General features: G+C 68.9%; 47 protein-coding genes, 1 tRNA gene and 1 pseudogene (1 of these 49 only partly in view). 24 read left to right on the top strand and 25 right to left on the bottom strand.

Going from position 1 to position 57,671, the window contains the following annotated elements; translation table 11 throughout:
- Positions 1-861: the 5' portion of a hypothetical protein gene (locus AB0B91_RS21380; protein ID WP_358322034.1), read on the bottom strand. Its footprint begins 360 nt before the window's first position; only the first 861 of its 1,221 coding nucleotides appear in the window; the start codon lies at positions 859-861; its stop codon lies off the left edge, out of view.
- 215 nt (positions 862-1,076) lie between these two features.
- Here AB0B91_RS21380 and AB0B91_RS21375 point away from each other — a divergent pair, with 215 nt between their 5' ends.
- The 4 genes from AB0B91_RS21375 (at position 1,077) to AB0B91_RS21360 (ending at position 3,787) form a co-directional block, all read left to right on the top strand.
- A complete protein-coding gene (locus AB0B91_RS21375; RefSeq protein WP_358322031.1) occupies positions 1,077-1,694 on the top strand; it encodes a helix-turn-helix domain-containing protein in 618 nt (205 codons plus the stop codon).
- Entirely contained in the window at positions 1,691-1,882 is a 192-nt protein-coding gene (locus AB0B91_RS21370) for a ferredoxin (RefSeq protein ID WP_358322028.1), read from the top strand. The genes AB0B91_RS21375 and AB0B91_RS21370 overlap by 4 nt, the downstream gene beginning before the upstream one ends.
- Positions 1,883-1,891: 9 nt before the next feature.
- Entirely contained in the window at positions 1,892-3,166 is a 1,275-nt protein-coding gene (locus AB0B91_RS21365; protein WP_358322025.1) for a cytochrome P450, read from the top strand.
- A gap of 144 nt (positions 3,167-3,310) precedes the next feature.
- On the top strand, positions 3,311-3,787 hold the full coding sequence (locus AB0B91_RS21360) for an SRPBCC family protein (RefSeq protein ID WP_358322022.1): 477 nt from the start codon (positions 3,311-3,313) through the stop codon (positions 3,785-3,787).
- A 16-nt stretch (positions 3,788-3,803) separates the two neighbouring features.
- Here AB0B91_RS21360 and AB0B91_RS21355 read toward each other — a convergent pair whose 3' ends face one another.
- From AB0B91_RS21355 to AB0B91_RS21345, 3 genes are read right to left on the bottom strand one after another with little or no spacing between them, the layout of a single operon-like run.
- Positions 3,804-5,039 carry a hypothetical protein gene (locus AB0B91_RS21355; RefSeq protein WP_358322020.1) on the bottom strand — a complete coding sequence of 412 codons (1,236 nt, stop codon included), beginning with the start codon at positions 5,037-5,039 and terminating at the stop codon, positions 3,804-3,806.
- Positions 5,040-5,087: 48 nt separating this feature from the next.
- Positions 5,088-5,744 (bottom strand): HNH endonuclease family protein, encoded by a 657-nt coding sequence (locus tag AB0B91_RS21350; protein WP_358322017.1) that lies wholly within the window; start codon positions 5,742-5,744, stop codon positions 5,088-5,090.
- A gap of 56 nt (positions 5,745-5,800) precedes the next feature.
- Positions 5,801-7,117 carry a cytochrome P450 gene (locus AB0B91_RS21345; RefSeq protein ID WP_358322014.1) on the bottom strand — a complete coding sequence of 439 codons (1,317 nt, stop codon included), beginning with the start codon at positions 7,115-7,117 and terminating at the stop codon, positions 5,801-5,803.
- 284 nt (positions 7,118-7,401) lie between these two features.
- On the opposite strand from AB0B91_RS21345, the gene AB0B91_RS21340 reads away from it, so the two are divergent.
- Entirely contained in the window at positions 7,402-8,673 is a 1,272-nt protein-coding gene (locus AB0B91_RS21340; RefSeq protein ID WP_358322011.1) for a hypothetical protein, read from the top strand.
- A 73-nt stretch (positions 8,674-8,746) separates the two neighbouring features.
- Here the strand turns inward: AB0B91_RS21340 and AB0B91_RS21335 are convergent, their stop codons facing one another.
- On the bottom strand, positions 8,747-9,358 hold the full coding sequence (locus AB0B91_RS21335) for a peptide deformylase (protein ID WP_358322008.1): 612 nt from the start codon (positions 9,356-9,358) through the stop codon (positions 8,747-8,749).
- A gap of 184 nt (positions 9,359-9,542) precedes the next feature.
- Between AB0B91_RS21335 and AB0B91_RS21330 the strand changes: the two genes are divergently transcribed.
- Together AB0B91_RS21330 and AB0B91_RS21325 are read left to right on the top strand one after the other, a co-directional pair.
- Positions 9,543-9,626 (top strand): putative leader peptide, encoded by an 84-nt coding sequence (locus AB0B91_RS21330; RefSeq protein WP_358322211.1) that lies wholly within the window; start codon positions 9,543-9,545, stop codon positions 9,624-9,626.
- 95 nt (positions 9,627-9,721) lie between these two features.
- Complete coding sequence (locus tag AB0B91_RS21325; RefSeq protein WP_358322005.1) at positions 9,722-11,011, top strand: dicarboxylate/amino acid:cation symporter; 1,290 nt, start codon at positions 9,722-9,724, stop codon at positions 11,009-11,011.
- An 87-nt stretch (positions 11,012-11,098) separates the two neighbouring features.
- On the opposite strand, the gene AB0B91_RS21320 is transcribed toward AB0B91_RS21325, so the two are convergent.
- From AB0B91_RS21320 to AB0B91_RS21300, 5 genes are all read right to left on the bottom strand, one after another.
- Positions 11,099-12,037 (bottom strand): C39 family peptidase, encoded by a 939-nt coding sequence (locus AB0B91_RS21320; RefSeq protein ID WP_358322002.1) that lies wholly within the window; start codon positions 12,035-12,037, stop codon positions 11,099-11,101.
- A gap of 80 nt (positions 12,038-12,117) precedes the next feature.
- On the bottom strand, positions 12,118-14,589 hold the full coding sequence (locus AB0B91_RS21315; RefSeq protein ID WP_358321999.1) for a hypothetical protein: 2,472 nt from the start codon (positions 14,587-14,589) through the stop codon (positions 12,118-12,120).
- 197 nt (positions 14,590-14,786) lie between these two features.
- A complete protein-coding gene (locus AB0B91_RS21310; RefSeq protein ID WP_358321996.1) occupies positions 14,787-15,782 on the bottom strand; it encodes a lysylphosphatidylglycerol synthase domain-containing protein in 996 nt (331 codons plus the stop codon).
- A complete protein-coding gene (locus tag AB0B91_RS21305) occupies positions 15,779-16,858 on the bottom strand; it encodes a glycosyltransferase (protein ID WP_358321993.1) in 1,080 nt (359 codons plus the stop codon). The genes AB0B91_RS21310 and AB0B91_RS21305 overlap by 4 nt, the downstream gene beginning before the upstream one ends.
- Before the next feature lie 33 nt (positions 16,859-16,891).
- Complete coding sequence (locus AB0B91_RS21300; protein WP_358321990.1) at positions 16,892-18,115, bottom strand: endonuclease/exonuclease/phosphatase family protein; 1,224 nt, start codon at positions 18,113-18,115, stop codon at positions 16,892-16,894.
- Positions 18,116-18,263: 148 nt separating this feature from the next.
- On the opposite strand from AB0B91_RS21300, the gene AB0B91_RS21295 reads away from it, so the two are divergent.
- The 4 genes from AB0B91_RS21295 to AB0B91_RS21280 are packed head-to-tail and all read left to right on the top strand — an operon-like array spanning position 18,264 to position 22,551.
- The gene (locus AB0B91_RS21295; RefSeq protein WP_358321987.1) at positions 18,264-19,274 is read left to right on the top strand and encodes a glycosyltransferase family A protein; all 1,011 of its coding nucleotides are present in this window, start codon (positions 18,264-18,266) and stop codon (positions 19,272-19,274) included.
- Between the two features lie 50 nt (positions 19,275-19,324).
- Positions 19,325-20,344 carry a glycosyltransferase family 2 protein gene (locus AB0B91_RS21290; RefSeq protein ID WP_358321984.1) on the top strand — a complete coding sequence of 340 codons (1,020 nt, stop codon included), beginning with the start codon at positions 19,325-19,327 and terminating at the stop codon, positions 20,342-20,344.
- Between the two features lie 3 nt (positions 20,345-20,347).
- Positions 20,348-21,391, top strand: coding sequence for a glycosyltransferase family A protein (locus tag AB0B91_RS21285; RefSeq protein ID WP_358321981.1), 1,044 nt, complete (start codon positions 20,348-20,350; stop codon positions 21,389-21,391).
- Positions 21,388-22,551 (top strand): endonuclease/exonuclease/phosphatase family protein, encoded by a 1,164-nt coding sequence (locus AB0B91_RS21280; RefSeq protein ID WP_358321978.1) that lies wholly within the window; start codon positions 21,388-21,390, stop codon positions 22,549-22,551. The genes AB0B91_RS21285 and AB0B91_RS21280 overlap by 4 nt, the downstream gene beginning before the upstream one ends.
- On the opposite strand, the gene AB0B91_RS21275 is transcribed toward AB0B91_RS21280, so the two are convergent.
- From AB0B91_RS21275 to AB0B91_RS21255, 5 genes are all read right to left on the bottom strand, one after another.
- On the bottom strand, positions 22,541-23,323 hold the full coding sequence (locus tag AB0B91_RS21275; protein ID WP_358321975.1) for a BTAD domain-containing putative transcriptional regulator: 783 nt from the start codon (positions 23,321-23,323) through the stop codon (positions 22,541-22,543). The genes AB0B91_RS21280 and AB0B91_RS21275 overlap by 11 nt on opposite strands.
- A gap of 22 nt (positions 23,324-23,345) precedes the next feature.
- Positions 23,346-24,260: a UbiA prenyltransferase family protein gene (locus tag AB0B91_RS21270; protein ID WP_358321972.1), complete on the bottom strand. Its 915-nt coding sequence runs from the start codon at positions 24,258-24,260 to the stop codon at positions 23,346-23,348.
- Positions 24,261-24,345: 85 nt separating this feature from the next.
- Positions 24,346-25,383, bottom strand: a complete 1,038-nt coding sequence (locus AB0B91_RS21265) for an NAD-dependent epimerase/dehydratase family protein (RefSeq protein WP_358321969.1) — start codon at positions 25,381-25,383, stop codon at positions 24,346-24,348.
- Positions 25,365-26,699 carry an aminotransferase class III-fold pyridoxal phosphate-dependent enzyme gene (locus AB0B91_RS21260; RefSeq protein ID WP_358321966.1) on the bottom strand — a complete coding sequence of 445 codons (1,335 nt, stop codon included), beginning with the start codon at positions 26,697-26,699 and terminating at the stop codon, positions 25,365-25,367. Before AB0B91_RS21260 ends, AB0B91_RS21265 begins: the two co-directional genes overlap by 19 nt.
- Positions 26,700-26,994: 295 nt before the next feature.
- On the bottom strand, positions 26,995-28,890 hold the full coding sequence (locus AB0B91_RS21255) for a BTAD domain-containing putative transcriptional regulator (RefSeq protein WP_358321963.1): 1,896 nt from the start codon (positions 28,888-28,890) through the stop codon (positions 26,995-26,997).
- A 750-nt stretch (positions 28,891-29,640) separates the two neighbouring features.
- Here AB0B91_RS21255 and AB0B91_RS21250 point away from each other — a divergent pair.
- The gene (locus AB0B91_RS21250; protein WP_358321960.1) at positions 29,641-30,567 is read left to right on the top strand and encodes a serine hydrolase; all 927 of its coding nucleotides are present in this window, start codon (positions 29,641-29,643) and stop codon (positions 30,565-30,567) included.
- Between the two features lie 168 nt (positions 30,568-30,735).
- On the opposite strand, the gene AB0B91_RS21245 is transcribed toward AB0B91_RS21250, so the two are convergent.
- Positions 30,736-32,037, bottom strand: a complete 1,302-nt coding sequence (locus tag AB0B91_RS21245) for a family 43 glycosylhydrolase (protein WP_358321957.1) — start codon at positions 32,035-32,037, stop codon at positions 30,736-30,738.
- A 287-nt stretch (positions 32,038-32,324) separates the two neighbouring features.
- On the opposite strand from AB0B91_RS21245, the gene AB0B91_RS21240 reads away from it, so the two are divergent.
- The 9 genes from AB0B91_RS21240 to AB0B91_RS21200 all read left to right on the top strand — a co-directional run bounded on the left by AB0B91_RS21240 (position 32,325) and on the right by AB0B91_RS21200 (position 43,328).
- Positions 32,325-32,396: transfer RNA gene (locus AB0B91_RS21240), tRNA-OTHER, on the top strand.
- Positions 32,397-32,451: 55 nt separating this feature from the next.
- Complete coding sequence (locus AB0B91_RS21235) at positions 32,452-33,945, top strand: SDR family NAD(P)-dependent oxidoreductase (RefSeq protein ID WP_358321954.1); 1,494 nt, start codon at positions 32,452-32,454, stop codon at positions 33,943-33,945.
- Positions 33,945-35,078: a gala protein gene (locus AB0B91_RS21230; RefSeq protein WP_358321952.1), complete on the top strand. Its 1,134-nt coding sequence runs from the start codon at positions 33,945-33,947 to the stop codon at positions 35,076-35,078. Before AB0B91_RS21235 ends, AB0B91_RS21230 begins: the two co-directional genes overlap by 1 nt.
- Positions 35,075-36,889: a hypothetical protein gene (locus AB0B91_RS21225; protein WP_358321949.1), complete on the top strand. Its 1,815-nt coding sequence runs from the start codon at positions 35,075-35,077 to the stop codon at positions 36,887-36,889. Before AB0B91_RS21230 ends, AB0B91_RS21225 begins: the two co-directional genes overlap by 4 nt.
- Entirely contained in the window at positions 36,886-38,619 is a 1,734-nt protein-coding gene (locus tag AB0B91_RS21220; RefSeq protein WP_358321946.1) for an ankyrin repeat domain-containing protein, read from the top strand. Before AB0B91_RS21225 ends, AB0B91_RS21220 begins: the two co-directional genes overlap by 4 nt.
- A 19-nt stretch (positions 38,620-38,638) precedes the next feature.
- Entirely contained in the window at positions 38,639-39,841 is a 1,203-nt protein-coding gene (locus AB0B91_RS21215; RefSeq protein WP_358321943.1) for an AAA family ATPase, read from the top strand.
- A gap of 3 nt (positions 39,842-39,844) precedes the next feature.
- Entirely contained in the window at positions 39,845-41,026 is a 1,182-nt protein-coding gene (locus AB0B91_RS21210; protein WP_358321941.1) for a VWA-like domain-containing protein, read from the top strand.
- Between the two features lie 40 nt (positions 41,027-41,066).
- Positions 41,067-41,339 (top strand): hypothetical protein, encoded by a 273-nt coding sequence (locus AB0B91_RS21205; protein WP_358321938.1) that lies wholly within the window; start codon positions 41,067-41,069, stop codon positions 41,337-41,339.
- Positions 41,340-42,284: 945 nt separating this feature from the next.
- On the top strand, positions 42,285-43,328 hold the full coding sequence (locus AB0B91_RS21200) for a hypothetical protein (RefSeq protein ID WP_358321937.1): 1,044 nt from the start codon (positions 42,285-42,287) through the stop codon (positions 43,326-43,328).
- A gap of 3 nt (positions 43,329-43,331) precedes the next feature.
- On the opposite strand, the gene AB0B91_RS21195 is transcribed toward AB0B91_RS21200, so the two are convergent.
- The 6 genes from AB0B91_RS21195 to AB0B91_RS21170 all read right to left on the bottom strand — a co-directional run bounded on the left by AB0B91_RS21195 (position 43,332) and on the right by AB0B91_RS21170 (position 50,569).
- The gene (locus tag AB0B91_RS21195) at positions 43,332-43,832 is read right to left on the bottom strand and encodes a hypothetical protein (RefSeq protein WP_358321934.1); all 501 of its coding nucleotides are present in this window, start codon (positions 43,830-43,832) and stop codon (positions 43,332-43,334) included.
- A 773-nt stretch (positions 43,833-44,605) separates the two neighbouring features.
- The gene (locus AB0B91_RS21190) at positions 44,606-45,988 is read right to left on the bottom strand and encodes a GH1 family beta-glucosidase (RefSeq protein WP_358321931.1); all 1,383 of its coding nucleotides are present in this window, start codon (positions 45,986-45,988) and stop codon (positions 44,606-44,608) included.
- Positions 45,989-46,021: 33 nt separating this feature from the next.
- On the bottom strand, positions 46,022-47,530 hold the full coding sequence (locus AB0B91_RS21185; protein ID WP_358321928.1) for a family 43 glycosylhydrolase: 1,509 nt from the start codon (positions 47,528-47,530) through the stop codon (positions 46,022-46,024).
- Positions 47,527-48,354 (bottom strand): carbohydrate ABC transporter permease, encoded by an 828-nt coding sequence (locus tag AB0B91_RS21180; RefSeq protein WP_358321926.1) that lies wholly within the window; start codon positions 48,352-48,354, stop codon positions 47,527-47,529. The genes AB0B91_RS21185 and AB0B91_RS21180 overlap by 4 nt, the downstream gene beginning before the upstream one ends.
- The gene (locus AB0B91_RS21175) at positions 48,351-49,292 is read right to left on the bottom strand and encodes a sugar ABC transporter permease (RefSeq protein ID WP_358321923.1); all 942 of its coding nucleotides are present in this window, start codon (positions 49,290-49,292) and stop codon (positions 48,351-48,353) included. The genes AB0B91_RS21180 and AB0B91_RS21175 overlap by 4 nt, the downstream gene beginning before the upstream one ends.
- 8 nt (positions 49,293-49,300) lie before the next feature.
- Entirely contained in the window at positions 49,301-50,569 is a 1,269-nt protein-coding gene (locus AB0B91_RS21170) for a sugar ABC transporter substrate-binding protein (protein WP_358321921.1), read from the bottom strand.
- Positions 50,570-51,067: 498 nt separating this feature from the next.
- Here AB0B91_RS21170 and AB0B91_RS21165 point away from each other — a divergent pair, with 498 nt between their 5' ends.
- Both AB0B91_RS21165 and AB0B91_RS21160 read left to right on the top strand, forming a co-directional pair.
- Positions 51,068-52,138, top strand: a complete 1,071-nt coding sequence (locus AB0B91_RS21165) for a LacI family DNA-binding transcriptional regulator (protein ID WP_358321918.1) — start codon at positions 51,068-51,070, stop codon at positions 52,136-52,138.
- A 397-nt stretch (positions 52,139-52,535) separates the two neighbouring features.
- Entirely contained in the window at positions 52,536-52,679 is a 144-nt protein-coding gene (locus AB0B91_RS21160) for a hypothetical protein (protein WP_358321915.1), read from the top strand.
- Positions 52,680-52,789: 110 nt separating this feature from the next.
- On the opposite strand, the gene AB0B91_RS21155 is transcribed toward AB0B91_RS21160, so the two are convergent.
- Positions 52,790-53,746 carry a PaaX family transcriptional regulator C-terminal domain-containing protein gene (locus AB0B91_RS21155; RefSeq protein ID WP_358321912.1) on the bottom strand — a complete coding sequence of 319 codons (957 nt, stop codon included), beginning with the start codon at positions 53,744-53,746 and terminating at the stop codon, positions 52,790-52,792.
- Between the two features lie 579 nt (positions 53,747-54,325).
- On the opposite strand from AB0B91_RS21155, the gene AB0B91_RS21150 reads away from it, so the two are divergent.
- Entirely contained in the window at positions 54,326-55,309 is a 984-nt protein-coding gene (locus tag AB0B91_RS21150) for a cellulose-binding domain-containing protein (RefSeq protein ID WP_358321910.1), read from the top strand.
- A gap of 432 nt (positions 55,310-55,741) precedes the next feature.
- On the opposite strand, the pseudogene AB0B91_RS21145 reads toward AB0B91_RS21150, so the two are convergent.
- Together AB0B91_RS21145 and AB0B91_RS21140 are read right to left on the bottom strand one after the other, a co-directional pair.
- Positions 55,742-55,864, bottom strand: a pseudogene (locus AB0B91_RS21145) (ABC transporter ATP-binding protein); the annotation flags it as partial.
- A 270-nt stretch (positions 55,865-56,134) separates the two neighbouring features.
- Positions 56,135-57,640, bottom strand: a complete 1,506-nt coding sequence (locus tag AB0B91_RS21140) for a carboxylesterase family protein (RefSeq protein WP_358321907.1) — start codon at positions 57,638-57,640, stop codon at positions 56,135-56,137.
- Between the last annotated feature and the right edge of the window lie 31 nt (positions 57,641-57,671).

Raw genomic sequence — 57,671 nt, 5'->3', positions numbered from 1 at the left:
CGCGAGGTCGGAGATGCTCAGCGACGGCTGCGGCTCATACTGGTCGGCGTAGGGGATTCGCGGCAGAGGGATCTGAGGTGAGGGGAGGTCGTGCCAGCGCACGCCGTCCCAGCGAGCGAGCCTCGGCGCCCACCTCTTGGCGGAGTGGTCTTCCTCGGCACCCGGCCTGGTGCCGGCAACCCACACCTCGCCGTCCCCGCCCGCCGCGACAGCAGCCGGTTCCATCTCCAGCTTCCGTATGCTCGGCCTTCCTGCGGTCCACTGTGTGAGCACGGACCTCTCCTGCTGCTCCAACCGGGTCAGAAGCCAGAGCTCGTCGCCCGCCGTCGCCGCTGCGGTGCCCGGCTCTCCCTCCAACTTGGTCTCCGCCCACTTGCCCGCCGCCCCGTCACCGCCGTTCCACCGTGCCATGCAGGGCGGCTCCGTGACGAACCCCCCGATCACCGGTTTTCCCTCGTTCTTCCCCGTCACCCAGACGGTCCCCTCAGGGGAGGCGGTCACTTGGGTGAGCGTCTCGGCGCAGGCAGGGGCGGGAATCTCCTGCCAGGTCGTGCCGTCGTTGCGCCACACCACCCCGACTGCTGTGGGGCAGTGGGGTTCGGGGGGCAGGGATTTCGTGCCGACCACCCAAACGGTGCCGTCCTCCAAGGCGACCACGTCGTTCAACGTGGTGTTGTCCGCGAGCGTGGCGATCATCCGCCATCCCTCCTTGGCGGTCGTCTCCTTGGCCGGGGCAGGGGCAGGAGTCGAGGTCCTGGCGCAGGTGGGGAGCGGGGCCGTGCCGGCAGCGGGAGCAGGAGCAGGGGAACAGGCCGTGAGCCCGAGGAAGATGGCTAAGAGCAGTGGGAGGATGGCTCGCATCCGGATCACGCTTCAGCGGAAGTCCTGCCGGGGGCCGGGATAGATTGACGGACAGCGCCTCGGCGGGCCACCGCGAAATGCGTGACCTTGAAACTCGACCGCATGCGGGTCACCTGTATCCCCGGCACAAAGCGGCCAGACACCCGAAGTAGGCCGAGGTGCACCAGCTCCACCTGGCCGTTGACGAATCAAATGAATGGTCTTTTAATTCATTCATGGGGCGTATCGCTGGCGTCACCGCCGCTGAGACGCGGGTGCGGCTGCTGCAAGCCGCCGCCGAGGTGTTCGCCGAGCGCGGGTACGAAGGCACGCGTGTGGCCGACATCGCCGCGGCCGCGGGAGTGAGCAACGGCGCGTTGTATGCGCACTTCGGGTCGAAGGCCGAGCTGATGGTGGCCGCGCTGCGCGCGCACGGGCCTCGACTGATGGCGGACCTGTTCGCCGCCGATCCCGACCGGTCGATCGCGGAGCTGCTCGTCGCCGTCGGCCGCCGGCTGCCTCGCCGTCGCGAAGCCTGCGGGTATCTCATCGTCGAGGCGTTGGTCGCGGCCCGCCGCGACGAGGAGGTCGCCCAGCCGATGCGTGACTACGTCGGCGAGCGCGCTGACTGGCTCGCCGGGCTCGTGGGGGTCGCCGAGAGCGGTGGCGAGCTCGACCCCGCGCTGTCGCCGAACGCGCTCGCCCACTTCTGCCTCCTGATCGCGATGGGCAGCGCGCTCATCAGCCCGGATCTGCACGCGGTGAATGACGAGGAGTGGACCGCGCTGCTCACCCGTGTCGTCGCCGCGCTCGCGCCCACCGAGCCCACAGCACAAAGGGGAGCACAACAGTGAAAGTGCGGATCAGCTCCGAGCGATGCCAGGGGCACGGTCGCTGCTACGACCTCGCCCCCGACCTGTTCGGTGAGGACGACGAGGGCTACGGGCAGGTCATCGGCGAAGGCGTCGTGCCGCCGGACAAGGAGCGCGCGGCGCGCTTGGCGGCGTCCAACTGTCCCGAACGCGCGATAGAGATCCTCTAGGAGGCTCGCATGACCGTCGACGACCGCTTCGGCCAGGACTACCGGGAAACGCTGGAAGAGCGGTCCCACGGTGCCCGCAACGAGATCATCACTGGGCCGGTCACGGACTGGGCGACCGACTTCTCCCACGCCGAGCCCGAATGGGCGGCCGACCCGTACCCCATCCAGGACGAGCTGCGGGAGCGCTGCCCGATCGCGCACACCGAGCGGTTCGGCGGCGGGTGGCTGCCGACCCGCTACGAGGACGTGGCGGCCATCGCCTACGACACCGAGCACTTCTCGTCCCGGGCGATCATCATGAGCAACTTCCGTCCGCCCCCCGAGATGGCGCCCGTGGGGGGTACGCCGCCGATCTCCTCGGATCCGCCCTTCCACCACCACGCGCGCAAGTTGCTGCTGCCGGCGTTCACCAAGTCCGCCGTCGCCAAGCGGGAGGCGGCCACCAGAGCGTTCTGCCACACCCTCATCGACGCGCTGGAGGGGCAGGACGTCGTCGACGCCGCCCGTGACTATGCCCAGCACATTCCGATGCGGGTCATCGCCGAGATGCTCGGCTTCCCGCCCGAGGACGGGGCGCGCTTCCGGGTGTTCATCGAGAACGCGCTCGAAGGGGTCAACCTGCCGCCGGAGGAACGCCTCGTCCGGGCGCAGAAGCTGTTCGACTACCTGCTCACGCAGATCCGCGACCACGTCGACCACCCGCGTGACGACCTCACCACCTACCTGATCAACGCCGAGCTCGGTGGCCACAAGCTCGATCCCTCCCACGTGGCCGGCACGATGGCGCTGCTGCTCATCGCCGGCATCGACACGACGTGGAGCGCGATCGGCGCGTCGCTGTGGCACCTGGCCAAGACTCCCGCCGACCGCGAACGCCTGGTCGCCGAGCCTGGACTGCTGCCGACCGCGATGGAGGAGTTCCTCCGGGCCTACGCCCCGGTCACGATGGCGCGGCTGGTCAAGGAGGACATGCAGTGGCGCGGTGGCGACATGAAGGCCGACGACTGGATCCTGCTGTCGTTCCCGGCGGCCAACCGCGATCCCGCGCAGTTCGAACGGGCGGGTGAAGTCGTCATCGACCGTGAGGTGAACCGGCACGTCGCGTTCGGGCTGGGCATCCACCGCTGTGTGGGCTCGCATCTGGCGCGCATGGAGCTGCGGGTCGCCCTGGAGGTCTGGCTGGAGCGGATCCCGGCCTTCAACCTGGCCGACCCGGCGGCCGTGACCTGGGCGACGGGTCAGGTCCGCGGGCCACGTACCCTCCCGATCCGCATCGGGGTGTGATCGATGAGTAGGTCCTGTCGTCTCGTACGCGGTCGTTTAAATTTTTTCCGCGGGTGTGTCGGATGGCGTCGAGCGCGTTCGTAGCCAAGGTGAGAGGCCGGCAACGGGCCGGTCGCCACTCACCTGGCAAGGAGCGTGCACACCGTGGACCAGGAGATCGTGAGCGCCACCCTGACCGTCGCCGTGCCCGCCGCGAAGGTGTTCGCGGTGCTGGCGGACCCGACGGCCCATTCCGCGATCGATGGCACCGGTTGGGTTCAGGAAGCTGTCAACCAGGCGCCGCTGACCGAAGTGGGGCAGATTTTCCGGATGGCCATGTATCACGCCAAGCATCCAGACGGTGACTACCAGGTGGTCAACAAGGTCCAGGTGCTCGACCCGCCGCGCGCCATCGGCTGGCTGACGGGGTATGACAAGGGCGACGGTCACCTGGAGTTCGGCGGCTGGATCTGGCGTTACGACCTTGCGCCGCTCGGTCCGTCCGAGACCGAGGTCACGCTCACCTACGACTGGTCGGCGGTGCCGCAGTTCAGACGGGAGTTCATCCAGTTCCCGCCGTTCGGCCCTGAGCATCTCACCAACTCGCTGCACCACCTGGCCGAGCTTGTCGCCGGTAGGTGATGACAAGGTGCCGGCGTCAGCCGCCGGGCTTGGTCAACTCCACGCCGTCGAACCGGAACACCGTGACGCGACCGGGGTAGTCGGCGACCGCCAGGAGCCGGCCGTCGGCGGAGAAACCAACCGCCTGGTACCAGGCCGACCATCTACCGGGTACGGCGAAGCGCGGCTCCAGCGGCTGTCCGGTCGCGACGTCGTGGACGATGACCGGGCCGCCATCGCGGGCCCCGGCGAGCAGGGTCCCGTTGGGTGACAGCGCGAAGTCCTGAAACCGCTCGAATCCGTCCCGCTTGTCCTCGATCGCCCAGCACAGGGCGCCGGAATCCACCGAGACGCCGAAGCACCCTGACATCGCACCGCTCGCGACGAGGATCTGCTCGGTCCTGTCGAACGCCAGTTTGTCGAACCGGCGGTTGATCCCCTGGAATCCCGCCGGGTAGGGGAACCGGGCGGCGAGCACTCGCTGACCGGTGTCGACATCCCAGATCTCGAGGTCGTACTCCGTGTCGCGGTTGTCCGGGTCGTGGGTGAGGCCGAGGAGCCGGCCCGACGGCGACAGCGCGGCGGTGGTCTGGAAGCGCTTGCCCGCTGGAAGATCGAGGCACGAACCGCCGTCCGGGCCCAGCACGCGCAGCGCGTGATCGCTGTCGACCACGACCATCCGCCGGCGGGCCGTGTCCCACCCTGGTCGGGTGTGGGGCAGGGGCTGGACATGGCCGGTGGCGAGCGCCACCGTGTAGCTCACCTCCGCCATGCTGCTCGTGTTGCGGACGGTGAACGTCAGGTGCGATCCGTCCGGTGCGAAGGCCACGGTATGGATGAGTGAGTACTGATACGCCTCGGTGTACAGCACCCGGCGGGCGCCGGTCCGCAGGTCCACTGTCTGCACATCGGCGCCGGCCTGACCGGTCTGGCCGGGGATGCCGCGGGCGACCGCGACGGTGTGGCCGTCCGGGTGCAGGGCGGTCGTCACGACGCCGTTCGTCGCCCGCGTCGCGCACTGGGCGACGACGTCGCCCGGTGCGGTCGCGGCGACGTCGCGGAGCAGGGCGTACCCGTCACGCATCTTCTCGGCGACGACCTTCTCCAGGGCCTCGCGCGCCGCGCGAGCGTCATCGAACGACTTCGCGCGCCCCTGAGGCTTCCCGGTGCCGGTCCACCAATTCCGGTGCAGCTCGGCCCCATCGGTCCGGAGTTCCAGGTACTTGGGCTTCGAGGTACCGGGATGAGTCAGGAGAATATGATCACGATTCACACGCGGCATCGTAGAGGCCTCCGATGCCGAGCAGGTCGCGAATCACTGTCATCGGCAGGTGCGGAGCATGTTGAGCAAGCTCACCTTCTCCTTCCGCGTCACGAAGAGCCGGTAGTGATGCTTCACCGTGATCCATGAGGTGGCGTACCGGCACCAATAGCCGCGGCGCGGCGGCCGCCAGCTCTGCGGCCCCTGGCCGCCCTTGGCGATGTTGGCGGAATGGCTGACCACTATCAGCTCGGGGCGGGTGAGGTCGTTGGCGAACGCGCGCCGCCGCGCCTGGCTCCATTTACTGGCGCCGGAGCGCCAGGCGTACGACAGCGGTACGACGTGGTCGACGTCCACCTGCTTCTCGCTCTTCAGCCGCTTGCCGTCGTACGGGCTGTACCAGACGCCCTTGACCGGCTGGCAGGCCGCGTTCCTGCGCACGTGTCGCCCGTCACGGGCCAGGACCACTTCTCGTGTCCCGCACCTGCCCCTGTGGTGCGCCCATCGGGGTTGGAAGCGCCGGTGGCTGTAACCGCGGATCGACAGGGGCCTGGCGACTTTCAGCTGGGCCAGCATCCTGCGGGCCACCGCCTCGGCGCCGGCTTGTGGCCGCTTGCCGACGTCGGCGGACGCCTGCGGGGGAGCGGTGACAGCGGCGATCGGGATGGTCAGAAGGGTGAGTGCGGCGACTTGGATCGGCCGCCTCGAGAAGATCATGGTTCCAGCCATACCAGTCACTCCCCGCCGACGGCAGTGATATTCAAGAACAGGACTTACTCGCCCAAGCGGAACTCGGCCCGCAGGCCCGCCGGTGCCAGGCGTCCGCAGAACTCGGGTTCCGCGGCGACCGCGTTCGGCGCGTGTAGGTGAAAGCGCTGGGCGATACGGGAGGTGGCGAGGGTGAGCTGGCGCATCGCCACCGCGGCGCCGAGGCAGTAGCGAGAGCCGGACCCGAACGGCAGGTACGTGCCAGGCGTCGGCCGCGCCGTCTCCCATCGAGCCGGGTCGAACTCGTCCGGCTGAGACCACCAGCGAGGGTCGCGGTGGATCAGGTACGGAGTGCACAGCACCTCGTCTCCCGGTCGTAACCGCCACTCGCCGAGCGTGATGGCGGTACGCGCGACCCTGGTCATCATCCACGCCGGAGGAGACAGCCGGAGGGTCTCCTTGACCACGGCCTCGGCCAGCGGAAGCCGCCCGTGCGGCGCGGCCCCGGCCGGCGGGCCGGCCTCGTTCGCGAGGTCGGCGGTCAGGCGCGGGCGGATGGCGAGTTCGCGGACGATGGAGGTCAACGCCGCCGCGGGAATGCCGTGCCCGCCGATCAGGATGCTCCACAACGTGGTGGTCACCGATTTGTCGGTCATCGCCGGATGTGCGCTGAGCAGTACGTCGAGCAGGTCGCGATGCGGGCGGTTGAAGTCGACGTCGTGGTCGGCGACCCGGCCGACGTCACGTCGCCGGGCGGGCTCAGCGCGTCTGGCGGAGACCAGCCGGGTAAGCGTCTCCATCGTGCGGCGGTGAACGCGGGCGAATCGGCGGTTGCGCGGCAACGGAACCCACGCGGGGAGCTGATAGTCGGCGTCCTCGAACGGCAGCAACGCCGCGTGGTTGGCCGCGAGCAACTCGGGGATGCCCGGCGCGTCCTCGCCGAGGCACAGGTCGGCCACGGCGTGCCCGGCGAAGTCGAGCATCACCGGCAGCACGTCGACGTCGCGGCCCGCTGTCCGGTCGAGCACGGCGTCCAGAATCGCGACTGTCCGGCCGTCCATGCCCGCGGCCGCGGCATCGCCCAGGGCGGGCCGCACCACGCGGCGCGCCCGCATCCACGGGCTGATCATCTCGCCGGCCGCGTGCAGCGCCGACGAGCCGGCGAACGGCGTCAGCTCCGTGACGTAGTCGTGATTGGTGGCGGTCAGAACCTGATGGGTGAGCCGCGGGTCGATGGTGAAGACGACCCGCTCGTCGAAGGAGAACACGTCGCCGTATTCACGATGGTGGCGGCGGAGAAAAGAAATGCGGTCCTTGTCGTACGCGACGACGTTGCCCAGCAGCCAGTGGCCGCGGGGCCCTGGTGGGCGTGCCGTGTCCAACTGGCGGGGTCTGTTTACTTGCCGTGGTGGTAGGGCCAGTAGATGTATCGGCCGCTGACCCGAGCCTTGCCGACTAGGCGGGCAGCCACCTGACGCAGCAGTCGCACGACTTTCTCACCGTCCTCACTGATCGAACCGGATGACGTGACTATGAATCACGTTTTTGGCCCGGTCAATCGTCGCCGCAGAATGTATGGGCGGGGGTTGTTTTCGGCTATGTCGTTATCAACCTTTCGACCGATCGGCCGCTGTAGCGGCTGTGGCTCGCATAGTAGGTTGCTTCAGTGCTGAAATGCCTACGACGTAAGGTCGTTTGGTTAGCCGTCGCCGGAGTCGTCGCCGCCGGGTCGCCGGTCGGACTCGGCTCGTCGTTCGCGTACGCCTCTGATTCGGGTAACTCCGTCATCGTCTGGGACGGCAACGCCCAGACAGCGATCTGGGACATCGCCGGTCAGCAGCCGCAAGTTCAGGCGCGCAGCTTCGCGATGGTGCACGGAGCCATTTACGACGCGGTGAACGCGATCGCCCGCACTCCCTACCAGCCCTACTTGATCGCACCGGCCGCCAACGGTGCCGAGTCGACGGACGCGGCCGTCGCGACCGCGGCCTTCCGCGTGCTGGACGCGCTGTTCCCGGCTCAGCGGGCGAGGTTGAAGACGCAGTACGACGAGTCGCTGGCCGCGATTCCCGATGGCGGCGCGAAACGACGCGGCATCACCGTGGGCGCTCAGGCGGCCGATGCGATGATCGCCGCGCGGGAGAACGACGGGGCGTTCGGCAGCCAGACCTGGACCGTCGGCACCCAGCCTGGCCAGTGGCGGCCGGCGCCTCCCACCTTCGCCTCCGACGGGGCATGGGTCGGTTACGTCAAACCGTTCCTCATCCCCAGCGCGTCCATGTTCCGCACGTCCGGCCCGCCATCGCTCACCAGCCGCCGGTACGCCCGGGACTTCAACGAGGTCAAGACGATCGGCTCGGCGACCAGCACGCTCAGGACGGCCGACCAGACGCAGGCCGCGATTTTCTGGCACGATCGGCATCTGGCCGAATGGGAGATCAAGCGCCAGCTCGCGACGACGCAGCGACTGAACACGCTCCAGACGGCGCGGATGTTCGCGATGGTCGATCTGGCCGAAGCCGACGCCACGATCGCCTGCTTCAACGAGAAGGCGGCGTGGAGCTTCTGGCGGCCGGTCACCGCGATCCAGCTGGCCGACACCGACGGCAACCCGGACACGGTGGCCGATCCCAACTGGATGCCGCTGCTCGTCACGCCGCCGCACCCCGACTTCACGTCCGGACATGCCTGTTTCACCGCCGCGAGCATGTCGGCGTTGGCCTACTTCTTCGGCCGGGACGACATCTCCTTCAGCGGGTACAGCGCCGACTCGGGCACCACCCGGCACTTCCGCGGCTTCTCGCAGGCGCTCGCCGAGGTCGTCAACGCCCGCGTGTGGGGCGGCATCCATACCCGCACGGCCGACGTCCAGGGCGCGAAGATCGGCGGCCAGGTCACCGCCTACATGGCCGGCCACTACTTCCGCCCGAAGAGGTGACGACCCCGGCGACGCCGCCGGGGTCGCGTGCTCGTGTGGTTCGGTGCGGGCGGATGCCGGACGTCGGTGGCCGTCAGCCCGGGGAGCGCTCGGCCTGCGGCGGAGCCCAGAAGCGCTCGTAGTTGCCGACGGTCGACAGCGAGCGCGGTTCGGCCCGATCGAGGTACAGGACGCCGTTGAGGTGGTCGGTCTCGTGCTGGGCGATCCGCGCCGGCCAGCCGGACAGCTCCACGTCGTACGCGCGCCCGCCGCCGTCGAGAGCCGACAGCCGGACCCGCGCGTGGCGCGGCACGACGGCGGTCAGCCCCTCGATACTCAGGCATCCCTCGTAGAACGCGTGGTAGCGGGACTCCAGAGGGGTGACGACGGGGTTGACGAGTTCCAGCGGAGGCTGGGGCACGCGCTCCCGCGCCGTGGCGATCTCCGGCGGCACGTCGGCGGGGTCCTCGATGACGGCCAGCGCCAGCGGGATGCCGATCTGCGGCGCGGCGAGCCCCACCCCGACGCCCGGCAGGTGCCGGAACATCGCGTCGAGCAGCTCGCGCAGCAGGCCGTCGGGGAGCTGGCCGTCGTACGGCTCGGTCGTGCGGCGCAGCACGGGGTCGCCGGCCTGGGTGATGGACCAGGGGCGGGGCGCCGCCAACAGGGCGTGCACCCGCTCGGCCAACTCCTCGCCGCCGCTCATCGGGGGCCACCGGTGGCGTACTGGGGTTCCATGCGCAAGGGATCCTATCGGTCAGTAGTCGCTCAGCAGACGGTAGACCACGCCCGGGCCGAAGTCCCCATTCCCGATCTGGAAGGTCTTGATTTGTGAAGGAGATCACTCTTATAGTCGGAATGATGCACCTTTCATACGACTTAGAGCACTTGTGAGGTTTTCCGTCCTGTCGGTGTGGCTGGTTGAGCGGCTGCACATCGATCTCTGCCGTCTGACCGGGTCCATCTGTCGCTGATCGCGCTCTGACGTAGCGCTTGATCCCCTCGACCCCGTACCACCCCCTTTCTGCATGCCTTCTTAGGCATGCCGTCTTTCGGAGCCTTCCTCATCGTGAAGAGATTCTCTTTCTCCCTGCAGCTGCTGCTGGGCCTGGTCGTGGGTGTGGCCCTCGGCTTCGCCGCCCGCATCTGGGACCTCGCCTGGCTGGCCACCACCCTGACCGAAGTCGGATCGATCTTCGTCCAGCTGCTCAAGCTGGCAGTGCCGCCGCTGGTGTTCACCGCCGTCGTGGTCAGCGTCGCCAACCTCCGCAACGTCAACGGCGCGGCTCGGCTGGCGGGCAAGACGCTGTTCTGGTTCCTGGCCACCGGGCTGATCGCCGTCATCGTCGGCATCGGCCTCGGCTTGATCATCAACCCCGGTCAGGGCGTCACCCTGAGCACGGCGGGCGCGAAGGCGCCCGAGCACGTCGGATCCTGGGTCGACTTCCTCACCGGCATCATCCCGACGAACATCGTCACGGCGTTCACCGAGCTCAACGTCCTCCAGATCGTCTTCCTGGGGATCGTCCTCGGTGCGGCGGCCCTCGCGATCGGCGAGAAGGCCGAGCCGTTCCTCACCTTCAGCCGCTCGATCCTCGAACTGGTCCAGAAGGCGCTGTGGTGGGTCATCCGCCTGGCCCCCATCGGGACCGCCGGCCTGATCGGCAAGTCGGTCGCCACCTACGGATGGGACCTGCTCGCGCCGCTGGCGAAGTTCGGTCTCGGCGTCTACGTCGGCTGCTTCATCGTCCTGCTGGCCGTCTACCCGGCGCTGCTCTCGCTGGTCGGCAAGGTCAACCCCATCACGTTCTTCCGCAACGCCTGGCCCGCGATCGAGCTGGCCTTCGTCTCCCGCTCCTCGGTCGGCACGCTGCCGCTGACGCAGAAGGTGACGATCGAGCGTCTGGGAGTCGACCGCGACTACGCCTCCTTCGCCGTGCCGTTCGGTGCGACCACCAAGATGGACGGCTGCGCCTCGATCTACCCGGCGCTGGCGGCGATCTTCGTGGCGCAGGTGTTCAACGTCCACCTGGGCGTCGGCGAGTACCTGCTCATCGCGTTCGTCTCCGTCGTCGGCTCGGCCGCGACGGCCGGTCTGACCGGCGCGATCGTCATGCTCACGCTGACGCTGAGCACGCTGGGCCTGCCGCTCGAGGGCGTCGGCCTGCTGCTGGCCATCGACCCGATCCTCGACATGATCCGCACCGCGACCAACGTCGCGGGACAGATCGTGGTGCCGGTCCTCGTGGCCCGTGGTGAGGGCCGGATCGACGAGGCGGTGCTCAACGCGCCGCCGCAGCCGCTCGACGAGGCTCCGGCGAGCGCGCCGCGCACCTCCGGCGAACCAGCGATCGCCTGACCAAGCCTGACCAGCCTGACCAGCAGACGGGGCCGCCCACGCGAGGGCCGCCCCGTCTGTTCATGTTCCGGCAGGCGCTCCCGGTGGTCAGGTTCGCACGATGACGGCGCTGTCGATCCCGTTCCACGCGAGGTTGGCGTTGTCCAGCAGGAGCTTGTCCACGTCGATGGAGTGCTCGCTGGCGTCCGCCGGGTCGGCGACCTTGAACGTCGTGGGATGGACGGAGCCGTCGGCGTGGACCACACCGCCGTAACCGGTGATGGTCACATAGTGCCGGAGGGTGGGCGTCGAGCTGTTCCACCACGGCAGTTTGCCGGGGATCACGAGGACCATCACCGGTCTGCCGCGCGACAGGGACGTGACGATCCGGTTGATGCCCGCCTCATACGTCTGCCCGTTGGAGACCGCTATCTCCTCCCACTTGTACTGCCAGTCGGAGGCCGGGATGTAGGAGTTGATGACGGCGGGGATCCTGCCCGGCATGGTGGCGCCGAACAGCGTCTCGCCCGTCTGCAGCTTGTCGGCCAGCTCCGACTGCGGCGGAGCCGAGATGCCGATGGTGGCGAGCGTGGTCTGCACGGCGCCCGGGCCGCACCAGTTGCTGCGCTCCTGCTGCTTGGCGGAGAGTCTCATGTCCAGGGCCCGTACCGGGAGCTGCCACGTCCCCGCGATGCCGAACTTGGCCTCGGTGACGACGTAGGGGCGCCTGAGGTCGGTGAACGCGGTGTAGCACGCCCGGCTGGCGTTCGTGGTCATCGTCGGGCACGAGTCCGAGATGTCCGGGCCGTCGCCGCCGAACCAGAGCCGCAGGTTGACCTGGAAGTTGGTGTACGCGCCTGGGTTGATGAAGGCGACGGCGCGAACCTGGGTGCGGTTGCCGTTGAACTCGAGGCACACCTGGTAGGCGGTGCCGTTGTGGACGCGGGTCTCGCTGCAGGTGGTGTTCAGCGTGGTCGGGTATTCGTGCCAGATCCCCGCCTGCGCGGGGAGGGCTGGGACGGTGATGACCGCGAGTGCCGTTCCCATCAGGATCGTGAGTAACGCTCTGATCACTCTTTGCACGGGTATGCTTCCTCGTATATCGGTTCAGGCCGAAATGTTCAGGGCTAATGGATGGCGAGCCGGTACAGCCGCTCGTTGATCTTGTAGTAGAGGTTGCCGAAGCCGTCGGCGGTCAGCCCTTCCGCACCCGAGACCGTCAGCAGCACGGTCAGCGCCTTGGTCGACTTGTCGATCTTGAAGATCTGGTCGCCGGCCGTGCCGTACACGTGGCCGGGATCCTGGGCCACGGTCAGCAGTTCCCCGTCACGCCAGGCCAGACTGGACTTGGCGGCGTAGTCGGGGTCGGGGAACAACCGCGTCGCCGTGATCGCCTCGGGCCGGGCCGGATCGAGGGTGAGCAGTGAGCCGCCCGCCAGGCCCCAGAGCTCGCCGTCCACCTCCGTGAGGGCCGTGACGGCCTTGGGCGCCGTCAACGGGAGCGGATACGGGCGCACGGCACCGGTGGCCGGGTCGTAGGAGAACAGCGTGGCCGACGCTCCCGGCGCGTAGACGGGGTCGACGCCCAGGGCGCCGCGCGTGGAGGTGCCGCCGAACACCTTTCCGCCCGCGTAGGCCAGCGAGACGACGGCCTGGTTCGGCACCACGCAGATCGTCCGCCCGGCCGTGCCCTCCTTCCACATGGTCAGGGCGCCGCTGCGCTTGCCGTACTTGGGCACCGTGCCCATGTAGACGGTGCCGTCCGGCCCGCCGGCGAGCGCGTACGGCCGGTCCTGCGGCGGCGGCCCGTTGCCCGGCTCGCAGTCGTCGGCTTTGTCGCCCGCCTCGCCGCCGGTGTACCGGAGTGTGGGCGGCCAGGGACTTGCGGGGTTGTAGCTGTAGAGCTTGGCCGAGGGATAGGCGCCGATGTAGAGCAGGCCGTTGTGCGCCAGCAGGCTGTCGGTCTGGCTGAGCCCGTTGAGGGTCTTCGTGTCCGGCCGGTTGTCGTCGCCGTCGCCTCGCAGCGGGTCGTAGATGCCGGTCCCGCCGGTCAGGTAGCCGCCGGTGTAGACACGGCCGTCGGGTCCCGCGCCGAGCGCGTTGATCGCGGCGGGCAGTACGGGGGTGCCGGCGACGACTCTGCTGCTCCAGGCGCCGCTCGCGGTGTCGTACTTGAAGATCCTGGTGCCGTCCGAGGCGGCGCCGAGGCCGACCAGGGTGCCGTCGGCCCAGGTGTAGCCGGTGACGTCGAGTCCGGGCCGGACGGAGGTCGCCTGCACGGATCCGGTGGCCACGTCGTAGGAGTGCAGCAGGCCGTCCTTGACGAACCACACCTTGCCGTCGCGGGCCGGCGAGTGGTGCAGGTCCACGTCGGTGATCGCGGCGTCGGTGGTGGCGGCGTACGAGCCGTCGGCGTTGCGGGCGACGCGCAGGACGAGCAGCGTGCGGTCGATCCAGGCGAACAGCCTGCCGCCGGTCCAGGTGAGCCCGCCCACCATGGAGTTGTGCGCGTAGGCCGCCGGAAGCAGGCTGTCCACCCGCCCCGTGACGTTGTCGAACCTGACCAGCGCGGCGTTCGTGCCGGTGCCCAGGTACGTGGCGTTGGCGGCCGGGTCGTGGGCGATGCTGCGCACGTACTGCGCGCCGGTCACGATGGGCACGCTCCCGATCGTGGTGAAGGCGCCGTTGTCGTACTTGAAGTAGCGACCGTCGTTGTAGGTGCCGCCGTACACCTTCCCGCCCGCACCCGGCTCCAGGTCCCAGATGAAGGAGTAACCGCCTTCCGCCCGCCCGAGGTCGGTGACCGTGGACTGGCCGGGGACGTGCCGGTAGAGCTTGGAGTTGGGATAGGTGCCCAGGTAGACGCTGCCGTCGGTGGCCGTTGCCGCCGCCCAGCCGCCGACGGTGGGCGTGTCCGCCGAGTCGGGAATGGTGATCTTCCGGGTCACCTTCTCGGTGGCCACGTCGATCACCGCGAGCTGCGGGTTGGCGTCTTCGGTGCCGGTATAGAGGGCGTACGCGCTTCCGCCCGCGAACGTGGTGGCGTTGGGCACGCTGCTCTCGATCTGCACGCCCAGATCGGTCACGTCCTTGGTGATCAGCACCTCGTCCCAGTAGGCGGTGCCCACGTCGGCCACCCCTGAGTAGATGAGGGCCGAGACCGTGGCCGTGCCGGTGGGCGCGACCCCCGAGGCCGTGACGCGGTTCCACCGCCGGCCCGTCACCGCCGCGTTCGCGCCACCGGACAGGAGTTTGCCGGAGGCGTCCCTGAAGCGCAGATACAGCTGCGCCGTGCCGCTGTCGGCCCAGACGACGGCGTTCAGGGTGTAGCGCGTCCCCGCCGCGGCGGGCAGGCCCGGCAGGCTCTCCCTACCGTAGGCGGCAGCGGGGTCGGTGTCGGTGACGCGCGCGGTGGTGCGCCCGTCCCAGGCCACGGCGTCGACGCCGCCGGGGCTGTGCGAACCGCTCCAGCCGGTGAGCCCGTCGTCGAAGCCTCCGTTGGCGATCCGCAGGTCGGCCGCGGACGCCGGTGCGAACGGCGCCGCGAGCAGCGTCACGAGGAACGCCACCGCCACCGCCCCGCGCAGGGCGCGCCTCACGCGCCTCCGCCTGTCCTGCGGTCGGGCCGCCGTCTGGCGTGCGGCCTGATCCGCCACGCTAAGGGGCCCTCCTCGGAAATCTGCACAGCGCCACCTCCACGGTGTGTTCGTTTGTGCTCGATTACGGTCATGACCGTAACTTCGCGAACGTGGCGCGTCAATGCCCTGTACGTGTCAGCGGCACCGAAGTATGAGGCTCACGGGTGCCGGGGCGACGCCGCGGGCTGCGGGATCTCCGGCGAATCGGCCCGCCTGCGCCGGATGAGGTACTCGGCGGTCGCGAGGGCGGCGGCACCGAGCAGTACCTCGCTGACAGTGGAGATCAGACGGCTGGCCAGGGCCACCACCGCGGCGGCCGGAGCGGGCAGCACCACGGTCAGCGCGGCCGTGAGCACCGCCTCGCGGACGCCGATCCCGTCGGGGATGAACACGCTGGCGATGCCGATCGAGGTGGCGAGCGTGAACGCGCCGACACACAGCATGAGTGAGCGGGGCGGAGACGCCCCCATCGCGATGGCCAGGGGCCACAGGTGCAGCCCGGTGACCACCCATGACAGGCTCTGCCAGACGATCGCGAGCCGCACTCCCCGGACGGAGGCGGCCGTGGCCGCGGAGGGGCGGCGCAGCAGCCGCAGCAACAGCGCGGAGCCCTGGTTGACGATCTGCGGGCGCACCAGGACGAGCACGATCAGCACGGCGGCTCCGCCCAGCCACGCCGCCCGCGCGCCCAGGAGCTGCACGCCCGCGAGCAGCCCGACCGTGAACCCGCTCAGCAGCACCAGGCTCATGACCAGCGCCGCCGTGGTCATCAGCCTGCCGAAGGTGACGCCGTTGGCCGTGGCCACCTTGGCGGTGGCGATCATGCCGGGCACCCGTCCGGGCACGTACTTGGACAGGAAGCCGACGAAGAAGATCCGCACCACGCGCGGCTCGCTGACCGGGGGGCCGACCTCCAGCAGCACGACGCGCCAGCCGAGGAACCCGAGCGACAGTCCCGCCATGCTCGCCAGCAGCGAGCCGCCGAGCAGGAGGCTGATCTGCCCGGCGTCGCGCTGGGTGAGCAGGACGCCGACCACGCTCCAGTCCAGCCGGGACATCGTCCACGCGATCGCGGTCACGACGGCGAGGGCGAACGCGGCGACCAGCGCCAGCTTCACCGGACGCGGCAGCCGGGGCAGCCTGATCGATCTCACTCGCGCGTCCCGGCCGACGGTGCCGGGGACAGGCCCGTCCTGATCGGCTCTCCCCGCCGGCGGCTCAGCTCGTAGGCGACGCGCAGCAGCCCCACGCAGGCGCCGAGGAAGAAGGCCGTGTGGAAGCAGAGCTGCATCCAGCCGACCCACAGCCCGAAGCGGGCGCCCCGGTAGCGGCGGGCGAAGCCGATGAAGGCGCGGTTCATCCAGAGGAACACCGCGAGCGTCGCCGCCGGCACGGCCAGCAGCCAGGGGCTGACGAGCGCGAGCGGCAGGGTGAGGAACGTGGCCGTCGCCGAGGCGGAGGAGACCCGGGGCGGTTTGCGCTTGCTCTGGCCCGTTCCGATCATGCTGAGCTGGAAGCCGACCTTGCCCTCACCCCGCAGCCGCCGCGCCCGTACCATGATCACCGGCAGCGTCGTGGACCGGACGAACCGCTCCGTCAGGCACCCCCAGAACCGGTCCTCGTCGTCGGCCCTGGTGACCACGGAGGTGGTGACGACCAGCCGGTAGCGGGCCGGGACGCGCGTGCCGAACTCGAAGTCCTCGCCGTCGCGCAGCCGTTCGTCCAGCCCGCCCGCCTCCTCGAAGACGTGGCGCGGGATCAGGGTGCAGGACAGGAACGTCGCCGTGGTCTGGCTGCGCTCGTAGTGCTCGCACAGAACGCGATAGCGTTCGACCGGGCCGTCGTCGTACAGCGGCTCGATGTCGTAGATGCCCTGAACCATGCCGCAGTCCGGCGTCTCCCGATACGCCTTGACCGCGTTGCGTATCGCGTCAGGGGCGAGTGCCGTGTCGGAGTCGACGAAGAACAGCAGCGGGGCCGCGCTGCCGGCCACCCCGAGGTTGCGGGCCCCCGCCGGCCCCTGGTTGCGTGGCGACTCGACGATCGTGCACGGGAAGCGCCGGGCTATCTCCAGCGAGCCGTCGGTGCTGACGTCGTCGACCACGATGACCTCGACCGGGCGGTAGGTCTGCGCGTACACCGACTCCAGGCAGGCCCGCAGGGTTTTGCGCTTGTTGTAGTTCGGCACGATGACCGCGACGTCACCCCGCCAGGCCATCTCGTCAGGCATATCCGTTCCCTTTCGTCGGTCGGGTCGTGCCGGTCAGGACACCGACACGACCATGCGCTGGGCCCGATGGTCGGACAGCCGCTCGGCGCCGGGCAGCTCGTAGCTGTGCACGGTCACGTCGGGACTGGTGTACAGCCAGTCGATCCGCCACAGCTCGGCGGTCCCGGCCAGGTAGGTCGCCGGATAGAGAGACGAGAGCGCGGGCGTCCTGTCGATCAGCCGCTCGGGGAGCAGACGGCGGATGCCCATCGCCGGGGAGGTGTTCAGGTCGCCGGCGAGCACGACGGGATGGGGGTTGGCCGCGACGTCCGCGCCGATGGCCCGGTAACTCGCCTCCCGCCGCAGGGTCTTGCTGAAGGCGACGTCCCGGGACTCGGCGTCGTACAGCCGCCATTCGAGCGGGGGCTGGGCGATCTGGGGGTCGTAGAAGGAGATGACCGTGCCGTTGACGTCGATGTCGGTGCGCAGCGTCTCGACCGTGTAGCCCTCCGGCCAGCTCCGCAGCGCCTCGGGGATCTCCTTCTGGTCGGACGGCAGCCAGGGGCGCAGGTCCAGGCCGCGATGCCCGACGATCGGGAACCGCGAGAGCGTGATCTGCTCGCCGGACACCGCGACCTGGTAGCCGGGGAACTCGCGGCGCAGCTCGGCCAGCTTGTCGATGCGCATCGCCAGATCGGCGGTCCAGCGCTGGGACCACATGTCCCCGGCCTGGGTGTTCACGTACAGGTACTCCGTCAGCAGGTAGACGTCGGCGTCCAGCTTGTGGAGGTAGCCATAGAACTCGGGTGAGTACCGGTCGCCGTCGGCCGTGCGCCAGTCCTGGTCCCAGAACTCGGTGTTCCAGGCGGCCACGGTGATGGCTCCCGGGCCCGCGGGCGGCGGCGTGTACCAGAGAGTGGCGTAGTTGACCCCGCTCGACCCGGCGCCCAGCACCGCGGTGACCACCAGCAGCGACATGATCCGCCAGCGCACCGGCCGGGCCAGCGGCGCCACGACCAGCAGCAGCGCGGGAACCACCAGGAACAGCGGCGGCGGTATCAGCTCGATCGGGGCCCACAGCGAGGTGCGCCCGCTGGCCAGCAGGTGGCAGAGCACGAAGAGCAGCCACGCCACCGAGGCGGTCACGACCAGCTTGGTGCCCCAGCACCAGCGCCGCCGCGGGCGGATGAAACGCCTGACACGTTCCGCCCAGGACCTTTCCGGCTGGGGCGGCATGGCGGTGAGCCGCTGCTCGGTCACCGCGTCCCCGTCGCTCATCAACACCATCCTCGGTGGGTGGGCCGGTGTCGAACGTACTGAGGAGTTCTTGTCGCATCCTTGTCAGTTCGGCGCGACAAGAAAGGGGCAAGCCGCCGTGCCTAGCGTGAACCGGACGCAAGGTCTGACACGGCCAATGGAGCGCATCATGAGTCGGGAGCACCCCCTAGTCTCGGTCATCATCCCCAGCTACAACCGGTCCGACGTGTTACGACTCTGCCTGGATGCGGTGGAAGAACAGACCTATCCGCATATCGAGGTCATCGTGGTGGATGACTGCGGCACTGAGGACGCTGCGTCGGTGGCCGCGTCCAAGGGCGCCAAGGTGGTACGCACCGAGGTCAACGGCGGCCCGACCCCCGCGCGCAACCTGGGCGCCGAGTATGCCACCGGGGAGATCCTGTTCTTCCTCGACGCCGACATCGCCCTCGACCCGGACGCCGTGGCGAACGCTGTGCGGATCTTGGAGTCCCGCCCGCGGATCGGCGCCCTGGGCGGCATCCTGGGGCCCGAGTCGCTGGTCTCCCAGAGCCTGGCCGCCCAGTACCGCGCCCTGCAGATGCACCGCTGGTGGATGCCCGCCCACCGGCCGACGCTCGAGCTGCACGCGGCGGTGCTCGTGGTCCCCGCCAAGGTGTTCGCCGAGATCGGCCCCTTCGATCCGCGGCTGCGTGAGACCGTCTCCTCCGACTACCGCATCCGCGTGACGCGGTCGTACGAGGTGAAGCTGAGCGACGCGATACGCGGCCGCAAGGACCACGACGCCACCGTGGGGACGATCCTGCGCAAGGTGCTCCGCCGCGCCCGCATCAGCGCGCTGGACTGGCACAAGGGGGAGACACCCGGGGACTCCGTGCCCCGCGCGGTCGGCGGCGTCCTGCTGCTCGCCGCCGTCCCGGCGCTCGCCCTGCCCGTGGTGGCGGGCCGCGCCGGCGCACTCGTCCCGCCCGCGCTGGTCGCCGCCGCCATAGCCCTGGACGCGGGCACCTACCGCTCCGCCTACACCCAGCGGGGACTCGCGTTCGGCCTGTACTTCTCCGGCGTCCACCTCACCGTCACCTTCACCGGCGCCCTCGGCGGAGCGATCGGCGTCCTGCAGCGCTTCGCGCTCGGCCGCCGCGTGGAGAAGCCCGCCCGCATTCCCGCGGCCCAGGACTGAACGGCCATGCGGATCATCGGCTTCGGCCGGACGAGGGGAGAGGAGCGCTGATGACGCCGCAGGTACGGCCACTGGTCTCGGTCATCGTGCCGAACTACAACTACGCCCGCACGCTCGACCTGTGCCTGAGCGCGCTGGAGCGGCAGACGTACCCGCGCATCGAGGTGATCGTCGTCGATGACCGCAGCACCGACGACTCGGTGGAGATCGCCCACCGGCACGGGGTGCGGGTCGTGGTCACCGGCACCAACATCGGCGCCCCGGCGGCGCGCAACCTCGGTGTCGAGCACGCGCGCGGCGAGGTGCTGTTCTTCCTCGACTCGGACCTGGCGCTGGCCGAGGACGTGGTCGAGCACGCGGTGAACCTGCTCACCGCCGATCCCACCCTGGGGGTGGTGTGCGGCACCTACGACCCGGAGCCGCTCATCCCCGACAGCCTCGTCGAGCGGTACCGCAGCCTCCAACTGCACTACTGGATCTCCGGTGACGAGGGCGAGATCACCACGATCTACTCCGCGCTGTTCGCCATGCGGGCGGAGGTCTTCCGCGAGGTGGGCCCGCTGAACCCCGCGCTGCGCCACAGCGAGAACGCCGAGTACGGCCACCGCGTCACCCAGCGGTACCGCATCGTGCTGGACAACAGGATCAGGGGCAGGCACGACCATGACGACCGGCTCAAGGTGGTGCTGTCGAAGTTCTTCCACCGCGCGCGCCTGCACATCCCGCTGTACCTGCGCCGCCCGGACTTCAACGGCGGCCCGGCCAACAGCAGCCGCGGCTGGGGCTCGCTCGCCGCGCTGTTCGCCGTGCTCACCGCGCCGCTGCCGGTGGTGCTCGGCCCGGCCTGGCTGGCCGCGCCGGTCGTGCTGCTGGCCGGCTCGATAGCGGCTGACCTGGGCATGTACCGCTTCGTGTGGCGCTACGCCGGCCCGCGCTTCACCCTGTACTTCACCGCGGTGCACTTCCTGGTGAACGTCACCGTCGCGGTGGCGGTGTTCGCCGGCGCGGCCCAGTGTCTGCTGTCCAGCAGGTTCCGTCGCACGTACGATCTCACGTCGGCCGAGGTGTGAGCGATGACCGAACAAGGGCCCCTGGTGTCGGCGATCGTACCCAACTACAACTACGCCGCCTCGCTGAAGCTGTGCTTGGGCGCGCTGCGGGAACAGACCTACCGGCCGATCGAGCTGATCGTCGTGGACGACGGCAGCACCGACGACTCGGTCGAGGTCGCGCGGCGGCTCGGCGTGCGGGTGATCCGCACGGAACGCAACATGGGCGTCGCCGGTGCGCGCAACCTCGGCGTCGCGCACGCGTGCGGCGAGATCCTGATATTCGTGGACTCCGATGTGGCCCCCTACTCCGACGCCGTCGAGGTGGCTGTTGGCATGTTGGCCGCCGATCCCGGGCTCGGCGCGGTGTGCAGCATTCACGATCCCGAGCCGCTGATCCGCGACAGCCTCGTCGAGGAGTACCGGGCGCTGCAGTACCACTACTGGACGGCCAGCTCCGAGGGGCCGATCTCGTTCCTGTTCCCGGCGCTGATGGCGATGCCGCGCCGCGTGTTCGACGACATCGGGCCGTTCAACACCCGGCTGCGCGAGACCGAGGAGGTCGACTACGGCCACCGCCTCACCCAGCGGTACGAGATGGTGCTCACCACCGCGGTGCGGTCGCGGCACGATCACGACGACAAGCTGTTCAAGCTGCTGCGCAAGCTGTACCGGCGGGGGCGCGCCCGGGTGCCGCTGTACGCGCGCCGGCGGCGCTTCGCCCGCGGGTTCGAGACCTCCAGCCGGGCCGGCGGCAGCCTCGCCGCGCTGGCGGCGGTGGCCGCGTTGCCGCTGGCGGTCCCGTTCGGCCCGGCCGGCGCCGCGCTCGCGGTCCTCGCCCTGGCCGTGTCGCTGCTGGCGGACCTCGGCATGTACCGCTTCGTGCTGCGCAGGCGCGGGCCGCTGTTCCTGCTCTATTTCGGCGCCGTGCACTTCCTGGTGAACGTGACCATCGCCGCCGGGGTGGCGGCCGGGGTCGTCCGGTGGCTGTGCTCGGCGAGGTTCCGCCGGCTCTACGACCCCGACCTGACCATGCGCCACTCGGCCACCGGCGAGGCGGCCACGTGACGGCTCCCCTCCGGGCGCCCGACGCCACGCAGGCCGCGACGCGCCGCCGCGATTCTCGGCGGGAGCGGCGGAAGATCCCGCTGGTGCTGTGCGCGGCGATCGCCTGGCTGGTGTTCGTGGTGTCGCACCGTGTCCTGTCCGGCCGGGTGTGGTGGTGGCAGATCCCCGAGCTCGTCCCGCCGCTGGCGTTGGCGGTCGTTCCCGTGGTGCTGCTCGTCGCGGCCCTGGCGGCGCGCCGCGCGCGCCGGGCGGCCGCCGTGGTGGCGCTGGCGTCCTTGATGCTGGGTGGGGGCGCGAGCGGGCTCAACCTCGCCTCGCTGTGGCACCGCCCCGCCCCGGCTCCATCGGACGCGATCAAGGTGTTCTCCTGGAACACCTGGTACTGGGACCAGTCCGTGCCCAGCGCGATGCCCCCGCCCACCGGCACGCCCCCACGGGACGTCGCCGCCTTCTACCGCTACCTCCGCGCCCAGGACGCCGACGTGCTGCTGCTGCAGGAGTACGTCTACTTCGGCGCGGACTCCCGGCCGATTCGGGTGAACGACCTGGACCGGCTGCGCCGGGAGTTCCCCGGGTTCCACATCGCCGCGGCGAGCGAGATGGTGACGCTGTCGCGGTTCCCCATCGTTCTGGAGCGCGGCCTCGACCTGCGTCCTGAGGCGGAGGACAGCCGGGACACGCCCGTGCCGCCCGGCTCCGGCTGGCCCGGCTTCTACACGGTGAAGACGCTGCGCACGGACCTGCGTGTCGGGAACCGGACCGTCTCGTTCTACAACTCCCACATCAACTCGCCGGTCGACCCGTCCGCGGGCGGCCTCGACCTCTTCAGCCTCAACCGCACGCAGCACGAGGCACGCAAGGCCAACCTCCGCGCACTGGCGGCCGACATCGAGGCGAACCCGCTGCCCGCCGTCCTGGCCGGGGACTTCAACGCCTCGCCCGCGATGGGCATCCTGCGCCTGGTGCCGGGGCGGATGGCCGACGCCACCCCGGCGCTGCGCTCGCTCTACCCCGCCACCTGGGACGACCGGTGGCCGTGGTGGCGGATCGACTGGGCGTACACCACGCCGGAGATCACCGTCCACGAGTATCGGCTGGTCCGCTCGGACGGCCTGTCCGACCACAGCGGGCAGCGGCTGGTCCTCTCGCTCAGCCGGTGACCTGGGCGTACAGCAGGCCGGGCCGCCCGGCCGGCCGGGTCAGCGGGTCCGGGCCGGCACGCAGGATCGTGAGATGCAGCGCACGCAGCTCCGGACCCGGCTCGATGCCCAGGTGGTCGGCGAGGTAGCCGCGCAGGCGGGCGTACAGGGCCACCGCCTCCGCGCCGCGTCCGAGGGCGTACAGGCCGCGCATCAGCATGCTCGCCAGGGGCTCCGCGAGCGGGTAACGCGGCACCAGCGGGGTCAGCTCGGTGACCACGATGTCGGGCCGGCCCAGGCTCAGGTGCGCCTGGGCCCAGGTGCCGATGGCGCCGACGAACTGCTGCTCGATGCCGTACCGCATGCGGGCGGCCCACTCACCCGGAATGCCGGTGAGCGGCGCGCCGCGCCACAGTTCCATCGCCTCGGTCAGCAGCCGGGTCCGGGTGAAGTCGTCGCAGGCGCGTAGCTGCGCCTGCTTGGCCAGCCGCCGGAACCGGTAGGCGTCCACCCGCTCGGGGTCCACATCCAGCGCGTAACCGCCGTTCCGGCGCTCGATGGAGATCCGGGTCGCGGTCAGCGCCTGCCGCAGGCGGGTGATGTGGGCGTACAGCGAGTCGGTCGCCCGGTCCGGCGGATCGTCCCAGACGCGCTCGATCAGTGTGCGGAGCGACACGGGGCGGTCGGCGTCGATCGCCAGGGCGGCCAGCACCGCGCGTCGCTGCGGTGGACCCAAGGGGACGCGGCGGTCACCGACGGTCACCTCCACCGGTCCCAGTAAGCGGACGTCCATCGCCTTCCTCTCACAATCGTTGTCACAGGTGGACGGCCGTCGCCAGAGACGGGTGGTGGACGAGCACGAGCGTCACACCCAGGGTGGCGGCCCACAACATCGAGTTCGCGACCATGACACGGTCGCGCAGCAGCACGCGCACCGGGTCACCGCCCTCCTTGTCCAGGAGCTGCATCTGCAGGTACCGGAAGAGGGCGAAGAGCGCGAAGGGAGTGGACAGCATCATCGCCGTCTGGCCGTGCTCCGGGCCGAACGGCCCCTCGTCACGCAGGTACATCAGGCCGGAGACGAGGGCGAGCACGGAGGCGATCTGCAGCAGCCAGTTGGTCAGCTCCATCGAGTAGCCGCGCAGCGCGGGCCGGTGGACGGCCCCGCCCTCCAGCAGTTCCTGGCGGCGCTTGCCGATGAGCAGCAGCAGGGACATCGAGAACACCGTGATCAGCAGCCAGGAGGGCACCCGGTCCCCGGTCACCTCGTACCCCTGCACGACGCGCAGGACGAAGCCGGCCGCGACCGTGCCCACGTCGACCAGCGGAATGTGCTTGAGCAGGCGGCTGTAGGCGACGTTGAGCACGAGATACACCAGCACCGGCCAGGAGGACACCGGGTCCCGGGCGACGATGGCCGCGAGCACCGCCAGCAGGACGGCGCAACAGGCGCCCGCGGTCAGCACCCCCACCCGGCCGGACGCGACGGGACGGTCGCGCTTGACGGGATGCAGGCGGTCGCGGTGCCGGTCGACGATGTCGTTGAGGATGTAGACGGCGGCGGAGGCGACCATGAACGCCACCGTGGCCCAGATGATCCCGACCACCTCGGCCAGGGTGGGGGAGGGCGCGCCGATGAGCGCCACGGGCACGAGAAGGATCGCCTTGGCCGCGTGGGACGGGCGGATCAGGGCGGCCAGATCCGCGACCAGGCGGGTGCGGGTTTCCACGGGCCGGTCCGGCGTCGCTTCCGGACGCTGCGGGCTCTCTGGGACGTCAGCCGATTCGACAAGGCGCATGCTTTACCCCGATAGCTCAGAAGAAGACCTTCGCCAGCGACAGCGCGCCCTGCCGCCACGCGTCACGGCTCGTCGCACCGCTGCTCGATGAGGCGGCCGTGCGGTGTTCCCGCCACCATGCGTACGTGCGGAGAATGGCGTCCTGATTGGACAGCCGTGGACGGAAGCCGAGCCGTTCGCGGGCCTTGTCGATGCTGACATAGGAGTCGGCGAGCAGCTTGCGCGCCAGCCGCCCGTACACCGGGGACAGCCGGCTGCGCTCCAGCAGCCGGAGCCCGGCCAGGGCCGGTCCAGCGGGCAGCGAGACGACCCGCTTGCCGTGGCCGGCCGCGTCGAGAACCGTCTGGAAGTCCTCACGCAGCGTGCCGAACTCGGCGGCGGCCAGGTTGTAGGTGTCGTCGGCGACGTCGGCCGGCGCGTCGAGCACGATGGCCACGGCGTCCACCAGGTCCTCGATCGCGAACATCTGGATGCGTTTGTCCCCGCTACCGAGCACCGGGAAGTTGCGGCCCTCCTCGGCCCACTCGAAGAGCATCGCGAACAGGCCCATCCGTCCGGGACCGAGGAAGGTCTTGGGGCGCAGGATGGGCACGCACATGCCGTCGGCCCGGTACTTCTCCGCCAGCTCCTCGGCCGCGGCCTTCGCCCTGGTGTAGGGGTCGACCGGCGCGCGCGGATGCTCCTCCGGCGTGGGCACGAGCGTCGGCAGCCCGTACACGGCGGTGGAGGAGATGTGCACCAGCCGCGCCACGCCGGCTTGGCGCCCGGCCTCCAGGACGGTGCGGGTGCCGCCCACGATCAGGTCGTGGATCTGCTCGGCCGGGTAGCTCGGCAGCGCGCCGGCGCAGTGGACGACCGCCTCCGCCCCGGTCATGGCCTCGGTCATCAGTGACAGGTCGCGTACGTCGCCGATCCGGTGCCCCGCCGTCAGCAGCGGGTCTTCCTGGGGGCGCAGGTCCACCCCGAGCACGTCGTGGCCGTCGAGCACGAGCCGGCGGGCCAGGTGGCCGCCGAGCATCCCGGCGCTGCCGGTGACTACGACCCGGCGGGCCATCGCGATCCCACCTTCTCTCGCACGAATCCCGCGAGCAGCCGCGGCAGGCCCTTGGCCAGCGTCTTGTCGAGGCTGTCCAGGAAGTACTCGACGTCTTCCTGTTCGATGGCGAGGGTCGGCGCGACGACGAGGGGGTTGTCGGCGTTCGGGCTGTAGTACGAGACGATGCCGTGCTCGCGGTAGAGGTCGGCGATGACCGAGAGCGTGATCAGCTTGGTGCGGAACTGCGGGTCGCCGGAGAAGCCGGGCGCGAGCTTGGCGGCCAGGTCGAGGACCTTGGGCCCGCCGCACAGGAACACGCCCCACAGTGCGCCGACCCCGCTCACCCGGCCGACCACGTCGGGGTGGCGCTTGTGGATGGTCTGCAGGCCGGGACCCAGGATGCGCTCGATCTGCCGGGCCCTGGCGGGATAGTCGTCCTCGACGACGATGTTGACGGCCTCGATGGCGGTGGCGGTCTCCTCGCCGAACCCGTAGTAGGTGGTGCTGTGCAGGATGACGTCGGAGAGCCGGTCGTAGGCCTTGCGGAAGACGGGCTCGCGGGCGGTGTACCCGGCGATCGACGCCTTGCCGCCGCCGAGGGACTTGGAGTAGACGAGGAGGTCGGGCAGCAGGTCGGGGTAGCGCATGAAGTAGAAGAGGCTGCCCGTCTTGCCCCAGCCCGTGTAGACCTCGTCGAAGATCAGCATGATGTCGTTCGCGTCGCAGAGCCGGCGCAGCTCGTACAGGTCGCTCTCCGACCAGCAGCGCATGCTGGACGCGCTGAACGGCTCGGCCATGATCGCGTAGACGTCGCACCCGCCGTCGGGGGTGCGGGCGGCCTCGACGGCCGCGCGGACGGCCGCGATGTCGCCGTAGGGGTAGACGACGATGCCGGGGAGACCGGGGAAGCGGAAGGAGTTCTCGGACGATCCGGTCAGACTGCCCGCGCCCAGGGTCTTGCCGTGGAAGCTGATGTCGGAGCGGAGGATGGTGTCGCGGCGCCCCTCGTGGTACTTGTACGCCATTTTGACGGCGCCCTCGTTCGCCTCGGCGCCGGAGTTCGGGAAGTAGGAGATGTTCAGGTCGCCCGGCAGCAGCTCGGCGATGTTGTGGCTGAGGGCGGCCACGTACGGCGAGAAGAACGCCTTGTGCACCTCCATGCGCCGGCTTTCGGCGAAGCGGCGCCGCGCCTGAAGGATGCGGGGGTGGTTGTGGCCGTGGTTGAGTACGCCGACGCCGCCGGTGACGTCAAGTACCTTGCGGCCGCCGCGGATCTGGATCCAGGCGCCCTCGGCGCTCTCGACGAGTTCCCGGCCGAAGCCGAAGGAGGTCATGAGGTTGACCTGACTGCGGCTGACGTACTTTCTGTACAGCTCTTGGACCTGTTTTACCGTGAAACTTTCACACTCGTCCACGCCGATCAGTTCAGACACGTGCGCCCTTCCCCGTTCGCGCGAATTCGGCTGGTGCCCGGCCTTCTTCTCGGCGGTGAGAAAAGGTGAGACATGTCGCCAACAATGTCGAATCCGCCTATACCCCGAACCATACAAATTTGTGTAGGTCGGCGGCGGGCTGCGCGACGGCGAAGGAGAAAAAGCGGCCGGGGGCGGATCGCCGGATATTTATCAGTCAGATCTCGCGGTGAACGTGGATGATTTCCCACGTGCGGGGCGGCAGGCCCCTCGTGGTCATGTAGGCGGGCGGGATCCAGACGCCCCGCCGCGCCCGCCGGACGGCCTGCGCCTGGTCCTCCTCGGTGTCCTCCTCCCTGGCCCGCTCGCGGGCGAACAGGCGGAGCAGGTCGTGCATGCGGTACCGGTCGTGGCCGTACGCGTCCAGAAGCTGGGCTTCCGCGAGGTGGTCCAGCAGGTCGGCGGTGCGCGGCTCGGGGCGGTCGGCCAGGGCGGCGGCGGCCGCGACGCTGATGCCGCCGCCGGTGCCGCCGAGCAGGCTCAGCAGCCGGAACATCCGGGAGGACTCGGCGTCCAGGCTTCGGTAACTCATCATGAAGTACGCCCGTACGGCCTGGTCGTCGGCCTGGAGCTCGGACAGGCGGCGGTCCTCGACCGCCAGCCGGTCGGCCAGGGCGCGCAGCGACAGTCCCGGCCGGGCGATCAGCCGGGCGGCGGCGATCCTGATCGCCAGCGGCAGCCCGGCGCACAGCCGCACGATCGCGCGCGCCGCCTGCTGCTCGGCTGCCACGCGCTCCTCCCCGATCAGGCGGCCGAGCAGCGTGGAGGTCTCGTCCTCGGCCATGACGCCGAGACGGAAGTGCGAGGCGGCGTCCAGCGAGGTCAGCATCCTGCGAGCGGTGACCAGCACGCGGCAGGTGGGACTCGCGGGCAGCAGCGGGCGCACCTGCGCGGCGTCGCGGGCGTTGTCGAGCAGGAGCAGCAGGCGCCTGCCATCGGTCAGCGAGCGGAAGCGGCCCGCGGCCTCGTCCAGGTCGGGCCGCCCGGCCAGGTCGTCGCCGAGCGAGCGCAGCAGGCGTGCCAGGACGTCGGCGGGGTTCAGCGGCGCGACGCCGGGTGTGGAGCCGTGCAGGTCCACGTAGAGCCGCCCGTCCGGGAACCGGCCCGCGACCTGATGGGCGACGTGCACGGCCAGCGCCGACTTGCCGATCCCCGCGGCGCCCGTGATCGCCGAGACGGCGGTCGTGTCGGAGGCCGAGGTCAGCATCGTACGCAGGCGGGCGATCTCGGTGGCCCGGCCGGTGAAGGCGGCCAGGCCGATGGGCAGCTCGGCCGGGGCCCGGCGGGCGGCGACCGCGCGCAGCGGCGTCAGGGCGGGGTCGTCGGCGAGGATGCGCTGGTGCATGCGGATCAGGTCCGGGCCGGGATCGATGCCGACCTCGGCGGCCAGCGTCATCCGCGCGTCCTGATAGATCGTCAGCGCGTCGGCCCTGCGGCCGGAGCGGTACAAGGCCAGCATGAGCTGTGCTCTGAGCCGCTCGTTCAGCGGGTCTTTGCGGGTCAGAACCTCCAGGTCGGCGAGCATCTCGCCGTGCCGGCCGAGCGCCAGCCGGGCTTCCAGCGAGGCGTCCACGACGCTCGCCCTCAGCCGCTCCAGCCGCGCCGTCTCGCAGCGCAGCGGCGTGGGCAGGGGCAGCTCTTCCAGGACGGACTCGCCGCGCCACAGGCAGAGGGCCCGGGTCAGCCGTTCGAGCGCGACGTCATGGCGTCCGGCGGACAGCGCCCGCTGCCCCTGCGCGGCGAGATCCTCGAACAAGGTGACGTCGACCTCGCCAGGCGTGACGCGCAGCACGTATCCGTTGGAGCCCGCCTCGATGCGGGAGGGGGAGCCGAGCGCCTTACGCAGCGCGGAGATGTAGGTGTACAGGTTCGACTCCGCGGTGGCGGGAGCGCACTCGCCCCACAGCCAGTCGAGCATGCGCCGGCTGGGGATCGCCTTGCCGGTGTTGAGCAGCAGGGCGGCCAGCAGCACCCGCTGTTTTCGGCGTCCGAGCGCGATCGGCCTCCCATGAGAGGTACGAACCTCGATCGGCCCGAGGATCTTGAAATCCATACGACCACCCTGCAGTGCGCGGCCTTCACCGACAGGAACCGCACGATTGCACACGGATCTTGATTTGCCGCGACCAATGATCGACGGAAGCGACCTTGGAAGGGTACTTCCTGGAACGGAATAAGAAGATTACGCGTGCCGAATAGCCGGTGGCCAGTGCTGTGGGAGCGGTTCCACGCCCGGCTGAAATTTATTTGCGCGTCGATATGTGTGGCGCAAGGAATCCGTCTCGGCCGGTGCGCCGGGCGTGATTCGCCATACGCGGTCCTCACACGGCCATTCTCGTGCGGTTACCGTACCTGCCTGTATCACATTCAGAGCTCTTGAGACTCTGGCCCGCGACGCGGTGTAGGCCCCACATGGGCATCGTGCACGCGGTCGCCTCCGGCGAGTGGGGGACACTCGTCAACCCCAGCTGGACTGAACAGGGCGGCAACAGGGCATTACGCAGACATTTGCCGGAAGATCAGGACATGCCTCGCCCGGTTGCCGTGCTGTCGGCCACACTGTCGGGAAATGAAGTCAGTCATGGGATCGCCGAAGCAAGGTCGGCGGTGGATCACTTGGGTGGTGTCGCTCCTGGCATTGGCCGGCTGCACCGAGGCGGCAACGCAGGCGGCCAGAACGGCGACTGTCGATTGCGACCGGATCGCAGGTAACGGTCGGACGTTCTATGAGAGCAATCCGACGTACACGGATCCCTTGGACGACGGTGCGGACTGGTCGCCGACCTCGCCGGAGGAGCAGGGGATGGATTCCGCTACGTTGCGTGTGGGGCTGACCAAGCTCGGGAACAACGCGTCGTTGTTCAGCGCGCTGGTCATCCGACACGACCGGCTCGTGACCGAGCGATATTTCCACGGCAGTGGCGCGCAGCGGAGCAACAACATTCACTCGGCGTCGAAGAGTGTTCTGCAGGCGCTGGTGCACATCGCGATCGCGAAGGGTTACATCGGAAGCCTGGACGACCCGGTGGCCGGCTACCTGCCGGAGTACTTCGGCAACGCGTCGCCGGACAAGAAGAAGATCACCCTCCGCCACATGCTGACCATGAGGTCGGGTCTCGACTGGACGGAGGATTCGACCGAAAGCCAGGTCGAGAAGGCATCGGACTGGGTTCAGGCGATTCTCGGCCGTCCGCTCGTGTCCGTCCCCGGAACGGCGTACAACTACAGCACCGGCAATACGCATGTGGTCTCGGCCGTGCTGCAGAAGGCCACTCACATGGGCACCTGCCAGTTCGCCCAGCAGTATCTGTTCGGGCCGATGGGCATCACGGCCGAGCACTGGGGCCGAGACCCGCGCGGTGTCTTCTCCGGCGGGTACAACCTTTACCTGACGCCACGGGAGATGGCCAAGTTCGGCCTGCTCTATCTGCACGACGGCAAGTGGGGTGGCGAGTCGCTCGTGCCACAGAGCGCGGTGCAGGCGGCGCAAGCCCGGACGACACAGGTCGATGACACATTCGCCTATGCCGAGGGCTGGTGGACGTACACCGTCTCCGGACGCTCGACGTACCTCGCCTGGGGATATGGCGGGCAGTTCGTCTATGTGATCCCCAGCGCGGACATCGTGCTCGTGACCAGCGAGAACACCGGCAACAACAGCATCAACAAGGAGATCGACTCAAGGGCGTTCCTTCGCGACTACCTGCTGCCCTCCATAACCGGACCCTGATTCCGGTGGTGACCAGGAGCTGCCCAGCGGTGTCGGGGCCCGCACCGTTCACGGTGATCAGGCGCCATGTCCGGTGTGTGCATGCCCGCTTCCCGGTCATGGCCGACAGATCACGTTGAGGACCCGAGGTCAGTCAGTCGCTGGGTCAGACCCTGCATGGAGGCGCTGTCAGTCGTTGATCGTGTTCCCGTGGTTGCGGCGCTGGACGTACAGGCGGTTGCCCTGCGGCCCTGTCCATTCCACCCGCACGATCCCGGGCACCGCCGTGTCGGCGACGCGCGACGGGTCGGCCCAGTAGCCGTATCTGGGGTTGCGGAAGAACGTCGCCCACAGCCGGCCGCTGCGATCCGCGAAGATGTTGTTGTGGCCGGCCCCGACGCCCAGGGTCCACCGTCGCGAATACGGTCCCTCGAAGTGGTCGGAGACGGCGACGACCGCGTCGTAGTGGTACTGCTCGCGACCGGCGCCGGCCGGGTCGTAGGCGTAGCGGGTGCTGCCGTCGGCGTTGGTCGAGGATCGGTTCCAGGCGGCGTGCAGGAGGTAGTACTTGCCGCCGTGCTTGAAGACGTACGCGCCTTCCAGATACGGCTCGGGTGAGTAGGGCGTCTGCTGGAACATCGGGAGGTTGGTGGTCGGGACGATGTCCTCCATGTCGTCCCGGAACTTCGCGTACAGGTTGTTGTGCAGGACGAGCCAGGCCTCGTCGCCTTCGGAGTAGAGGCCGCCGTCGATGTGGTGGTAGGCGCCGGGCTTGATGAAGGCGGGCCCGCCGATGAAAGAGTCGCCGAAGGGCTTTTCGAGGTTGCCTCGGACGACGCGGTACGGGCCTTCGACCCCGCCCTCGCTCACGAGCATGAACGAGCCCACCTTCTGCGAGTGATCGCCCATGCAGGCGACGATGTACCACTTGCCCCGGAAATAGTGCACTTCCGGGGCCCAGACATCGCCGCGCTTGCCGAACTGGCCCTCGTCGGTCCAGTACTCCTGCCACGGAGCGACGACCGTGCGCCCGGCCCGGTTCTCGTCGGCGAACTCGGGCGACCACACCTTGCCCCTCTCGGCGCCGGGGCGGATGCCGGTGGTGTCGGCCAGCCTCCACGGCCCGCGCAGGGACGGGGACGTCCACACGAAGACGCCGTCGTTCCACGGGGCGGCCCCCGCGAGCCCGGCCGACCGGGTGGTGCCGGTGGCGACGTAGATCGGGCGACCCTTGACGACGAAGCAGTTGACGTACGTGTCCCGCATCCAGACCCGGCCGAGTTCCTTGTCCCGAGGGCGCAGCTCCAGCGGCAGGATGAAGGAGTTGTCCTTGCGCGGCCACAGGTCGAGCCGGGTGTCGGCGAGGCCGTAGGGCTCGAGGTCCGGCCAGTTCGACGGGTATCGCGTCGCAGCCGCCTGCGCGGCGGTCGCGGGCAGTGCCGCCGCTCCCAGAACGCCGGCGGCGCCCGCCAGCAGGGACCGTCGGTTCACGTTCAACCTGTTCTCGGAACCAGTCATCAGTCACGTCCTTCACATCAGCGCGGCCTGCGGCGAGTGTGTCCAGTTGCTAAAATGTCGTCAATAACCCGGCAAAAATTGCTGACAATCGCACAGGTAGGTCGGCGGCTGAGCGGCGGGACTTCAGGGGTATCCGCCAGGGCGGAGCACCCTGCTCACCGAGCGCCGGAACGCGGCTCGCATCCCCATACGCCGGATAGGTCCCATGCGGCCATATTGGTCATTTAATGCCGGTGCTCTTCGCTAAGATCTTCAGCGGCAAGGCTGTAGCGCAGAGGTCGTCGCGCCTTACAGCAGGTTGGAGGACGTCGGTTCGAATCCGACCAGCCTTGCCCCAAATCGGGGAAGTCATCGGTGGGGGTGTGGGTGTCGGTCGTCGATCCTGACTTGACCGGGACACCGTCGCTCGGATCAGGAACCCTCCCCAACCAGGCCGAGATCGAGACCTGCCTGCGGGTGATGGCCCAGGCACGCGCGGCGGATCCGGCCGATCCTCAATGGGCGGTCGTGCACGAGGCCGCAGCGCACTTGTACCGGACGGGGAAGAAGACACGGAAGGCGTCGCGGCACGCCGAGCGCAGGCGACGCGACCGCGAGGTCACGGCGGCCGCAGCGCGCTATCAAGAGCAGGATCCATCCCCCGAGCTCGTCCCGCCGGCAGCCTCGACAGACCCCCGGGATCAGGTCGGTTCCGCAGAGCCGGATCCGCCGGGTGACCGGTCCGCGCCGATGCGGCGCACGCTGGTGGGCACGCGACGCTGTTACGTCTGCAAGTCCGCCTACCAGCAGGTGCATCCGGAATACCACCTGCTGTGCCCGGATTGCGCCGAGGAGAACCTGGCCCGTCGGCACGCCCACTGCGACCTGCGTGGCCGCCGGGCGATCGTGACCGGGGGACGGGTGAAGATCGGTTTCCAGCTGACGCTGAAGCTGCTGCGCGACGGCGCGGACGTCCTGGTCACCACCCGCTTCCCGCGGGATGCCGCCCGTCGGCTCGCGGCCGTGCCCGACGCCGAAGCGTGGCTGGACCGGGTACACGTCCATGGTGTCGACCTGCTCGATCTGGCGGCCGTCGCGGGTCTGCTGGAGTTCGTTCAGCGGCGTTCCAGTCATCTCGACATCCTCGTCAACAATGCGGCCCAGACGATCCGCCGGCCCGCCGTGTACCACCGCGAAGTGCGCGCGGCGGAGGGCGCGCCGCTGAGAGGCCTGGCCGCGCGGATCGACGTGGCGGACGTATCGGGTACAGCCGCGCCCGCCGTCGCCGCGCGGCTGGAACCCGCGCCGGCGGTCGCGGCTCCTTCGGACTCCGGGCAGGCCGTCACGCGGCGGGATGCCCTGGAGGCGCTGTTCCCCGCCGGGCGGACGGACGAGACCGGTCAGCCGCTGGACCTGCGCGACCGCAACAGCTGGAGTCTCCGGCTGCACGAGGTGGACCCGGCCGAGTGGCTGGAGGTCCAATGGGTGAACTCCTTCGCGCCCTTCCTGCTGACGTCCCGGCTGCGCGGTCTGCTCGAGGCCTCGCCGTGGCCAGACCGGTACGTCGTGCAGGTCTCGGCGATGGAGGGCAGCTTTTCCCGAGAGCAGAAGACCGTCCGCCATCCGCACACCAACATGGCCAAAGCCGCCCTGAACATGCTGACCCGCACCGCCGCCGCGGACTATGCGGCCTCGGGCATCTACATGAACAGCGTCGACACTGGCTGGGTCACCGACGAACGCCCCCACCCGGACAAGACCGCTCAGCGGGAGGCGGGGTTCCGCCCGCCGCTGGACGTCATCGACGGCGCCGCCCGGGTCTACGACCCGATCGTGCGCGGTGTGGGCGGGAACCGGGTGTCCGGCCTGTTCTTGAAGGACTACCGACCGGTGGATTGGTGATGATGGAGCCAACGCCCGTACGCTGCCCCGCGATCGAGCACGTTGACGTGCCGCCGGCCGATCCGGTGGACCTGGGTCCGCTGGTCTCCCGGCTGGCCGCACCGGCCCCGGTGGCGGCCGACGAGACCTTCCCGCTTGGCACCGTACGGCCCGATGGCCGGGTCGACCTGTGCAAGCAGGGCCTCGGCCCGGCTGGTGCGGCGCGGCTGCTCCCGGCCGCGGTGGCTTCGCCGCACGCCGTCCATCTGCTGCTGGGCACCAACGCCATCGGGAACGACGGAGCCCGGACCATCGCGGACGCGCTCGTTCCCGGCCACGGCCTGGAGACTCTCTACCTCGGCTGCAACCGCATCGACGCGGCAGGCGCCGAGGCGCTCGCCGGTCGACTGGCCACGGACACCACCGTGCGCGCCTTGTGGCTCAAGCGGAACCCGGTGGGCGACGACGGAGTCCGCGCCCTCGCCGCGATGCTGCGCCAGAACACGACGATCCGCACTCTCGACCTGGTCAACACCGGGCTGACACGGGAGGGACTGCGGGCGCTGCTGGTCGTGCTCACCGAGCGGCCGAACCCGGTCGAGCGGCTGTTCCTGGGCGGGAACGGGCTGGGCCCGGAGTCCGGCGACCTGCTGGCCGCGCTGATCCGGGACGCCGGGGTACGCGAGCTCTACCTTCCGGCGAACCATCTCGGCGACGCCGGTGCGGCCACGCTCGCCGCGGTGGCCGACCCCGCCAAACCGGTGCGCCTGGGCCTCGGTGGCAACGGCATCGGGCCGGACGGTGCACGCGCGCTGGCCGACGCACTCAGCGGTATCGAGGCACTCGACCTGGGACGTCCGCCATCGGAGCGGAGCCTCGGCGCACCCGCGAACGTCACCGGAGACACGGGCGCGGCCATGCTGGCCGCGGCTCTGCCCGGCAGCCCACTGCGTCGGCTGGAGCTGCGCCGGACCGGGATCACCGGTCATGGCGCCAAGGCCCTGCTGGCTGCCGTTCCCGACGACACCTGCCTGGAATACGTCGGGTTCGGCCCCGGCGTGCCTCGCCGGGTGAAGCGTGTGCTGGCGCCACGGCTCCGTCCCGCCGCCCGGACCCATCCGGACCTGCACGCGATCGGGAGCCTCTACCGGTGAGCGCGGCGCCCCCATCGGCCGATCTGCCACCTCGTACGCCGTCCCGTTCGTATCCGCCGCACGAGGCGTCCCGGTTGCGGCGGATCCGGCGGTACGCGGTGCCCCCGTGGATGGTCGATCAGGCGACCGAACGACGGCTCGCCGGCGACTGGCGTGGCGCCTGCGCCGCCGCCAACGTCGATGTCACCTTCGACCTGCCCGACATCGCGAACGCGCACGGCGACGCTGTCGCTACGGCGCTCGAGGGCGACCTGTGCACCTTCGCCCCGGACCTGCTGCGCTGGCACCTGCCCCGTCTGGACCGCGGGCGTACGACGATCGTGCCCGACCAGGTGATGGTCCTGGGGCGGCTGGGTGAGGCCTCGGACGCCCCGTACCTGTACCTCGAGACGCCCCGCTGGATGGTGCACGGTCCGCAGCGGCTGCGCCTGCGCGTCGGGCCGGTTCACCAACCGGACACCTATCTGGAGACCGACTGGGCATACAGCGCGTTCTGGCGCAACGTCATCCAGGACTGGAGCTCGTCGCGCCACCTGTGGGATGTGCGCCATGCCGACGACCTGCGTGAACGCTGCGGCGGCGACAAGGCTCGGGCTCCGTTCTTCCACGGCGACGGCACACCGCGCAGGGCGGAAGAGCTTCCCACGGCCGACCCTGGCCGCGCGGACCCGGCGTCGCTCACCGAGTGGGTCACGCTGCTGCACGAACGCGGCGAGGTCGAAGCGGCGTTCGGGGCCGTCGGCATCGATCTGGACGCCGTGCCGCTCGAGATCGAGTCCTATTACGAGGTGAATCCGCTCGACGTTCTCGCGCGGATGCCCCTTGCCTTGACCCGGATGGAGGCGGAGATCCGTCGCCTCGCGGCCTCAGTGGGAACCGACCGTTTCTGGCTTCCCTACCGACAGTACGCGGCGCTCCTCTTCGAGACCGACGGACTGGATGTGGGGCTGCGCGTCCGAGTCGTCGAATTCGAGATGGGCACGGAGCCCGCGGACACGGTGCTTCCCGAAGCGTGCTGGCGCCGCCTGCCCGACCTTGATCTGCTGCGGGACGGCTATCCGCCGGAGCGGCTCCATCCGCTCGTACGCGAGGCCCTGTTCCCGAGCCGCGCCGCGCACGGCGTTCCTGTGGGGCCGTCCGGCCCGGAACTCCCGAAGCCGGTCCGCATCCGCTGCCGCGGCGAGTGGCACGAGGTTTCCTTCTGTGACGGCGTCCTTCACATCCCGCACAGCGCGGAGGAGCAGCAGCGGGAGAGCGCCATGCGGGCGTTCGGGGGCGCGATCGCCGGATGCTTCGCCGCACGGCATGCGTGGACGTCCGGAACCGGCCGGCTGCCCAAGGCCCTGCGCGACCAGCGAGGAGAGCTTTTCTCGCTGGTCCAGCACGGCGACCTCCCAGGAGTCCTACGGCTGCTGGACGCCGGCGTGGATCCACGCGTCCGTGATGGCCGACGGCGCACCCTGCTCCACATGCTGCACTTGCTCGAGCCGGGCGTCGATCCAAGGGCGCCGGACCGGTTGCGACGCCTCGACCACGATGGTCTGCTCGGGCGGCTCCTGGCGGCGGGCCTGGACATCGATGCCAGGGATGAGAGCCGGCGCACGCCGCTGTTCTCCGCGATCTGCGGGGACGGTTCGGTGGCGCTCGTCCATGCGCTGCTCACCGCAGGGGCGCGGATCGACCTGACCGGCGAGATCCACGGCGAGCCCGTTTCGCTCCACCGCCTGATCGACTGGCTCGAACGCGATGACCTGGACTTCATCACGGATCGGATCGAACGCGAGCATCCGGAACTCGCCGAGGAAGAGTGAACGCTGTCAGCACGCCAGTTCCCGCCCCCACAGCCGGTGCACCAGCGCCGCGCCGCACGCCGTCGTACCCACCGGACGAGGCGTCGAGCCGACGGCGGATCCTGCGGTACGCCGTTCCCCGGTGGATGATCGAGCGGGCCACCGAACGACGTCTCGACGGAGACTGGCGCGGCGCCTGCGCGGCCGCGAACGTCGACGTCGCGTTCGACCTGGCCGACATCGCCCGGGAGCATGGCGGCGCCGTCGCGGCCGCCGTCGAGGACGACCTCCTCCATTTCGCACCTGACCTGCTGCGCTGGCATCTGCCGCGCGTCCTGGAGGGACGTACGACGCTCCGCACCGGCCAGACGGTGACATTGGGCGGTTACCCGGGTGCGGCCAAGGCCACGCAGTATCTGCACGTCACCACGCCGACGATGGTGGACGGGCCGCAGCGGCTACTCCTGTGCTTCGGCCGGATCGACCAGGTCTTCAGCTCGGGCGCTCATCGGCACGCCCTTCATAACTGGACCATGCTGCGGCACCTGTGGGATGTACGGCACACCGGCGCGCTGCTGGAACGCCATGGTGGCGGAAACCGGCCGCCGTTCTTCAACGCGGACGGGACCCGGCGCGCCGCCGAGGACCTGCCCACGGCTGACCCCGGTCCCGCCGACCCGCCGGCCCACGCCGAATGGGTGACCCTGCTGCATGAGCGAGGGGAGATCGAGGCGGCGTTCGCCGCGGCGGGGATCGCGCTGGATCCGTCACCGCTCGAGACCCGCTGGGGCGCCACGATCGATCCGTTGCTTGTTGCGGAAAAACTCCCGCTGGCGCTGACCAGGCTCGAGCCGGAGACCCGGCTGCTCATCCGCGAGGGCTTCGGGCGTCGCTTCCAGATTCCGCATCCCTACGGCAGTTCCCTGCTGCTCGAAGGCAGCAGGTGGGCCGGCAAACTGTGGATCCGGATCATCGACCCCGAGGAGATCACAGGCACCCCGGTGCTGCCCGAGGCGTGCTGGCGGCGGCTGCCGGACCTCGACGTACTCCGGCATGGCGACGCGGATCCGGACCGGCTGCATCCGCTGGTCCGGGACGCGCTCTTCCCGCTGCGTGCGGACCCCGCCGATCCGGTCGGACCGCCAGAACCGCGGCTCCCGTCCCCGGTTCGGGTGAGATGCCGCGGTGAGTGGCACGAGGTGTGCTTCCAGGACGGCGCGCTGCGGGTGCCGCACAGCGCGGACGAGCAGCGGCGAGAGCAGGCGATGCGGGCGTTCGGCGGCGCGGTCGCCGGCTGCTTCGCCGTGGCGCGGGCAGTGTCCTCCGGCGAGGGCCGGCTGCCGAAGGACTTGCGGGAGCAGCGGCGGGAGCTGTACAGCCGCGCCCAGCACGGTGACACGCCGGGAGTGCTCAGGCTCCTCGACGCCGGGGTCGACCCGCGGTTCCGTGACGGTCGGCGCCGCACGCTCCTGCACGCGCTGATCCATCTGGACCACGAGGTCCTGCTGCCGCGCCTGCTGGCGGCCGGGGTCGACCTCGAGGCCGTGGACCATAACCGGCGCACGGCGCTGCACGTGGCGGTCGGGGACAACGGCTCCGTCGCGCTGGTACGGGCGCTGCTGGCCGCCGGAGCGAACCCCGACGTCGCCGACGACGCGGGCCAGTCGCTCTCCCAGCTCATCCGCTTCTACGAGCGCACCGACCTGGACTTCCTCCTGGCCCTGCTGGACCGGGACCGCCCCGCTGGATGACGTGGAAGGACGACGAACAGTGAACGTCACCGACGAGGACTTCGCACCGGATCCGCTGGCCGCGGCCGACGAACTGGTCCGCCGGCTCGGCTCCCAGCGAACGGAGCCGGCCGCGAACCCGCAGCTGGAGGCGCTGTCGCTCGCGGTGTCGGCGAACCTCCCCGTGCTGTTGTGGGGCGAGCCGGGAATCGGCAAGTCCGCCGGCCTCCAGCAACTGGCCGCCGGGCTCCGCCTCCCACTGGAGACGGTGATCGCGAGCGTGCACGAGCCCTCCGACTTCGCCGGCCTTCCGATCATCGGTGATGATCCGGCCACCGCCGGGGTGCCGATGGCCCCACCGGACTGGGCAGTGCGGCTGACCGCAGCCGGGCGCGGGCTCGTGTTCTTCGACGAGCTGTCCTCCGCTCCCCCTGCCGTCCAGGCAGCGCTGCTGCGGGTCGTCCTCGAACGCCGGGTCGGCAGCCTGCCGCTCCCGGAGTCGGTCCGTGTGGTCGCCGCCGCCAACCCGCCGTCCAGCGCCGCGGACGGCTGGCACCTCAGCCCGCCACTGGCGAACCGGTTCGTCCACCTGCAGTGGACGCACGACCCGCGGACGGTCGCACGAGGCATGGCCGGAACCTGGCCGGCCGTGCCCTTGCCGCTCATCGACCCGGCCCGGGTGCCCAGCGCGGTCGCCCGCGCCCGCGGGGTGGTCTCCGGGTTCCTCACCGCACGGCCCGGCCTGGCCCACCACCTGCCCGGCGACGCGGAGAGCCGGGGCCATGCCTGGCCGTCGCCGCGTACCTGGGAGATGGCGCTGCGCCTGCTGGCGGTCGGGTACGCCGCCGGCGCCGACCAGAAGGCGGTCGCGGCCGCGGTGATCGGCGCGGTGGGCGACGGCGCGGGTCTGGAACTGCTGGCCTACCTCGAACAGCTCGACCTGCCCGACCCGGACCGCGTTCTGGCCAATCCGGCCGCCTTCGCACTACCGGAGAGGGGCGACCGGCAGCTCGCCTTCCTGACGGCCGTGGTCTCAGCAGTGCAGAGCGACCTCACGCGGCGGCGCTGGGAGGCCGGCTGGGCGGTGCTGGCCAAGGCCGTCGACGCCGGCGTACCCGACGTCGCGGCCCGGGCCGCCGCGGATCTCGCGGCGCTGCGCGACACCGACTGGCCGGTGCCGAGCGGCATCGACGCGTTCCTCGATCTGCTCCAGCTGTCCGGCGCGCTGCCGAGCGCTTTCTGACCCATGACCGAATTCGACCGGGTCAAGTTGCTCGCCGCTCGGTACCTTGCCGCGAGCGACCGGCCGTACCTCGCCTCCGCGCTCTACTCGCTGACGGTCGTGCCGAGCAGCGCCGTGCCGACGATGGCCGTCGACCGGCACTGGCGGTGCTACGTGTCACCGGCGTTCGTCGCGGCGACGTCCGTTCCCGAACTCGCGGGCGTATGGATCCATGAGCTGGCTCACGTGCTACGCGACCACCACGGCCGTGCGGACCGGCTACCGGCCACCGACCAGCTCGACCGGCTGCGCGTGAACGTCGCCCAGGACTGCGAGATCAACGATGACCTGCTCGCCGACGGCCTGACGCTGCCGGAAGGCCGGGTGGAACCCGGCACCTTCGGGCTGGCGACCGGACGACTGTTCGAAGAGTATCTCCCGCAGCTGCCACCGTCCGCCGTCTGCTCCGACTGCGGCTCCGGCGCCCACGGCTCACCGGGTGATTGGGATATCACCGGTGACGGCGGACCGGGCGTCAACACGGTCGAGGCCGAGGCTCTGCGTCGGCATACCGCCGAGGCGATGCGCGCCCACCGGCGCAACCGCGGCAGCCTCCCGGCCGGCTGGCAACGCTGGGCGGAGCAGATCCTGGAACCGACGGTCGACTGGCGCCGCGTGCTCGCGGGCGCCGTACGGGAGGCGGTCGCCTGGGCCACCGGGGCGGTCGACTACACGTACCACCGCCCGTCCCGCCGCACCGCCGCACTGCGCGGCGTCGTGCTGCCGAGCCTGCGCCGCCCACTGCCGGTCGTCGCGATCGTCATCGACACCTCGGGGTCCATGGGCGAGGACGACCTCGCGGCGGCCCTCGCCGAGGTCACCGGCGTGCTGCGGGAGGTCGGCGTCGGCGGCAATCGGGTCACGGTGCTCGCCTGCGATGCCGACGTGCGGACCGCTGCGCGAGTGACGTCCGCGCAGCAGGTGAATCTCGCCGGTGGGGGCGGCACCGACATGCGGGTCGGCATCAGGGCAGCCCTCGCCCTGCCCGAACGGCCCGGCGTCGTGATCGTGCTGACCGATGGCTTCACTCCATGGCCCGAGGCACCGTCGTCGTCCCGCCTCATCGCCGCGCTCATAGGCACGGACCCACCGCCCCCGCCCGCCTGGGTCGAGGCCATCCGCGTTCCTCGAACCGCTGACGCGTGATACGCCTGCCGGTCCGTACCTGCAGACAAGATCACGTCTTGTGTTTGCTCGCCTGCTCTATCTGATCATGCTCCGGGTGTTCAGCCGGCTGATTACGCTGAGCCGCAGCCAAGCGTCGAAGGACGCGGAGATCATGATGTTGCGCCACGAGGTGGCGGTGCTGCGGCGGCAGGCCGGGCTCCCGAAGCTGGACTGGGCCGATCGGACCGTTGCTGTGGCCGGGATTCTTCCCATCGTCGTGTCGGCCTGTGCCGATGCCTGCCGCGCTGTATCGCATAACGCGAGCAACCATCGAGCAACCATGCGTCCGTGACCGTCGCCATTATGTGCCCTTTGTCTCATATCTCGGCACGCTTGTGGTGGGCCAGGTGTCCGTGACGAGGCCCAGCCCCACGGCAGGTCGAACGCGTACGAGCAACCAACGAGCAGTCATCGGTAAGCGATGTGCGTCTGCTCGCCAGGATGACTTGTAGTCGCTTCGAAGGCGATGCAGAGATCCTGCTTGACGTGCATGGATGTGATTTTCGGTAGGCGCAGTGTCAAGACATACGAGGAGTGGCTGCTGAGTAGTTGAGTCAGCGGCCCAGTTGGTGACCGCCCCGAAGACATCGGTGAGCCGGAAGGCCAGATGCGCATTTCCACCTGGGTATCCCCGGCTAATTACTCATCATCGAAGGTTGTCATCTCCGTCCCCTGACATGTGGTGGACCTTGACGCCGGATCGACAGCGGGGGTCGCCGATCGTGTCGTGCAGACGGGTGAACAGGTCGGGACGGATAAGTAGATCCGCTCCTTCGGCTGCAGGCAGGAGCGGTTCGTAGTTACCGTCGTGGACGAGGTGACCGTGCCACTGGCGGCAGACAAGTGCTTGGCCTGCGGCGTCGCTGAGGCTGAAACCGCAGATGCCCTCCGTGGGTTCAAGGCCGAGGGCTGCCACGACGCTGGGGGCGGGCGCGAGTACGTAAAAAGGCAGGCCGAGGCCGCTCAGGGTGCGTGGGCGAGGCGCGTCTATCAGGCGAGCCGTCAACGCTTGGTCTCTGGTGCTGATGTGCTCGGCTGCTGACTCGATCGTAAGGCCGAGATACGCGCGAACATCTATTGACGGCCTCTACAGCGCAAGGTCTATCGGCATGGTTATTGACGGGCTTTCCTGTCCCCCTCACCGTCAAAGGTGTCGGACAGGTGGGCGGCTCTCCGATAGGCGTGGACGGCTGCTCCATCGGTCATGAGGTTCGCCAACCGCACGGAGAACCAGGTCATGACGGTGTACGTCGTAATTCTCAGAGGACGCAGGCCGAACTTGCAGGCGCTCGGAAACGCGAGCGAGCTTGTCAAAGAAGTCATACGGCCCATTATCGAAGTAGTTGCCCGACCCACGGACGCGCACATCAACGATGTCGTGAATCGTCTCGTTGGGCAGGTCGACGAATTTGACGCGCACATCGGTATCGATCTGGCATTCGATACCAGACCTCTCGCGCCGAGGTTCGGCGAGTCAGGGGCGAGAGAGGCCCTGCGGATTCTCGCCGATGAGTTCGACGCGTACTCCTTTCGCCCGGTCATCCACACAGACGACCCGCCCGAGGATCTTGATGAGGTGAGGCACGCCGCCGCCGAACAGCACAAGGGTGTATGTCTGCGCGTGGCCGAGCCCTTCGCGTGCAAGCTGAGCGACTCACGTATTCTTCTGGACCAGCTTCACGCGGTCGGCGAATCGGCGGGGCGTGCCGATGTGGTGCTCGATTGCGGCCACGTGTGCTCGGCCGCCGACACGTGCGCTGGGGTGGCTGGCCCGCTGCTGCATTTGCGTGAGCATGACTGGCAGGTCACCGTCGCGGCGGGCTCATTCCCGCCGCCTCCTCCGAAACCCTTCATCCCGGCACGGCAACCTCGGGTGAGCCGGATTCCGAGGCTGGAGGCCGACCTGTGGACCCAAGTGAGGGAGCGGTGGCCCGAGGTGGGCTACGGCGACTACGGAGTTGATTACCCCGGCGGCGCACCGGTCGACGACGGGGCCAGGCCCGACCCCAATCTGCGCTACACCACCGGCCAGCAGTGGTCTGTGTATGCCTGGCCGAAAGAGGGCGGCAAGCACACCTCCTTCTTCAAGCTGTGCAACGCCCTGGTCGGATCTCCTGACTGGCCGTCGGCTGGGCCGGACTTCTCCTGGGGCGACCGCGAGATTGCCAGAGCGGCCCGCGGCGACGGCGGCCCTGGCGGCGGTAGCCAGTGGAAGGCGTATTCCCTGTCGCACCACCTGGCCGCCGTCGTGGACTCCCTCAACGGGGCACGCACAGAGTGACTCTCACGCGCCGTCGATTCCATAGCGGGCGTGAATGGCCTCCAGCCAGGCCACCGCCAGAGCCGCGACCTGAGTAACCCCGTCATAGACCCGTTTCCGCTGCTCGTCGCGCTCAGGCGCTGGCGCCGGCTCGTACACCTCGGCGGCGACCTGGCCAAGCTGGGCCATCAGCGCCACCAGCCGCCCGCGATCCTTTTCGTAAAGGTCCGCGCCGACGGGGGCGCGGCGGCCCCGTTCACGCTCGCGCAGGACATCGTCGAACGCGGCGCCCAGCCGCATCCTGGTGGCGTGCGCCTGTACCGCCTCGACGAGGAACTCGGCCACCTGCCGAGGGTGGGTCGCGTCGGCGATCTCGAAGTACAGGGCGTTCTGCTCCTCATCGCCAGCGGTCACCGCCCAGGCGCCGTGGTCGTCTTTGTCCGGGTTGGACTGGCCCGGGACGACGGTCCAGGAGGCCAGGTCGACGGTACCGATCTGCTCGGGAGCAGGTATCGGAGTGGTCATGATCATCACCATCTCGAACGTGGTTTCGGTTATGAACGTACGCTCCGATGTCGGCCGAAGCGACAACGGGATGCGTGGTTCAGTGGCCCATCGTGCCGGGATTGCATGATCAGGGTCGTGGAACTGCCACGCGGGTTGTGTGGCGGGTCGGCGACTTGACAGCCTCCTTTGGTCGGTGGCGCGCTGGCCGATACGCGTGCGTTCGGGGTTTGGGAACTTCCTGGTGCCGTGTCCCGCTCGGAAATATAATTTCGGCTCTGAGCTGGTGTTTTGCTGCATGATCAGGGCGGCGGCTGGGACCATCGCGAGGTGTTGGTGTCGCTTGTCTACCGGTTGGTGCGAGGCTTGTACGTCCTGCTGGCGGTGCTGGTCCGCGCTGATCTGTCCAAGGACGTTGAGCTGCTGGTGCTCTGTCACCTCATCCGCTACGTCGGCTGGGACCCCAAACGGCCTCGTCCTCTCCAGCCGACCATGCAACCCTTGGCCGCTGTGAAGATCTTGCCCGCCACACCGACAGGACCGGATCCCCAAGTCAACGGCATTGCCGAAGACCGTACAGTCCCGCGGCGGGCTGGACCTGTCCATCAGCTCGCTCTTCGCGGTGGGGGCGATCGCGGTGGGCGTGCCGATGAACCCTGCCGCGAGCAGGTCCGAATGCACCGTTGCCGGAACCGTCGCCGGAATGGGGCCACGGGTTCGGCGGTCCGGCGGGATCCGGTCGGCGGCAGCTTCAACGGTCTATCCGGAGTGGAGGGCCATGCGGCTGAGCATGGTCATGAGAGCTCGCGCGAGCGGATGACGTTGGCGTACCAGCGGCCGCTGTCCTTCAGCGTGCGGACCTGGGTGTCGTAGTCGACGCGGATGATCCCGAAGCGTTTCGAGTATCCATACGCCCATTCGAAGTTGTCCATGAGCGACCACAAGAAGTAGCCGCGCACATCGACACCTTTTTCGATGACGTCGAATACTGCCTGAAGGTGCCGCCGGATGTAGTCGATCCGGTCCTCGTCGTGAATCATCCCGTTGTCGACGGTGTCCGGGAAGGCGGCGCCGTTCTCGGTGATCATGAGGGGTTGGTTCGGGTATCGCTCATGAAGTTCGGTGAGGAGGTCACGGAGGCCGTCTGGATCGATGTTCCAGCCCATCTCGGTCAGAGGGCCCCGTTGGGTGAGGAACTCGACGTCTTCGGCACCGGGCCAAGGAGAAGCGGTCGAGCGGCCATGTCCGTCAGACCGCTCCCGACCGCCTGACCCGTCCGACATCCGCACCCGGTTGGTGTTGTAGTAGTTGACGCCCAGAACGTCGATGGGCTGGTGAATGATTTCCAGATCCCCATCCTGGACGAAGGACCAGTCGGTGATGTCGGCCGTCGTTTCCAGGAGCCGGTCGGTGTAACGACCCTCCAGCATCGGCCCCAGGAACGCGTCGTTCGACAGCGCCTCCACTTTTGAGCGCCCGGTCTCGCCACTCGGGCCGTCCGGGCGGAACACGTGCAGGTTGAGCGTGACGGAGAACTTTGCGTCGGGTTTGACCTCCGAACGCATCGCCTGGATGGCCAGGCCATGCGCGCGGTTGAGATGGTGCACGGCCAGCAGCGGCTCCAGCCTGCTCGTGCGTCCGGGCGCGTGCACGCCGCTGCCGTAGCCGAGGTAGGCCGAGCACCAGGGTTCGTTGAGCGTGGTCCAGGTGTCGACACGGTCCCCGAGCGCGGAGCTGATGACCCGCGCATACTCGGCGAACGTGTCGGCGGTGGCTCTGCTGGTCCACCCTCCCTCATCCTCCAGGGGTTGGGGGAGGTCCCAGTGATACAACGTCGCCACCGGGCGGATGCCGCGTTCGAGAAGTCCGTCGACCAGGCGCGAATAGAAATCGACGCCCTTGTGGTTGGTCGGGCCCACGCCGGTCGGAATGACCCGCGGCCAGGCGATGGAGAACCGGTAAGCCTCGAGTCCGAGCTCGGCCATCAGGTCGAGGTCGGCGTCGAGACGGTGGTAGTGATCGTCGGCGACGTCTCCGGTGTCGCCGTTGAACGTCCGACCGGGCGTGTGGCTGAAGGTGTCCCAGATCGACGGGCCGCGCCCGTCCTCGGTGGCGGCGCCTTCGATCTGGTACGCGGCCGTCGCGGACCCGAAGACGAACTCGTGGGGAAACCTCACTGGAGCTCCTCGCGAAAGGTTTGAGTCATGGCGTCACGGCCGGGGATCGAGGTAGGCGTCATCCGCCTCGTACCGCACAGAGGCGACTTCGACCGTGCCGCTGATGGCGCGGACGCCGGCGACCCGGCCGGTGAATCCGCCGGCGACCTCGGTGGAGAGGTATCGGCCGTCGAAGCGCGCGAGCATCACGGTGTGGCCGTTGCGGATCACTGACAATGCGATGTCATCTGGGCCGTCGTGGGTGGCGGGCAGTGACTCGATCCGCACCGTCGGCGTCGGCCCGAGGCCGGTCGCGGCCTCGCCGATGGGGGATTCGAGCGGACCGATGCGCAGGACCGCGTGCGCGGAGCCGTCGTTCACGCGCACCTCGCACCAGTGGCGGTCATCGAGTCGGAGCAGGACGCCCGCCGCGCCGTCGGCCGTCCGTAGTGCGACGTCGAAGCGCCAGCGCTCGTCGGTCACACGGGTCATGAGGGCACTGACGTTCCCGCTGGCGGAGGCGGCAGGGATCAGCGAAATGCCGGGTTCGGCGGGTGAGACGAATTCGCCGAGGGGAGCGCCGGGGGAGACCCAGCGAGGATGGAGTGAGGGGTCGGCGAATCGATCCAAGAATGAGCGGTCGGGGATCTCGTACACGAAGTGCCCCTCGTCGAACTGCGGCCACCCGTCGATCCAGTCGATGCCGGCGAGGAATGTCTCGCGGCCGTTGACGTGGAACATCGGGGTCATCCCGCGCGGGCGGACGCCGAGATACACGGCCGCCCACCGTCCGTCGGGGGTTTCGACGAGGTCCGCGTGCCCCGTGTTCTGCACGGGATGCGTGGTGCTGCGATGCGAGAAGACGGGATTGCCGGGGGCGGGCTCAAAGGGGCCGTCGGGGTTTCGGGATCGGGCGATGGTGATGGCGTGGCCACGTTCCGTGCCGCCCTCGGCGATCACCAGGTACCACCACCCGTCGCGGCGGTAGAGATGTGGAGCCTCCGGGAAGGCCAGTCCGGTCCCCTGCCATACGGGCCTCGGCTCCTCCAGCGTCACCCCCTTTTCGAGATCGACGCGGGCTTGGGCGATGCCCTCCAGGCCGGGGCGTGTCGAGCAGTACGTGACGTAGCAGGTGCCATCGTCATCCCAGGCCAGGTCGGGATCGATGCCCGCCAGGCCGTCGATCACCACGGCCGGAGCCCACGGGCCGGCCGGGTCCGTCGTCGACGTCAACAGTTGGCCGCCGCTGGTGGAGACGTTCGTCGTGATCAGCCAGAAGCGGCCCGCGTGGTGGCGGAGTGTCGGAGCGTAGATTCCCTTGCTGGCGCCGGCTTTTCCCGCCTGGAACCCATCGGTGCCGGCCAGGGCGTTGCCGATCTGGGTCCAATGGGTGAGGTCGGTGCTGTGCCAGACCGGGACGCCGGGGGAGTATTCGAAGGAGGAGTTGACCAGGTAGTAGTCGGCGTCGGCGCGGCAGACGCTCGGGTCGGGGTAGAAGCCGCCGATGATGGGATGCACGCCGGCGGCCTCGCGGCGCCTGCCTTTTCGCGTTTCGAAGGTCATTTGATTCCGGTCGCCGCGATTCCTTGGATGAAGTAGCGCTGCAGGGCCACGAAGAGCAGCAGCATGGGGGTGATGACCAGCACGGAGCCGGCCAGCAGGACTCCGTAGTTGGTCGCGTTCTGCCCCACCGAGTACAGGGAGAGCGCAACGGGGAGGGTGTACATGTCCTCGGTCTGCGCGACCACGAGCGGCCACAGGAAGTTGTTCCACGATCCGAGGAAGGTGAGGATGGCGAGCGTCGCCAATGCCGGCCCGCAGAGCGGCAGGATGATGCGCGTGAAGATGCGCACCTCGCCCGCGCCGTCGATGCGGGCGGCTTCGATGAGCGCGTCGGGGATCTCACTGATGAACTGGCGCATGAGGAAGACGCCCATCGGCCCTGCGAGGAACGGAATGATCAGCGCAGGGTAGGTGCTGACCATCCCTAGTTTGCTCACCACGACGAACAGCGGGATGAAAGTGACGACGCCCGGAACCATGAGCGTGACCAGCACGAGCAGGAAGAGGGCCCGCTTGCCGGCGAAGTCGAGTTTCGCGAGCGCGTAGCCGACCATCGAGCAGAACAACAGCGTTCCGAGGACCGTGAAGACGGCCACGATGACGCTGTTGAGAAAGAACGTCTGGAAATTCAGACGGCCGAACCACGTGGCGAAGTTCTCGAACGTGAAAGTCTCGGGCCACCATGTGGGCGGTCGCCTCAGCAGTTCCGACTGCGTCTTCGCCGAACCGAGGTACATCCAGACGAACGGGATGAGCGTGGCCACAACGGCGATGACGAGCACGATGTACACCAGGGCCCGGCCCGGGATGATGGGCTTTCTCATGGCGCTTCCTTGGGGCGGAAGGCTCGGAACTGCACGATGCTGAGCAGCGCGATGGCGATGAAGAGCACGTAGCTCGCCGCCGACGCGGTGCCGTAGTTGCCGAATCCGAACTGGTTGTAGGTGAAATAGCTGATTGAGAGCGTGGAGTCCAGCGGGCCTCCCTTCGTCATGACGAACGGTTCCTCGAAGAACTGCAGATACCCGACCGAGAGGAGCACGGCGCCGAGGAGCAGTGTCGGGCGGAGCATCGGAAGCGTCACCCGGACGAATCGCTGCCAGGCGGTGGCGCCGTCGACGGCGGCCGCTTCCAGCACACTCGCGGGGATGTTCTGCAGCCCGGCAAGAAAGATGATCATGAGGGTGCCCATGTTGCGCCAGATGGCCATGAGGATCATGGCAGGCATCGACCAGAGCGGGTCATTGAGCCAGTCCGGGCCCTGGATGCCGACGGTATCGAGCGCGGTGTTCAGCAGGCCGTCCGGTTGGAGGATGAACCGCCACACCACCGCGACCGCCACGATGCTCGTGATCACGGGGGCGTAGAAACCGACGCGAAATGCCGTGCGGAATCGCGTGATCCCGTTGTTGAGCGCCACGGCGAGGGCGAGAGCCGCGACCATCGTGAGCGGGATGCCCACTGCGACGAAGTACACGGTATTCAGCAGCGACCGCACGAACTGCTGGTTCTCGAACAGCCGGAGGTACTGGTCCATCGCGACGAACTTGACGGCCAGCGGGCTCTCGATGTCGCTGTTCCTGAAGTCGGTGAAGGACATCAGGAACGACGAGACGAGCGGGAACACCATGAAGACGGCGAAGCTCAGGATGAACGGCAGAGCGAAGAGGTAGGCCACCACCGTCATCCGGCGACGACGCGCCCTGGTGGTGCTGTCGCCGCCGGAGCGCGACAACGCTCCGGCGCCGGCGACTCGTGTCACGGCCATGCCTATTCGCCGGTTCCCAGCGAATCGGCGGTGGACTGCAGCTGCTTGACCGCGTCCTGCGGGCTCTTGCCGCCACGGGCCATCCGCTCGATCTCCGTGTCGGCGGCCGCCGACACCTGCGTCCACGTGGTGAGGGCAGGAGCCGTCTTGACACTCTTGAGCTGCTCACCGAACACCGACACTTTCGGGTCGCTCGTCAGCGCGGTGTCCTTCCACGCAGACTGCCGCGAGGGAAGGTCGTTGACCGCCTTGAACCAGTCGACCTGGACCTCGGGCTGCGTGAGCCACTGGATCAGCTTCCATGCCGCGTCCGGGTTCTTGGAGTTCTTGAACACGGTGAGGTTGGCGCCGGCCGCGAACGAGGTGGACGTGCCGCCCGGCGGGGCCGGGATCGGCGCCACCGCGAACTTGTCCTCGAAACCGGCGCCGCCCGCGGTCTTCAGCCCCGGGATGTCCCACGGGCCACTGATGAACATCGGGACGGTACCGTCAACGAAGGCCGAGGCTGTGGACGCCGACTCGGAATCGGGATTCTTGTTGGCGATGCCTTCTTTGAAGAAGCTGTTGACGTATTCGAGGGACTCGACCATCTTCGGGGTGTCGAACGTCCACTTCGTCTGGTCGGAGTTCATGACGTCGGCTCCGTTCGACCAGGCGAACGGCAGACTGCTCAAGAAACCGTTCCAGCCGCCGGACGGAAGCACGACGCCGTATTTCGCGCCGGCCTTGTCCTGGTACGACTTGGCGAGCGCCTTGAATCCCGGCCAGTCTTTGGGGAAGCTGTCGAACCCCGCCTTCTTCATCAAGTCGGTACGATAGAAGATCACTCGCGTTTCGACGTACCACGGCACACCCAGCTGCGCTCCGCCGATGTTCGTCGTCTGCCGCGAAACCGGGAAAATGTCACTCGTGTCGATCTCGGTGGGCGTCGGACGGAGCGCCGAGGCGAACGTCGGCATCCAGTCGGTCCCCAGCATGCCGATATCTGGAGTCGTTCCGCCGGCGATCGCCGTTTGATATTTGTTCTGCGCCGAGTCCCACGGAATCGGGGTCACCTTGACCTCGATGCCGGGGTTCTTCTCTTTGAAGGGCTTGAGGAAGTCGGCGAGCGCTTCACCCTCCGTGCCTTGCGCCCAGATAGTGACGGTGCCAGTGGCCGGACCATTCGTCAGGCGACTTGCTGACACGTCGTTCTGTGGGCGGTCGTTCGAACGCCCACAACCGCTGAGCATGAGTGCAAGCGTCGCGGTGACGGCTGTGGCCGTTGCCATATTCCGTCGGATCATCATCGTTCCCCTTCGTGCATGGGGGGTTGCGGGGTGCGCGAACGGTGCTCCACTGCGAGCACAGGTCGTGCCGGATCGACTCCGTTCCGGCATCTAAGCGCATAACATGGGGTGGCGCAACCATGCTCACTGCTGAACTCTTCGCACGGTGATGCGCGCGCCGCGCGCCCGACGCGGATCGCCGTTCTTGATCCGTGCGGCGATAAGTCCTGGTCGAAGGGATGGATCTCAAGATCGACGCGGCCTGCTCGTCATCCCGGGCGCGCGGCTTCCGCATGGCGGCCGCGTTTTCCAGGGGCGGCTCTCCTCGTGCGGGACATGATCGTGATGAGGGTCCCGGCTGACTGTGTCCACCGCGCGGTCGCGTGCCAAGGCTGAGCCCTCCGGTCACCGGGCGACAATCGAAGGGAGCGCCTTGGAGCGCCGGCGAACCGGTACTGTACGAGTGCTCTTGATGGGTTCCTGACGTGAATTGGGGCGGACGTGACGAGTCGACCGACGGTATACGATGTCGCGCAACTTGCCGGAGTGTCGATCGCAACGGTTTCCTTTGCGTTCACCAAGCCAGAGCGGGTGAAGGCGGACACTTTGCAAGCGGTTCTGCGCGCTGCCGACTCCATCGGCTATGTGCCCAGCGCGAATGCCCGTGGGCTTGCCAAAGGAAAGACCGGAGCGCTGGGCCTGTATGCGTTCGACTATCTGCTCGAGCCGGCTGCGGATTTCCCGGATTCCGCTCCGCTTGATTTGACTCGCGTTCCTGACGGACGGCTTTTCCCGTTGTATTCGGACGAGGTCCAGCGGGGCGTCCAGTTGGAGTGCCGGCGGCACGGTTACGCGCTGATGCTCGGTTCCGGCCATAATCCTGGACATTTGCCGAGCGTGATCGATGTCGCGGGGCGCGTGGACGGCCTCATAGCGTTCGCCGGTGCCGCATCGGGCGCTCTTTTGGAACAGATCTCAGCCCGTATACCCGTCGTCGAACTCGGCGGGGAAATCCGGCGAGAGGGGATGCACACCGTCTTCGTCGACAACCGCGCCGCCATGGCCCGTCTTACCGAGCACTTGCTGATCGATCACGGTTATCGCGAATTCGCGTACCTCGGCGAGTTGGGCACCCCGGAGTTCGTGGCGCGCTATGAGGGCTTCTCCGAAGTCCTGCGGCAGGCGCGCATCGCCCCTCCGCCCCCGGTCAGAAGCCATCCCGGCGACGATCAGTCGACTATCGACGCCGTCCGCGGCCTTCTCGATCGACCTTCCTTCCCGCAGGCTCTCGTGTGCGCGACCGATCAGGAGGCCATCGTCGCCATCGACGCGCTTCGGGGACAGGGCATGGACGTGCCGGCCCAAGTGGCGGTGACCGGCTTCGACGGAATACTGGCGGGACGACTGATCACACCGCACTTGACGACGGTGCGACAGCCAATGGAGGACGTCGGGCGGGTCGCGGTGCGGATCCTCCTCGAAGCCCTCGAGGGCAACGAAGACGCGAGCCGTCATGAAACTCTCGCGTGTGTGGTGTGGCGTGGCGGAACCTGCGGTTGCTCCAACGACTGACAGAAACCTGCTGCCGGCTGTAGTGGCGCAGCGCGGTGGCGGTCTCGGCCCCAACTCGTGGTGCCAGACATTGTCATCGTGGCGGTGAAGACCGGCTTCGAGGTGATGGATCACACTTCGCCGCCGGTCAAGAGATCGGTCGCGGTGAAGTCGCTACGCCGGTCAGTGTGTCAGCCATGTGCCTCCCTCACTTCGATCTCGAACGGCCGGTACTGTGTGCCTGCCGAAACCTCATCCACGCAGTTCAAGCCGCATTAGGGCACGAGTCCGGCTCGGTCCTGGTCGCCCGGAACCCCGAGCAGGGAGGCACGGTCACCAACTCCTCGGGTAACGGACGCGACGCCACCGTCAGCGGCGGGACCGACTCCCACCATCCGGCAATCCTGGCACCGACGGCGTGCTCGTCGACGTAACCCCGTCGAACAGCCTGCGCTTCATCGGTGCCGGCGCGAACGTTGGCCTGAACACCACCCTGCCCATCGGGCGCTGGATCGACTTGGTGGTCACCGTGGACCGCAGCAGGGCGGCGGCCAGGGGCTGACCGACGCGGTGGACCGCGCGGCGATCTTCGCCAAGAAGCCCGCTTTGCGTCCTTGGTTCGCAGGCGGGGCCTTTGGCCGTGGCATTGACCCACTGCCGGCGAATCGAGGTCTATCCAGACGGTCTGCTGATGCGTTCCCACTCGCGCATCGCGTCCGGCTCCCACCTCGCATGTTGCCGATGGAAGAGCTTCGCGGCGCGAGCGCCGCTCCACCCCGAAGGCAGCAGTTCCGCAGGCAGTGCGGGATCGATCAGCGCAAGCCGGCGCCAGGCGTGCACGAGTTGTGTGTGCCTGACCAACGGATCATTGGAAGGCGGCCGCCTGAACTCGGCGAGGAACACCTCATACTGCCGCGCGACATCGTCAAGGTCCCACGCTTGGCGGACGAGGGTCGACACTTCACCGCCGGCGAGGTATTCGGACAGGAAGACCTGCGCATCCTCGCGAACCCCGGCTTCGTCCAGTATAAAATCCGCCTCGCCGACCCGGTCGGTGTGCGTGCTGACCCACACCCCCGGCGCGGGGTTCCCGAACCCAGCCCACCGCAGTCGCGTGCGCAGCAGGTGGCGTCCGGCCCGGTTCGTTTCCGCGGCTCGTGCCAGCACCACCAGCCACCGGCCGTCCCACTCCGGCTGAGTCGCGGTGAAGCCGAAGATCCGTTCAGTGCCAAGGTTGAGGAATTGGGCGAACGCCGGGCTGAGGTGCCACCACGTGTATCGCCCTTCACGTTCGGGAAGGAGCCAGCCATCCGCGGAGGCGCGCGCCAGGGCTTGCCTGCAGGCTTCCTCCTTTACGCCGAAGCGGCCCAGCGCATCGACGAAGGCCGAGGTAGGCGCCGGTCGCCCCGCCGGACGCACATAGTCACCGAGAACCGTGATCAACAGTCCCCGAACACCGCCCGTGCCCGCGGCGTAGCGGCGGGACAGGACGAACCGTTCCTCGGAGGCGTTGTTGAACGGGCCGGCCGGCGCCGTTTCGTCTCGAGGCTCAGACATGCCGGCGGCCGGCTGTGCAGCTGCGGGCGAGGTCAGAGCGCATGTGCGGATTGTATTGCGGTAGCCGGCCACTCGATCACCAAGTGCCCCATCATCACGGCCAGATGGGAAGACGCGTGTGATGCCGTTCGAACTGTTCGCCGTGGATGGCGCGCCACGCCGACGGCCGACACCGGCGTCCAGATGAAGACGGCAGACCGCAGCCGGGCGTGGCCGAGACAGAGGTGCCGCGCCATCCCGACTTGAAGATCGGGTCAGTACGACCGTGGAACTTTCACGACCGCAGCCCTGCGACAAGGCTGCCACCAGCCGAATCTCCCGGAAATTTGACAAAGGCGTTGACCACCGTCGCAGAAATGTCTTACGGTCCCTTGCGGATGGCAGTCGTCGGTGGAGGCAGCGATGGCTTCGATGAAGGGCGGGCTCGCCGTTACCCCGGCGCCGCTACCCGTCGGGCAACAGCGCCCGGTCGACCATGTCGCCGAATGGCCGCGCTCGCGCTGGGCCACGGCTCGGCGCATCCGTACGCCGGATATCCGAAAGGGGACTTCGTCGCCGCCCCGACGTATCTGAATGCTCCAGGACCGTCGCTGTGGACGTCGACCTGTGATCGTAAGCCCACCACGGAAGTACGCAGTTGAGGGAGAAGCGATGCGCCTATCTTGGTTACGTCTCTTCGTCGCAGCCGTCGTTTCGGTAGCAGCGGCCGCCGCTGTCAGCGGGGTTCTGACGACCGCGCATGCCGCGACCGGTTGCCGGGTCACCTACTCGGTGGCCTCCCAGTGGACGGGAGGTTTCACCGCCAATGTAAGCCTGACGAATCTGGGCGATCCAGGCACCGGCTGGATGCTGACCTGGTCGTTTGGCGCCGGCCAGCAGGTGACTCAGGCATGGGGCGCCACGGTCTCCCAGAACGGTCCGCAGGTGACCGCTCGCAATGCCGCGTGGAACGGCAACCTCGCGACCGGCGGCAATACGAGCTTGGGGTTCAGCGGTTCGTGGAACAACAGCAGTAACCCGGTACCGTCCACCTTCGCGCTCAACGGCGTCACGTGCACGGGCGGTACGGGCGAGCCGACGCCGACGGTCACTCCGACCGGACCTCAGCAAGCGAACTCCATGGGCTTCATCGGCTGCTCGATGGCGGAGAACGTCGCCCAGGGGTATGTAGCGGTCGGAGGCGGACGCATGTGGGGTCCGTACGGGACGGGCGGCTTGGTCGTGCAGTCGTGGACCGACCCCAATTCCAGCGCGTGGCAGAAGTTCGACCAGCAGGTGAGCAGGTTCGGCAGACCGACGACGGTGTGGGTGCAGATCTGCGTGTTCAACGCCAACGCGACCTATGACGAAGTGAAGCGGCTCATCGCCAACGCGCGCTTGCACGCGGCCTCCGGCGCCAAGATTTTCATCACGGGTCAGCCGCTCTACGATCCCGGCCAGACGTGTTTCCTGGCGGGCCCCAACGGTCCGCAACTGACCGACGGTCTTGCCAGGCAGGCGGCTGCCGACACGACGCAGAACGTGACCTACCCTGGGGCGTTCCGTCTCAGGAGCAACGAGGTCGCCGACGGCTGCCATGCCAATACGGCGGGCCAGCAGTCGCTCGGCAGGCAGGCCCTGGCGTTCTGGGGCTAGCCGGCGGTCCTGGCCGACCGACCAGGTCGCAGGTGCAGGCGAAGGGCGACGTCTTCTCCACACGTCCACGACGTGTGGAGAAGACCGCATTCGGCGTTGCATACCCCAGTTGAACCGGCCGCGACGCCTTCGGGGCCGCAGAGTAGCGGTACTACCGCGAATGACGAGTTCCGTGGCGCGGTCGGCGTCGGAGCGGAAGTCGGCGACAGAGGAGTTGTGCACGATCACCCCTTTGGACATCACGAGGACGCGGGAGGCCAGGGTCAGGGCGAGGCGCAGGTTCTGCTCGACCAGGAGCATGGCCGTCCCTCCGGACACCAGGGAGAGCAGCAGGTCCTGGATGTGATCGACGATGACCGAGGCGAGCCCGTCGGACGGCTCGTCGAGAAGCAGCAGCCGGGGATTTCCGAGGAGGGCTCTGCCGATGGCGAGCATCTGCTGCTCGCCGCCGGACAGTTGCGCGGCCAGGTGATCCCGGCGCTCGGCGAGTCGTGGCATCGTCTCGTAGACGCGTTCCCGCGTCCATTGGCCCCGGCTGCGGTGTCGATCGGCAATCAGGAGGTGTTCCTCGACGGTGAGGGACGGGGACGCGGATCTTCCTGGCCGAGTATTGCCTCGGCGGGTCGGCTCGAGTGGATCCCAGGCAGCGGAGCGGTTTCGACGCCGATACGCCAGATGGCGTACACCCGGACGCGCCGAATGGCGGCGCTTGTCCCAAAAGCAGACCTGACGTCGTATGCAGGCCCGGCGCCGCCCACATCAAGGCGCCCGGCTTGAGCTGTCCGACAGCGGCACGACAACGCGGGAATCCTGCCGCTGTTGTGGTCACAGACGGGGCAGAGGGGCGAAGGTGTGGTGCTGCCAGAGCCGACGGGAGGTCTCCTCCGGGTAGGTGGTGACCGCCGGTTCGGTGTTCAGAACCTGCGTGAGTCGGCGCTTGGGGTCGTAGGCGGCCCAGCCGGGGTCGCCGGTCGCGGCGAAGGCGGTCCATGTCGTCCGGATGTGCTGGGATAGAGCTTGGCCCTCGGGAGAGAGCGGATCGCCCATCAGGCCGGCGCCGAGGCCCGCGTCGAAGACGCCGAAGGTGAGGGGGACGTCCAGGCCGTGGCAGGCGCCCAGGTTCCCGCCCATGCCGGGCGCGGGCCAGGTCAGCTCGTACAGGTGTGCGCGACCCCCACCGCCGGTCTGCGCCTGGGCGAGGTGGAGCGAGGGCATGCGGAACAACCAATCAGACTGGACCAGCTCGAACAGCTCCCCGGCGCCCGCGCCGGGGAAGGCCTCGCGGTAGGCGCGCCCGCCGTCCGGCGCGAACACGCTCAGTGCCGCGGCCGCCTGCTCGTCGGTGACCTGGCCCAGCAGCCCGCCGAAGGCGACGAACAGCCGGTACTCATCCCGGTTGTGCCCCACGATCAGCTCGACCGCCCGGCCGGCGCCATCCGCCAGGGCCTGCCACGGGGTGGTGGGCAGCACCTCACCGTCGACCACCGGTGAGAACAGCGTAGGAGTATGCGCGACCACACCCCATCGGTCCTCGAACTGGCGCATCTTGGCGGTCGCCGCGTCACCGGCGGCGGCCAGCCGCCCGGGGGCGACAGCGGAGAAGTCGTCAACGGTCGCGGACAGGCCAAGCTCGTCGGCGATGACAGCGGCGATGTCACCGGCCAGCTCCGCGGAGAAGAACGTGCCGGGAACGCTCTGGGCGATGGCGCGCCGGAACAGTCCCGCCGCCCGTGGCATGGCCATCAGCGCGGCGATCGACCCGGCGCCGGCGGACTCGCCGAAGACGGTGACCCGGTCGGGGTCCCCGCCGAACGCCGTGATGTTCTCGCGCACCCATTCCAGCGCGGCCACCTGGTCGAGCAGGCCACGGTTGGCGGGCGCCCCGTCGATCTGGGCGAACCCCTCCATCCCGACCCGATAATTGAGGGTCACCACGACCACACCCGCGTCCGCCAGCCGGGTCCCGTCGTAGCCGGGATCGCTCGACACGCCGAACACGTAGGCGCCACCATAGATCCACACCATGACCGGCAGCCCGGCGCCGGGACCGGGTTCGGGAGTCCAGACGTTGAGCGTCAGCCAGTCGTCGCCCACGACGTCGTTCACTGAAGGGGGCGCCCCGGTCATCGACGCTTGCGGGGGCGGCGGGCCATACGCGAACGCCTCACGCACGCCGTCCCACCCGCGCACCGGCTGTGGAGCCGCGAAGCGCGCCGGTCCGACAGGCGGCTGCGCGAAAGGGATGCCGCGGAAGACCGCCGGCCCCGCTTCGCGACGACCGCGGACCGTCCCGCTCATGATGTGGATCTCGGGTTCGGCAGACATGGTCATCGAAGGCTCCTTCTCCGGGAGGCAGCCTCAG

Source organism: Nonomuraea sp. NPDC049141 (genome assembly GCF_040648415.1).
In the GTDB taxonomy this organism is placed as follows: domain Bacteria; phylum Actinomycetota; class Actinomycetes; order Streptosporangiales; family Streptosporangiaceae; genus Nonomuraea.
This window is presented reverse-complemented; position numbering and strand designations above follow the sequence as displayed.

Coding starts and splice junctions, on each gene's coding strand:
- AB0B91_RS21265 (WP_358321969.1), bottom strand. CDS start 25,383: ATGGCCCGCCGGGTCGTAGTCACCGGCAGCGCCGGGATGCTCGGCGGC.
- AB0B91_RS21255 (WP_358321963.1), bottom strand. CDS start 28,890: ATGGATTTCAAGATCCTCGGGCCGATCGAGGTTCGTACCTCTCATGGG.
- AB0B91_RS21290 (WP_358321984.1), top strand. CDS start 19,325: ATGACGCCGCAGGTACGGCCACTGGTCTCGGTCATCGTGCCGAACTAC.
- AB0B91_RS21200 (WP_358321937.1), top strand. CDS start 42,285: ATGACGGTGTACGTCGTAATTCTCAGAGGACGCAGGCCGAACTTGCAG.
- AB0B91_RS21180 (WP_358321926.1), bottom strand. CDS start 48,354: ATGAGAAAGCCCATCATCCCGGGCCGGGCCCTGGTGTACATCGTGCTC.
- AB0B91_RS21275 (WP_358321975.1), bottom strand. CDS start 23,323: ATGGACGTCCGCTTACTGGGACCGGTGGAGGTGACCGTCGGTGACCGC.
- AB0B91_RS21300 (WP_358321990.1), bottom strand. CDS start 18,115: ATGAGCGACGGGGACGCGGTGACCGAGCAGCGGCTCACCGCCATGCCG.
- AB0B91_RS21295 (WP_358321987.1), top strand. CDS start 18,264: ATGAGTCGGGAGCACCCCCTAGTCTCGGTCATCATCCCCAGCTACAAC.
- AB0B91_RS21350 (WP_358322017.1), bottom strand. CDS start 5,744: ATGATCTTCTCGAGGCGGCCGATCCAAGTCGCCGCACTCACCCTTCTG.
- AB0B91_RS21260 (WP_358321966.1), bottom strand. CDS start 26,699: ATGACCTCCTTCGGCTTCGGCCGGGAACTCGTCGAGAGCGCCGAGGGC.
- AB0B91_RS21230 (WP_358321952.1), top strand. CDS start 33,945: ATGATGGAGCCAACGCCCGTACGCTGCCCCGCGATCGAGCACGTTGAC.
- AB0B91_RS21250 (WP_358321960.1), top strand. CDS start 29,641: ATGGATTCCGCTACGTTGCGTGTGGGGCTGACCAAGCTCGGGAACAAC.
- AB0B91_RS21305 (WP_358321993.1), bottom strand. CDS start 16,858: ATGCCTGACGAGATGGCCTGGCGGGGTGACGTCGCGGTCATCGTGCCG.
- AB0B91_RS21210 (WP_358321941.1), top strand. CDS start 39,845: ATGACCGAATTCGACCGGGTCAAGTTGCTCGCCGCTCGGTACCTTGCC.
- AB0B91_RS21285 (WP_358321981.1), top strand. CDS start 20,348: ATGACCGAACAAGGGCCCCTGGTGTCGGCGATCGTACCCAACTACAAC.
- AB0B91_RS21335 (WP_358322008.1), bottom strand. CDS start 9,358: ATGAGCGGCGGCGAGGAGTTGGCCGAGCGGGTGCACGCCCTGTTGGCG.
- AB0B91_RS21195 (WP_358321934.1), bottom strand. CDS start 43,832: ATGACCACTCCGATACCTGCTCCCGAGCAGATCGGTACCGTCGACCTG.
- AB0B91_RS21150 (WP_358321910.1), top strand. CDS start 54,326: ATGCGCCTATCTTGGTTACGTCTCTTCGTCGCAGCCGTCGTTTCGGTA.
- AB0B91_RS21320 (WP_358322002.1), bottom strand. CDS start 12,037: ATGGGAACGGCACTCGCGGTCATCACCGTCCCAGCCCTCCCCGCGCAG.
- AB0B91_RS21185 (WP_358321928.1), bottom strand. CDS start 47,530: ATGACCTTCGAAACGCGAAAAGGCAGGCGCCGCGAGGCCGCCGGCGTG.
- AB0B91_RS21375 (WP_358322031.1), top strand. CDS start 1,077: ATGGGGCGTATCGCTGGCGTCACCGCCGCTGAGACGCGGGTGCGGCTG.
- AB0B91_RS21140 (WP_358321907.1), bottom strand. CDS start 57,640: ATGACCATGTCTGCCGAACCCGAGATCCACATCATGAGCGGGACGGTC.
- AB0B91_RS21170 (WP_358321921.1), bottom strand. CDS start 50,569: ATGGCAACGGCCACAGCCGTCACCGCGACGCTTGCACTCATGCTCAGC.
- AB0B91_RS21365 (WP_358322025.1), top strand. CDS start 1,892: ATGACCGTCGACGACCGCTTCGGCCAGGACTACCGGGAAACGCTGGAA.